Here is a 57671-nt window from a genome sequence, read left to right on the forward strand (position 1 = left end):
TCTTCTGGATTGCTGCCGGGTGGATTGGTTTCTGCCTGCTGCCATGGTTCATGGTAGAGGATGGCATTTGGTCATTCGTATGGCTGGTCGATGGATATCCGTTCGATGAAGATTATGCGCCCGCCGCTTTTCTGGTCGGACAAGGCGAAAAGCTGTGGCTTGCGCCGCTTTTGGTCCCGCTTGCGTTGCCTTTGTTGGTACTCGGCAAACCGAAGTCCAATCCGCAATACGCGCGCATCCTGATTTTGGCTGGTGCCTTGGGTTTTGGCTGGCTGATTGCGCAAGGGTTCTCAATTGGTATTCGCGGGTTCAATTTCGACTGGATGAAGGCGCTGTTCGGAGAACCGAAGATCCGCCAGTTCGGCATGGGATACGGCGCGATGATCTGCGCCACAGCGTTCCTGTTCCTTTTAACTCAGGGTATTGCGGCGCGCGGCGCCATCAATGGCGACGTTTTTGTCGTCAGCGCTATTGGTGGCGTAATCACCATTGTTACAGTTTTCGTCTTCTTTCCAATTGCGAAGATGTTGTTTGCCGCCTTCGTTACTGAAGACGGTGCCTATTCAGTTTCGGTTTTTGCCTCGAAGTTCTTTGATGACCGACTTTGGGGCTTGGGTTGTTTTGCCGGTGCCAAATGCGGTGCCGCGTGGAACTCTCTGTTTCTTGCAATTCTTGTGGGTTTCATCACGACCGTGCTTGGCCTTTGTTTTGCGCTTGTCGTCACACGGTCGGGATTCCGCTTTAAACGCGGGATGCGCGCGTTGACAGTCTTGCCGATTATTACGCCGCCTTTCGTGATTGGTCTGGCACTGATCCTGTTGTTTGGGCTTTCCGGGTCGGTCACCAGATTTGTTGCCGAGATCTTTGGCGTGCAGCCGACGCGCTGGCTATATGGCATGCCCGGGGTGCTGATCGCTCAGACGCTGGCATTTACGCCAATCGCCTTTCTGGTCTTGATCGGGGTGGTAGAAGGGGTGTCACCATCGATGGAGGAGGCCGCCCAAACCCTTCGAGCCAATCGTTGGCAAACCTTCAAAACCGTGTCCCTGCCTCTGATGCGACCGGGCCTGGCTAATGCTTTTTTACTGGGGTTCATCGAATCTATGGCCGATTTTGGCAACCCACTTGTCTTGGGCGGAAACTTCGATGTGCTTTCGACTGAGATATTTTTTGCCATCGTCGGTGCGCAGTACGATCAGGGCCGGGCTGCTGTTCTAGCCATGGTGCTCTTGTTCTTCACACTTTCTGCCTTCTATGCGCAGCGCGCGTGGTTGGGGAAAAAGAGCTATACCACCGTTTCCGGCAAAGGCGACGCGGGTGTACATCCCTTGATGCCAAGGGGCCTTGCCATACCGGTTCTGGGCATTGCAGTTGCCTGGGCGGTTTTCACTGCTGTGGTTTACGGGATGATCATCTACGGAAGTATTGTCGAACTGTGGGGCGTCGATAACTCGCTGACGTTCAAGCACTACGTCACTGCCTTTTCGGTCCGCTTCGAGGAAGAGGGTATTCGCTGGACCGGAGCCGCCTGGGACAGTTTCTGGACCACAATCACCATCGCCGGCATTGCCGCGCCTCTGACGGCCGCCGTGGGGTTGGTCACCGCCTATCTGCTAACGCGGCAAAGTTTTGCGGGAAAGAATGCGTTTGAGTTTGGCACGATGCTCTCTTTCGCTATTCCCGGCACCGTTATTGGCGTCAGCTATATTCTGGCATTTAATGTGCCCCCAATCGAGATAACCGGCACAGGCGTTATCTTGGTCGTCAGCTTTATCTTCCGCAATATGCCGGTTGGGGTTCGCGCGGGTATCGCGTCGATGTCGCAGTTGGACAAATCCCTCGACGAGTCCTCGCTAACGCTTGGTGCGAACTCGTGGCAGACATTCAGGCGAGTGATCCTCCCGCTTTTGCGGCCGGCAATCCTGGCTGCGCTGGTCTACAGCTTTGTCCGGGCAATGACGGCGATTTCGGCGGTGATATTCCTTGTTTCCGCCGAGTATGACATGGCCACCAGCTATATTATCGGTCGGGTCGAGAACAACGATTACGGTCTTGCAATCGCATACTCCACAACGCTGATCTTCGTGATGTTGGCGGCAGTCGGGATGTTACAAATCCTCGTAGGCCGTGTTCAGATTGGGCGACGTACACAACTCGGAGCAGAGAAAACGACATGACCGAAACGACTATAGCAAGTAAGGCCGCGCCTGTTCGTTTCGACGGTGTCTCGAAAGTGTTCGGCAAGGATGTGGTGGCCGTCGACAGCATCGATCTGCACGTCCAAGCGGGCAAACTGGTGACGCTTTTAGGCCCCTCAGGCTGCGGTAAAACGACGACGTTGCGCATGATCGCAGGTCTGGAAATGGCGACCTCGGGCCGAATTCTGATCGGCGACCGAGACGTGACCAAATTACCCGCTACCGACCGTGACGTGTCGATGGTATTCCAATCCTACGCGCTTTTTCCTCATATGAGCGTGCTAGAAAACGTCATGTATGGGTTGACCTTTTCCGGCTTCGACAAGCGCGAGTCCCGATCGCGCGCGCTGCATGGGTTAGACTTGGTTGGCCTGAAGGGCTTCGATAATCGTTTGCCAAGCGAACTTTCCGGTGGGCAGCAACAGCGCGTTGCCGTCGCTCGTGCATTGGTTTTGGAGCCACAGGTTTTGCTCTTTGACGAACCTCTCTCAAACCTCGATGCGAAACTGCGTCGCCAAGTGCGCGAAGATATCCGTGCCATTCAGCAAGATCTCGGTTTGACCGTCGTCTATGTGACACACGATCAGGAAGAAGCCCTTGCCGTTTCAGACGAGATTGTCGTCATGCGCAACGCTGCTATCGCTCAGATCGGAACACCGCGTAAACTCTATGATGCGCCGGTTGACCGGTTCGTGGCCGATTTCATTGGTGAGGCTAACCTGATCAATTGCACTATCCTTTCTGTTGAAGGCGGTTTAGCCACGATCGAAATCGAGGGCTATCAACATACGCTCCCCTCTCGTGGTCTAACGCCTGGACCAGCAACGCTGGCCGTGCGCCCGTCACGGATTTTGATTGGATCTGATACCGGCATCCCGGCCAAAGTTGCCAAGGCGACCTATGTTGGCGTGCGGATGGAGTACACTCTGGCCGGTGCCTTCGGGCAGGTATTTGCTGTGCAGGACGACGTGGACGAACCGCTGGAAATCGGTTCGGATGTCAAAATGTCTTTTGCCGGACGCGGCCCCGTTCTGTTGCCGGAAGGGTGATGTGGGTAAGCTTTTAGTCGTCTCTCACCCGGAGGTCGTAGTCGAACCGGAGACACCGGTCACCGAATGGGGTTTGAGTGAAATTGGCCGCGCCCGAGCCGGCACATTTGCACAAAGTCAGACCATGTCGTGCGTGACAGATATATGGTCCAGCACCGAGCGAAAAGCGTCCGAGACAGCGGCTATCCTTGCAAAGCCTTTGGGGCTGGTCGCGAAATCCGATCCTGGACTGGGAGAGAACGACCGAAGCACTACCGGATTCCTTCCTCCCTCGATATTCGAGTCCGCCGCTGACACCTTCTTCGGGGCACCCAATTCCAGCTTTCGTGGCTGGGAAACAGCCCATGCTGCGCAATTGCGCATCGTTCAAACAGTCCTGTCAATCGTCAAAAACCACGACGGAAGAGATCTGGCCATTGTAACCCACGGCGCGGTCGGGACACTGCTTTGGTGCCATCTGGCAGGGAAAGAAATCGACCGGCGGTTTGATCAATCTGGGCAGGGCCACTTCTGGCGCGCGGATATTAAAACTCTTCAACCCGAATTCGGGTGGCGCCCGATTGCCTGAAAGGCGTCATTCGTTCCAAGCGTCTTCGCAGATCATTTTCAAGGTCTCGAACACGGCTGGTGTACCAGCGATCACGCGACCACCATCCCTGATCATCCCGTCGGCGTCCTGATCCTCGATCTCGCCACCTGCTTCGGCAATCATCAACTGACCGGCGAGGCAATCCCAGGCGTTCATGTGCTCTTCAATGTACCCCAAAAGACGTCCCGCCGCGACATAGGCCAGCGAAAGCGCACCGCTTGCATTGCGATGATAGAGAGCGCCACGTTCGATAAGGGCCGCAATCACCGGAATGACCTTTGATGCTTCGACCCGGTTCGAATAACCAATTGAGACGGTTCCACTTGCAAGTTCCACGCTTGAGGCAACTTGCATGGCGTGTCCATTCAAAGTGGCACCTTCGCCTCGGATCGCCACGTAAGTTTCACCAACGTTTGGCTCGAAAATCACACCGACCTGCGTCTGACTGTCTGAAACGCCCGCTAAGACAATCGTCCAGGCCGGTATGCCATTGACGAAGTTTGTTGTTCCATCAATCGGATCAATCACCCAGTCAAAACCGCTGGAGCCAGCTTTTTCGGCGTGTTCTTCGCCATAAATCCCATCATCGGGAAAAGAGTTCATAATCTTTTGACGAATGAAGGTTTCGACGTTGCGGTCCGCCTCGCTGACCCAGTCCTGGGCGCCCTTTTGATCAATGACCAAGGTGTCTCTGGCAGCAAAATACTCTAGCGCAAGCGCACCCGCCTCTTCGGCTACCGCGACGGCGAAGTTTCTTCTTGCAATGATGTTATGCATTGATCCGCTCACTTCCTGCTGAATGCATCACCACATCTAAGGGAAGGCGTGTCGGAAAACAAAACAGTGTTTGTCAGGCTAAAATCCACTTTCCTCGCGTCAAATGAGTTTCTGTCGAAAGAATACCCCTATTAAAGCGCTCATTCACTTCCACACTGTGGAGCCGCACGTTGCTCGTGACCAACGTCGGCTTTCTTTGGAGAACGCTGCATCGCAGCGATTGAAGTTGTAACGACGGTCCGCTTTGGGCCGTTCACACCTTAGCGAAGTGGGGCAGTCGAATAGATGCTAAGATTGCTCCAGCGTCTGCATTGAGCCTCATTTTGATCGATCCCGCACCACGCACCTATGTCTGAACTAAGGTTCCAAAAAGTATGAAGAGGCACATACCCCTCCACTTGAACCTTGGCGCTATTCCTCCGGGTCAAAATGTACGTTCATTGGACCTTCCCATTGAATCAACAGAATTGTTGGTTCATCGGTAGGAAACGCGTCATTATGATACTCTCTCCCAGGTTGATACCAATAGTGGCCGAGGGTTTGCAGCGGCACTTCAGCTTCACTTTCGCCTTTAATGTAGTGCTTAGCTGCACCGGATACGACAAGGCCGTGATATCCATGGGTATGCGAGTGCATGGCCCCCGGGAAACTTGGGGGGAATTTCATAAAGACCGCCGACGGACCTTTCTGGGGATTGCCCCACAAGATGGCAAGCTCAAATGGAGCACCGACGGGCTGGAAGAATTCTGCCTCTTCCAAGGCAATTCTGTATCAGTTTTTTGCCGTTTCGGCGTTGACAGACAAAGTTACTGTGCTGACAAAAAGGCCAGCCACGCCAGCAATCTTAGCGATTGAATTGAACATGTTTCTTGCTTTCATCAAGATGTGTCTGCGACTGTTACGAGGCGACTTCACCACGCCATCCGTGCGAGAACCCGATAGTGAAATTGGCTGGCAGTATCGCTGTCCGAAGATCAATGATAGATTGATACTCATCACTCTTCCAGAAATCTTCCAGAATTTCGCGGGATGGAAACCGTATCATGGTAAGACCTGCGCCCTCTGGCCAGTCTCCTTCAAACTTAGATATGGAGGAATCTCGCGCACCTATAACGAGGAGTTCGCCTTCAAACTTTTCCAGAACGTAATTGGCAGCTTTTGCATATTCGCCAAAATTTTTCATATCTCCTTGTTCTGTGAAACTGAACATCAGATAGGCTTCTTTTCCTGATGGCATGTCTGGATTCCTCTTAAGTTTCTTAGATTAACTTCTGTTACCGCCCTTCACAGGGCAAAGCCGTTTAGCCGCCATGAAAAACGGACAGGGCCATCCGGCGAACGTAGCCGGGGAAGGCCGTGTCATAGTTCTTCCAATCGGAATACTCGGGCATTTCGATTTCGTCGGGGATGGTAAAGAGCAGCTCAACAGGCGCTGACGGATTGCCGCTTGCAAAAGCTTCCTGAAAGCGGGCCTCTACCTTTGCTTGCAACTCGGTCAGAAACTCGGCGTTTTCCTTAAGCGCTTCGACGCTGTTGCCGTTTGAATGCCCGTTGATCGCATAGGCCGGTTTCCAACCCACCAGAGTATTCAAAACAACGCCTGAGCCCACGAAATTGGTGTCTTCCTTGAACTCATGCGGGGAAAGTTCCTGCGGCATGTACATGTCCACGGAAAACACGACATTGCTATCAGTGACACGTGCAACCGTGGTCGCAACACCATCTGCAACGGCGAGGTGATGGAGTTCTATGGTTTGATCGCCAAGATCCACCATAAGGGTATCGTCAAACGATGTTGTAACCATTGGCATAGGTATTAGCGGCGACAGCTTCAGAATATCGAGGCCGTTCTCCTGCATGATGATCGCGGCTCCGTTGAACACTTCTGTTCCCCCAATGTGGTCAAAGTGCTCGTGGCTAAGGGCGACATGTGTAACAGGCTTATCCGTGATCTTTGCAATCTCAGCGTTCAGTTCTTCAGCGCGTGGCGTGAAAGATGGGTCAGTTATGAGGACGCCGTTGTCCCCAATAACTACCAGGCTGGAGTAACCCATGGAAAAGAAGTGATAAACACCGTCCGCGACTTCTGTCATCGGGCTGGTCTGAGCATTGGCTGTTGTTCCCAGTGTGATCACTGCCGCGGTGGCACACAAAGTTGACAGTTTCATATTGGCACCTCAAAGCTAACATTGTTCGCTTTAGCTAACAACGTTAGCAAAGAAGTCAATAGGAGTCCTCAACACGCAGGAGAAGACGCCAAGCTATGGTGGGACGGCCAAAAGACATCGCACAGGAATACGAGGGGTTCACTACTCGCGACGCCATTCTCGCCGCAGCCGAGGCACTGGCGGGGGAAAAGGGGGCATCCGGTTTAAAAATAAGGGAAATTGCCCGACTTGTCGGTATTGAGCCTGCGTCTATCTACAAGCACTTCAGGGGTCTGGGAGCCTTATTGACGGCCCTCATCGGTGAGTCTCTGGCAGAAGAACAATTGTTGTTGGATCTGCCCGTAGAATTGGATGGAGAAGCCGCCATTCGGGAACTCAATAGGCGAACAACGCACTTTTTGGCGGCCAGAAAAGGAATCGTGAGTCTTTCACTGGACGACTTCGCGAAGGCTCACGATCCAACTCGCGATGCCTTTGATGAAAATGAAGCCATTATTGTTCACGGGCTGGATATCGAGGCCGAACTGATCAGCCGTCATCTCGGATTGGTTGCGCTGGGGCGCAAAAAGCTGGGGCAAATCGCAATTGCCCGCCGCTCGATGATCTTGGTTTTTCTGAGCGTTACATGGCTGAACGGAAAAGAAGTAGACGAAGACCGCGAGATCGAGATATCAGACATGGTTTCCGCGTTCATGCTCGGGTTGCAGTCACAATACTGAAGAGAAGCCCCGATTGGGTCTTGTCAAAAGAACTTGGGTTGAGGCGGGCAGGGTGCTCTCGTAGCCATCACGCATGATTAAGAAATCGCCATTCAAATACTTCAAAACCAGTTCAGAGGTCATTCGTCTTCCAGTGATGCTTTACATTCGGTTTCCGCTTTCGCTTCGAAACGTGGAAGACCTATTGCACGAATGAGGAATTGAGGTGAGCCACGAAACCGTCCAATATTGGTGGAACAGGTTTGGCCCGATGTTTGCTGCTGAGATTAGACAGAAGCGAGTCCGGTAACTGCGTGCATTCTCGAAATGGAAGTGGCATGTGGATGAGGTTTTTATGAAAGTGAATCGCAAAAGACGTTACCTCTGGCGGGCCTTAGATCATGAGGGCGAAGTGCTGGAAGCAGTCGCTACTAAACGCCGAAACAAGCAGGCGGCATTGAAATTCCTCAAGAATTTTATGCAGCGCCACTGTAAAGCGGAAGAGATCTTCACGGATCGTTTCCTACAAGGCTGCGCTCAGAGAAATGAACGCGCTTGAAAAACAACAGACGGGAAGGTGGCTCAACAACCGCGTCGAACCTCCCGTTTCGACGACGCGAACGCGCCGTGCAACGTTTCAGGCGCGCGCGAAGTTTGCAGAAATTCGCCTCCGTCGTTTCCTTTGTCTACAACTATTTCAACCAGGAGAGATCTCTAACCAGCTGAGACTGGTTCAAATTTGACTAGCAGCACCATGCCGGGGCAAGGCTGGCTGTCACTTTCTTTACAAAAATTCTAAAATTTCGTGAACAAATTTACAAAATTTTGTTTCAATACTAGTAATTTATTGAGAAATTTTCAGTCCGATTTCCATTATTGGAATGCACAAAAGTGCGCTTTCGTCTGCTGGAAGAGGAGCCAAAGGACGAAAAATGGAAATGGGAGGAATACATGACTAAGAATAATGTCACGCGCCGCGGCGTGCTAAAGTCTGGTGCCGTTGCAGGTACCGGTCTAGCCCTGCCTACGATCTTTACGGCTTCGTCGGCCGCTGCCTTTACGAATGAGCCGACAGGGTCATCCGTCACTCTGGGCTTCAATGTTCCGCAAACCGGACCTTATGCCGACGAAGGCAATGACGAATTGCTGGCGCAACAGCTGGCGGTCGAACATCTGAACGGCGAAGGCGACGGTGGTTGCTTGAACACATTCTCGTCGAAGGCGCTTCAGGGGAACGGTATCCTCGGCAAGAAGGTCGGGTTCGTCACCGGCGACACCCAGACCAAATCGGATGCAGCCCGCGCATCGGCCAAATCGATGATCGAAAAAGACGGCGCAATCATGATCAATGGTGGTTCGTCCTCGGGCGTGGCCGTTGCGGTTCAGGGCCTGTGCCAAGAGGCGGGCGTCATTTTCATGGCTGGCCTGACACATGCAAACGACACCACGGGCAAGGACAAGAAGGCCAACGGTTTCCGTCACTTCTTCAATGCCTACATGTCGGGTGCCGCTTTGGCGCCGGTGCTGGCGGCTGAGATGGGTAAAGAACGTCGCGCCTATCACCTGACGGCCGACTACAACTGGGGCTGGACCCAGGAAGAGTCGATCGTTGCCTCGACCGAAGCCCTGGGCTGGGAGACGGTCAACACAGTTAAGACGCCACTGGCGTCGACCGACTTCTCGTCCTACATCGCACCGGTTCTGAACTCTGGCGCGGACGTGCTGGTTCTGAACCACTATGGCGGGAACATGGTGAACTCGCTGACCAACGCGATCCAGTTCGGTCTGCTCGACAAGGTTGCAAACGGCAAGGACTTCAAGATCGTCGTGCCGCTGTATTCCGAGCTGATGGCCGCTGGTGCGGGCGAGAACATCAAAGGTGTGCTCGGGTCGATGAACTGGAACTGGCAGCTGCAGGATGAGGGCACAAAGGCCTTCGTGAAGTCCTTTGGTGAGAAATACGGCAAGCCGCCGTCCAACTCCGCACAGACCTGTTATGCACAAGTGCTGCTTTATGCGGATGCGTGCGAGCGTGCGGGCACCTTCAATCCCTGTGGTGTTGCCGAAGCTCTGGAAGACTTTGAGTTCGACGGGCTGGGCAATGGTCCCACCTGGTATCGCGGTGCCGATCACCAGTGCTTCAAGGACGTGCTGGTTGTGCGGGGCAACGAGAACCCGACCAACGCCTATGACACGCTTGAAATCGTCGAGATCACGCCGCGTTCACAGGTCGAGTACGATCCCGAGCACCCAATGTTCGCCGGTGGCGAACTGGGCAAGTGCAATCCGGGCGCGTAAGCCTTTTGGCGAATGTCTGACCGTCGTTCTCGGCGGTCAGACGACTTACGGCCAGGCCTGTGGGCCTGGTCCCAACCACTCAATCCACACTGACCAACCCTGAGGTGGGCCCAATGGACGCCATCCTACTGCAAATACTTAACGGTCTGGACAAGGGCTCGGCTTATGCGCTGATCGCGCTGGGTCTTACCCTGATCTTCGGGACGCTCGGCGTCGTGAACTTTGCCCACGGGGCTTTGTTCATGATTGGCGCGTTCTGCGCCGTTACTTTGCAAAAGCTGCTGAACCTGAGTTTCGTGACCCTGGATGAAACGCAAAAAGACTTTCTGGGTAATCCGCTGAAGGTCGAAACCCCTTTTATCGAGGCCTGGTTCGGCCCCGAAGTCGGCGCAACGATTATCGACTGGTCCGTTCCGCTGTCCATCCTGTTTGCGATCCCGATCATGCTGCTGGTTGGCTATGTGATGGAACGCGGGCTGATCAAACATTTCTACAAGCGCCCGCATGCAGACCAGATCCTGGTGACCTTTGGTCTTGCGATCGTTCTGCAGGAAATCGTCAAGTATTTCTTCGGCGCCAACCCGATCCAGACCCCTCCGCCCGATGTGCTGAGCGGATCTGTCGATCTGGGTACCATGGTTGGTTTTGATCCCAATGCAATCATCTACCCGATCTGGCGATTGGTCTATTTTGGCTTTGCCGTAGGCATTATAGGGGCAGTGTTTTCGTTCCTGCAGTTCACCACCTTCGGGATGGTTGTCCGTGCTGGGATGGCTGACCGGGAAACGGTGGGCCTGCTGGGTATCAATATTGACCGCCGGTTTACCATCATGTTTGGCATTGCTGCCGGTGTCGCTGGACTGGCCGGTGTGATGTACGGGCCGCTCAACCCGCCGAACTACCACATGGGAATGGACTTTCTGGTCCTTAGCTTCGTCGTGGTTGTTGTTGGCGGAATGGGGTCATTGCCAGGCGCCGTTCTGGCAGGCTTTTTGCTGGGCATTCTGGAAAGCTTTGCCTCGACCACCTGGGCCACCACAACGATCCCAGGCATCAATCAGATCATCATCTACCTTGTCGCCATCATCGTGCTGCTGACGCGTCCGCGCGGGCTGATGGGGCGCAAGGGCGTGATGGAGGAATAATCAATGTTGGGACTGAATAAAAAAGACACCAGCCTGCTGATCGTCGTCGCACTCCTGACCTTGCTGGCGCCTTTCATCCTGAACCCGTTTCCAGAGGGCAGCGCCATGGCGCAGTTCAACGCGGGTTACCCGGATTTGATGCAGAGGTTCGTGATTTTCGGGATCTTTGCCATCGGGTTCAACATTCTGTTTGGCCTGACCGGGTACTTGTCCTTCGGTCACGCGGCCTTTCTGGGCGTAGGATCATACTCGGCAGTTTGGATGTTCAAACTGCTCAGCTACAACGTCATTCCAGCCATCGCGCTGAGTGTCGTCGTCGCGGGCCTGTTCTCGCTACTTATCGGGTTTATCAGCCTGCGGCGATCGGGGATTTATTTCTCGATCCTGACGCTGGCCTTCGCGCAAATGAGCTTTGCGCTGGCCTACTCGGTTCTGTCAAACCCCAAGTTTAACCTGACAAACGGGGAAACCGGCCTGCAGGTTTATGCGGACGATCCACAGATTCTGCAGGGCGCCAACGCGCCGGATTTACCGCATCTATTCGGATTGCCCATGCGCGCGACGTACACGATGGACGTCGGCGCGTGGAGCTTTGACTTCAACGCGGGTTACTACTTGTGCGCAATCATAATGATGGCCGTGTTCTACCTGTCTATCCGTATCTTCCGGTCGCCTTTTGGCATGATGCTGCGGGCGGTAAAATCGAACCAGCAGCGGATGAACTATACGGGTCTGAACTCCAAGCCATATACGCTCGCGGCCTTTGTGATTTCTGGCATGTATGCCGGTCTGGCGGGTGGTCTGATGGCCGCGATGGACCCGCTGGCAGGTGCCGAGCGCATGCAATGGACGGCCTCGGGCGAGGTGGTTCTGATGACGATCCTCGGTGGTACGGGCACGTTGATCGGGCCGGTTCTGGGCGCAGGTTTCATCAAGTATTTCGAGAACATCTTCTCGAAGATCAACGACAACGTCCTGCATAGCTGGTTCGCATTCCTGCCTGACGGGTTGGAGGACGCCGTGGTGTTCGTGATCCATCCGTTCATCGGCAAAGGCTGGCACCTGACGCTGGGCATCCTGTTCATGCTGGTTGTCATCTATCTGCCGGGTGGTCTTGTCGAAGGTGGGCAACGTTTGCTCAAGCGCTTCAAGCGTAAGAAAAAAGACACCGACGATGCGCCGTCGGGAAAAACAGAACCGGCGGAATAAGGGGCGAGAAATGGCAATTCTAAGAGTCAAAGACGTCAGCAAACGCTTCGGTGGCCTTAAGGCGCTGACAGATGTGAACCTCAATATCGAAGAAAACTCGGTTCACGCGATCATCGGCCCCAATGGCGCGGGAAAATCGACGCTGCTGAACTGTCTGGTGGGCAAGCTGATGCCGGACACCGGATCGGTGTTGTTCAACAACAACTCGGTTCTGGGACTCGAGCCGTTCCAGATCAACCAGATGGGCATCAGTCGTGTGTTTCAAACGCCAGAGATCTTTGGCGAGTTGACGGTGATGGAGAATATGCTGATCCCGATCTTCGCGATGCGGGATGGGGCATTCCGGATGCATGCCTATGAGACCATCGCTAACGAACGTGAGGTCGTCGAACAAGCCGAAGTCATGCTGGAAGAGATGAACATGGCGGACAAACGCGAAATGCACGCGGCGTCGCTGTCACGCGGCGACAAGCGGCGCCTTGAGATTGGCATGTGCCTCAGTCAAAATCCGCGGCTGTTGTTGCTGGACGAACCCACGGCGGGCATGGCGCGGGCGGACACCAACAACACCATCGATTTGCTAAAACAGATCAAGGATGAGCGCGATATAACCATCGCCATTATCGAGCATGACATGCATGTGGTCTTCAGCCTTGCGGAACGCATCACAGTTCTGGCGCAAGGGACGCCGCTGGTCGAAGATACTCCAGAAAAAATCCGTGGACATCCCAAGGTTCGTGAAGCCTATCTGGGCGAGGCGGCGTAAGGAAAAGCTATGAACGAGAAACCCGACTTTTCGAAAAACGCCAATAGGGCAAGCACCGCGCCTGCGTTCCTGTCTGTATGGGACATGCATTCGTACTACGGAGAAAGCTATATCGTGCAGGGCGTCAGCTTTAATGTGCACGAAGGCGAGATTCTGGCCCTGCTTGGACGGAACGGCGCTGGCAAAACCTCGACACTCCGGTCGATTGCGCGGGTAGGTGATCCCGAAGTAAGGCACGGTGAAATCTGGCTGGATCATCAGCCGCTACACAATATGACAAGCTACGAAGCGGCGTCTGTTGGTCTTGGCCTTGTACCGGAAGACAGACGAATTATCCCAGGGCTGACCGTTGAGGAAAACCTGCAGCTTGCCCAGATTGCACCGCCAGTCGGATGGTCCCTGGAGCGGTTGTATGAACTGTTCCCGCGTTTGGGCGAACGCAGGAAACAAGAGGGGATTACGTTGTCGGGTGGCGAACAACAAATGCTGTCAATCGCCAGAGCCCTTGCCCGGGATATCAAGGTCCTGCTTCTGGATGAGCCATACGAAGGTCTGGCCCCGGTCATTGTCGACGAGATTGAAAAAACACTGGCCCACGTTAAGCAACAGGGTATGACCACGATCATCGTCGAACAGAACGCCGTCCGAGCATTGGAGTTAGCCGATCGCGCGATCATTCTGGACACCGGCACTATCGTATTTGATGGGACGGCGAACGAGGTGCTTCAAGACACCGGCCTTCGCGAGGAGTATTTGGCGATCTAGGGCAGGCTCGAAGTCTTAGGAATATTCTGGTTGCAAACGCCTTAGTTATGGTGACGCTCGAATTCTTCGGACGCTTGCGCTCCTACACTCATGATCAAGGCAACTAACTATGATCCGCCATATAGTCCTGACAAAATTCCGGTCCGACGTGACCGAAGAAACCATCGGGAAGATTTACAAGGGCCTGTCGGACCTGACCGACGCCCTTCCGGGTGCAGGTGGGTTCACTGGTGGCCGCAGCGAAAGCCCTGAACAGATTGAACGCGGTTACAAGCATGGGTTTGTGATTGATTTCGATGATTGGGCCGCATTGGCCAGCTACCAAAGCAACGAGAGGCACAAAGCGCTGGGCGCGCAGTTGGTCGAAAACACCGTGGGCGGTATCGACGGAATTCTGGTCCTGGATTTAGAGGTCTGAGATAGTGAAACTGTTTCAGCCAAATTCCGAAGGGCTGATTGAAACTGTGTGCTGAACGGTGCAGCTTGGCGCCGCGCGCCCGTGTCCCTGTAAGCGTTCGGCGGCAAGTTTTCGATCTGCGGAAACGACCCTGATCAACTTGATCATCAACGATTTGAAAAACCCCATTTTACTGAAATCGCTGAGCCGACGCAGATGGTGCCAGGGCACAGGCTGGGCCCACAATGGCGCATCCTTCCCTTGCGAAAAAGGCAATAGTTGTACGCCGAACACCGGATTACTTGTCTTCCACCGGTCAATTTTTTATAATGCTTAGTACATTTTTTTGAATTTTTTGATGTTCACGAGTGTAATTGGTTTGCCCGAGTTGCGACAGCGAAGAGCGTGTTCCGGCGGCCAGTTCGGGGGTATTGATGACAAAGGCCAGCGATCCAAAAGCTCGCCCTGAAGTTGCCCAAAAAGACGCTAACAAAGTGTCGGGTGTTTATGACTTTGTGCAATCTCCTGAATGGCAGGAGGTGCTTGATAACGCTCGCAAACAGCAAGAAAACGATGCCCCGGCAGGCAAAAGAAACGGTGGCGCTGCGCAACCGGCAGGGCCGGGTGGACAAAAACCGACGCAATCAACCGCTGGTTCGCAGCCGGCAAACGCGCAAAATACATCGGCGGGCCAGCCTAAAACCGCCGGTACGCCGACCCAGGCAACCAATTCACGCCAGGCCGGTGAGTCGGTTCAAAATGGCACTGCAGGGGGTTCCGGCAGCCAATCCGTCAACAATAACAGCCACGCGGCCGAAAACGTCCCACGCGATGAACGAGGCGAAGCAAGCGCCGCACTGCCCAATGGCGGGCCCGTGCCGGGCATGCATCCCGACAATATCCCAGAGGATCTAATCAACCCCGAGCCGAGCCTAAAACTGTCCGAGGATGAAGTTGCGGATCGTTTGCGCAAGAACCTTCTTGAAAGGATCGAAGACCAGAAACGTTCTCGTCGCAAGATGCGGTTGGGTATGATGGCGGCGGGGTGCGGCATCGGTGTGGTTGCGTCGTCTTCGGTTTTTCTGATCCTGTCTGGATTGAGCGCGTCCGGCCCAAACGAAAATGTGGGCCTGACGAGCCAGGAGGCCATGGCGACAAGCGCGATCACGCAACAAGACGCCGAACTGGCCCAGCTTCCGGCGACCTCTGATGTAACGCGCGGCACGGAGGATCTGGCTGTAACCTCCACGACCGTATTCGATAAGTCATCTGAGTCGATTTCGTCTGACGATGACACAGGCGCACCAGAAGACTTGGCGTCGCTGTCATTGCCCCTATTAGAGGCGTCCGGGCCGTTGGACGGCATCGAACCAGAGGTGTCACGCCTAGCCCCTAATGTCCGGTCTTTCGTGTCGACCCTTGTCCAGCCGCCGCTGCCGATAACCCCGCTAAGCTATCGACCTCGGGAAGAAGTGAACCTGGGTTTCGTCCGCTTTCAATCCACGCCCGAGATTTTCAGCACTTCTGTCGCTTTGCTTGAAACGACTGTGTCGGCGGCAGAACCCGAAGAGTTCCTTGAAGCCGCAACCGTCACGGCGACAGCAAGAATAACTGCAATGCGCTCACCCGTGATTCCGATCCAGCCTGGTGCATTGGAGCATGCGGCATCGCGGGTGCCATTGGATGTCCACCAGATTGCGCCTGATCTGGCGCGTGCGTATCAGCCGGACGTGGGCACCCAGACAGGCGAAGCAACTGTTTCGGACCTTTCCCTGCCGGAAGCCCTGGCTTTGCTTGAAATCGAAGAACCGCCGGAAGCGCGCGTTCTGGTTGAGCCCGGCGCAACGTCGTCGAACACGGTTGCATCGGACCTTGCCGTGCGGCAGGACGGCATTGGGATTTCTGCCGGGATCGCGCAACCGCTGCCATCCGAGCCTCAGCCGGAACCTGTAGAATTGGCGGCTCTGCCTATTGCGCCGGAACTGTCCGGCGCGCCGTCTCCGCTGGTGACACCAGCCCCCTTGCAGACATCTTCCGCTTTGCAGGTGCCCACCCTTGCGCAGAGACCAGACCCGCTGAAAACACCAAACTCGCCCCAGGCACCACTTCCGTTGGATGCCGTGGTGTCATTGGCGCCCTTGCTGCAAGAAGCTTCAGCGCCATCAAAGCCTATCGAACGCACAGCTTTGCCGGATGAGGCAATCAGCCCATCCGAACCAGAGCCGGCACCAGCAAATTCTGTGGTGGCCTTCCGGATCTATGCGCCAACCAACGTGCCGCAGGGTGTTGTTGATTCTATCGTGACCAACTTGACGTCGACGGGGCACGAGCTGAATGGACAGGCCCGTGTGGGGTTTGGGATCACCCAGTCAAACGTTCGCTTCTATCACAAGCAGGACGAGGAAAGAGCGGCCGCACTCGCCAGGGATTCGGGCGCATTGCTGCGGGACTTCACAGGGGCCAACGTCAAAACCCCTAATGGGATCATTGAGTTATGGTTGGCAGGGGAAGGTTCGGGCGTCGCCGCGGTCAAGCGGACCACTACGCGATCCACGAGCAGTGCTCAATCCCCCAACCGCGTCAATCGCCTGAAAAGTCAGGTCTTGAGCAAACTAAAAAAAGCGACAACCCAATAACTGTGTTTTGAGCTATACTGAAAAGGACTGATTCAATTTTGTGTACTGTTAATTATTTCCGACGAGGTATCCACAATGACGGATAGACGACTTATCGGCATCGTAACTGCTCTGCTATTTTTGTCGACGACCCAAAACGCGCGTGCCGAGATTACGCTTGAGCACCTGCTGGTCATCGACCAAATGCTGTCCACCAATGACATTCAGGCACTGTATTCCTACCTCGACAAAAACCCCCAACTATTGAGCGGCGATGATGAACTGTCGCTGGAGCTGCGGAGCTTTCACGAGGTCGCCTCGGTTGGAGATCTGGATTTCAGCTATGCCTCCAGCGCACCGGCCAGCGACGAGAACCGTTCGACTGAGAATGCATTCGCCGCGTCGCTGCAACACTGAGCCGGATGTCGGAAATGCTTGCCCTTGAGCGATCGAACATTCCTACGATCGCTTATGTCATCGAGCCGCGGTTTTCTGGCGGGACTTCTGCGGCTGTGGCCGCCGAATTGCCTGTGGCCGCCGAATTCGGGCAGGTGGTCGTCCACGCGATCACATCCAAAACATTTGGCACCAAGCAGCAAGTCTCGCCGGTTTTACGGCGGGTGCTGGACGAATTGAATATTCCGATCATTTGGGACGCGCCGCGGATCAGCGCGGATTTCGTATTTTTGCACAACCCGTCTTTTCTGAAATTTCAGGACACGCTTGGCACAAGGATCATTGCGCGCGAGCTGTACGTGATCACGCATGAGAATTTTCTGCGTCCAGGCGGGGCAGAGGGGTTTGATGTTTCAAACTGTCTAAGCCAGATCGAAGCCTCAACAATTTCTCTCAGGAAAACACTCGCACCGATATCACCGTATAACCGAAACGGTGTCGTTGACTGGTTGGCAACGTCTCGCGTGGCGCGGCAATGGGACGTTTTGGGCTCTGACTGGTTCAACATTTGCGAGACCGAGATGAGCGCCCCGTGTGAAACGCCACAGGACCGCCGTGGGCGTCATTCACGACCCGGATTCGAGAAGTTCCCGGTTATTGCTGATTTGGACAGCTGTTTTCCAAGCCACTCTCAGTGCAATGTAATTCTTGGAGCCGATGCCTTGTTGAATGCCCGTGTTCTTCGCGCGCATTGGACCTTGCTTCCCTTTGACGCCATAACTGTGCAAGAGTTCTTTGGAATGATTGACTTTTTTGTATATTTCACGGCACCGACCTGGCAAGAAAGTTTTGGTCGCGTTGTGGCCGAGGCGGTTGCCGCAGGTAAGGTTGTTCTGACCAACCCCGATACTGGTGCCACGTTCGGAAATGACGTCTTGACTTGCCAGCCATCTCAGGTGGACACAATCATTGCCGACCTGATCGCCCAACCGCAAAAATACCATGATCAGGTGGCCAGATCGCAATCGGCGCTGCAGAACTACTCTGCAGGTAAATTCAAGGCGATGCTGTCGGGGGTTTTGTCCGCCGACAGCGAGGTGAATAAATGATCTATGTCGAAGTCGGCACACGCTCATTGCGGTCGTTTGACACGCAGTTGATCTTTGCCGAGCAGCTTGCCGCACGTGGCTTCAATGTGTGCATTGATGCCGATTATCTGCCCGAGGATGCAGGGCGTGGCAGGATTTACGAGGCAGCCAAGTTCCTTGTCGACCCGGGCGAGAACAAGGCGCAGACCGTATTCGTGCTGGGTGCCGAAGAGATCGACGATTTTCTTCTTGCTTCGCTGCGGAACAAACAGCTCGACCCGAGTATTCCGGTTGTTGCGACGGGCCGCTTTATGACCCAGCAAAGCTATATCGCGGCCAAGGCCCGGCTGGCCTATGCGCTTGGGCGCGAAGCCCACGTGATTGACCTGACAGATTTTCAACCACGTCCAGTGCTGCCATCGACCTCAAGCCCTTTGGTGGCGGATATTCGGCCCGTATCGCGGCGGTCCAAAAGGGTGGTGCCGAACGTGACCCTTGTGTTGGGTTCGATGGAGTTGGACAACCCCGAGACGCTGTCCTGCTTTTCCCGCATGAGCAGCCAGGGTGGCTATAACCTGAAACTCATCGTCAGCGGCGCGCAGAATGAGGCGATCAAGGCGTCGCCGTTTCACGATTTGCCGACCTATCTGTATACCGGGCTGTCGCCGCTGACCTTGGCAAACTCGACGGATATTCTGGCGATGTTCGGTCACGGGATCGCCGGGGTCCGCATGGCCGCTTTTGCGGTCGAGCTGATTGCAGCCGGCGGCGTCGCAATCGACTGTACCGACGATGAAGTTCTGATGTCTTCGGGCGCACCTGCTTTGCTTGGGCCCAAGACGCCTTTCGCGTTGGATGGGTATCTGATCGGCAATGTGATCGGGAACGTGCCGCAAATTGTCGAACAGGCCTCGAAATCCCAGTGGTTGCATACAGTTGACATTTCGCGCCTGGAAACGGCTGCAGGTCTGAACGCGAAACAGCGTCAGGCAGAACAGGACAAGCCCAAAACCCTGTTTTTCCCGACAAATGGGGTGGGGCTGGGCCATGCGCAGCGGTGCAGCATCATTGCCCGTGAAATGCCGGACACCATGACAAAAATGTTCGCGGCCTTTCCCAGCTGTGTCCCGCTTGTTCGCCGTGAGGGTATCGACTGTATCCCTCTGGTTCAGCGCACCGATACAAAGACCAATTCAGATGGCAATGACGTACTGACGTATCGGCGTCTTGGTGCGGTGCTTCAGGAAAACGACACGCTGGTTTTTGACGGCGGCTACGTGTTTGACTCCGTCTATCGTGTTATCCGTGAACGCAAGTTGTCGGCGGCTTGGATCCGGCGCGGGTTGTGGCCCGAAGGCCGGTCCAGGCAGACCATGCTGCGCCGCGAAAGTGTGTTTGACCGTGTCATCGTGCCTTCCGAGGCATTTGACGAGTTGAACGACGCCTACAGCTATGGTGACCATGTCCATTATGTCGGGCCAATCGTGCGTCAGGTGGAACAATCCGCCGCGGAAAAAGAACAGCTCAGGGCCCGGCTGGCGGAACGTTTCGGGCGCGACTTCAAGCAACTGGTTGTCAGCATGCTGGGTGGCGGCGTCGCATCGGACAGGTCTGCGCAATTGCAGGCGATCTCGGGCATCCTTGAGGCGCGCGATGATTGCCTGCACCTGGTTGTAACGTGGCCCGGAAGCACGGTTCAGCCTGCCACATTCGGTTGGAAAAACACCCACGTGGTTCAGACACTGGAGGCGACCAAGCTTAGCCTCGCCGCAGACGTGGTCATATCTGCGGCCGGATACAACTCGGTCCTTGAGATGCTGTACCATCGCATCCCGGCGATATTTATTCCGCAGTCAGCACCCTATCTGGACGATCAGGAACGGCGCGCCGCAGCTATGGCCGACCGAGACTTGTGTGCCGCCATCACCGAACGCGAATTCATGACGCTCGAGCGCACAGTGGCAGATTGGCTGGATCACGACGGAGCCGAATTTTACCGATCTGCATTGAATGGTTTTGAGCTGCCCAAAACGGGGGCAGTCAAGGCCGCCGAATTGCTAACCGAATTGGGGGCGCGGATATGACCAGTGATCTATGGTTCGAAATCCTCAGCAGAGCGTCGCCAAATCGACCCGAGTCGCTGGACGATCTGATCAATGAGGATCGTGACACCAAGCCGCTTGGCAAGGTTATCTTTCCGAATATGCGGCTGGCCCCCTCGCTCATGCTGTGGGACCGGGAGCCCGGCGGCCCGGTGCATATCGGCGTGCGGGTGCATGAACCACCAGAAACGCCATATCGTATCGCAAGGCTGTTGGCCGCCGCCGCGATGGAGCGGGAGGTTTTTCCCGTCATTCTCAGCCGAGTGGACTATTGCGGGCTTGAACGGTTCGGGTTTCGGGTCGAACGCGTTCCCGAAGAGGCTGCTGCAGCCCAGGCCGCCGAGGAAGAAATCAGAAAATACTGGGATCTGGCGATTATCATTGACGGGCATGAAATCGGTCTGTTGGGCTAGCAAGGCGCTGATTTAGGGTAAGGAGCGTCTTGTGAAAATCATAACCGGCGGACAAACAGGCGTTGATATGGCGGCTTTCCAGTTCGCTTTGGAAAACGACATTCCCTATGGCGGCTGGGTTCCGAAAGGCCGCTTGAATGAGGCGGGCCGCATTCCGGATCGCTTCTTTGGTTTGAATGAAACACAGTTCGCGGATGTCGCCGAACGCACTAAGCTGAACGTTTTGGCCTGTGACGCTTTGCTGGTGTTTGTGGATGGATCGACCAGTCCGGGAACGCAGTTGACGATCGATTTTGCGCAAGAGATCGGAAAGCCTTATCTGGTCGTTGATCTAGGGCAGGGGCTTGAGGCGTGTGCGCGCCAAGTAAAGCAATGGGTCATGGCGAGGCCTAATACGATATTGAACATCGCTGGCCCCAGAGAAAGTGAAGCCCCCCAGATCGGAGCCAAAGTGACAGCGATCTTACGTCAATCGATTTTGCCCCAAAGCCCCGAGGCATAGCCAAACTTTGGTTCCGGCTATACGACGTTTCGCCAGTAGGCGCGGCACCCGACGGTTGCTAGGGTTGGGACAACCAGATTGCGAAGGCCAAGTTTCATGTTTGCAAAAACCGCCGGACAGATTGATTTTGACAAGGTCCTGATCGTCGATGACCATCCACTGTTTTGTGATGCTTTGTCGATGACACTGCAAAGTGTCACTCGTATCGGTGAAATCCACACCGCAGATCGATTGGAAAACGCGATTGCTCTGATTGCCGGTGGGTTGCGACCAGATGCGGTCATACTGGACCTCAACCTGCCGGATGTGGACGGGCTTGAAGGTTTGGTGCGTGTCAAAGCGGCCACCGATGCACCGGTCATCGTGGTGTCGTCGATTTCAGAGAACCGTGTGATCAGTCAGGTGATCCGTGCGGGTGCCTCAGGTTATGTCCCCAAGCACAGCCAGCGAGACGTGTTTCGTACAGCTTTCGAGACAGTTCATTCCGGAGACGTCTTCGTGCCAGACGGTTTTGCACTGATTGACGACGATGCGGATACCGAACACAGCGACGCCGCCAATCGGCTTGCCACTTTGACCAATCAGCAATCGCGCATTCTGCAGCTTATCTGTGAAGGCAAACTGAACAAGCAGATTGCGTTTGATCTGTCCATTGCCGAAACTACGGTCAAGGCGCATGTAACTGCAATCATGCGTAAACTCGGCGTGCAAAGTCGTACGCAGGCCGTTCTGCTTGCCAAGAAGGCTTCTCTTGCCAGCGTCTTGCAAGAATAAGCCCTCGCGCCATATCATATGAAAACGTTGCGCTTCAGGGAGGAGGGCAGGATGAACCAAGCAGTCGGGTGGGCGACAGCTGCTGCCCGTGCGCCAGGTATCGTCAAAACGGGCTTTGTACATCGCGACACGGATCAGGCGATTGAAAAACTCGCCGGATCGTTGGGCGATGATCTTTTGTCCTTGGTTATTCTGTTCGTGAGCTCCGGCGCGGATGCGGCGGCGGTTATTTCCGCGGCAGTCGATGCCTTTGCACCAACGCCTGTAATCGGATGCACCACAGCGGGCGAGCTTGCAGATTGCGGCTATGGCGAAGATCAGATTGTCGCCATCGGATTACCGTCTTCGCATTTCGAGGTTCGCACTCTGTTGGTGCCCGAACTTGGGAATTTCTCGGCGCAGGACATCATTGACCAGATGATCCGCAACCGTAACGAAATGGCGGCGTCCGCACCGGATTGGAAACACGAGTTTTCCTTTTTGATGATTGACGGTCTGTCGACGAAAGAGGATGCGCTGACGTCGGAACTCGCTGTTGGACTGGGGCCGGTGCCCTTGTTCGGCGGGTCCGCAGGGGACGGAACCCATTTTGGGGCGACCTATGTGTTGATGGACGGTGATGCCATGCAGAACGCGGCGATCCTGACGCAGGTTCGCACGCGCTGCCCGATAAAAGTGTTCAAGACGGATCACCTGGTACCAACGGCGCGGCGTATGGTTGTCACCAAGGCCGATCCGGCAAACCGTATCGTGCAGGAAATCAACGCCGAGCCAGCCGCGCGCGAATATGCCCGTCTACTTGGAAAAGACCCTGAACAGCTGACGACCTTTACCTTTGCGGCCCACCCGCTGGTTGTGCAGATCGGCGGCCAGCATCATGTGCGGGCCATTCAGCGCGTCGCGGGCAATGGTGATCTTGTGTTCTTTTCCGCGATTGATGAGGGGCTGGTGCTGACGCTGGCCGAACCTCGTGACATGGTTTCGCATCTCGAGGAAGAAATCGCTGCGCTGACACAGACCACCCGTCCGGACACGATCCTGGGCTGCGATTGCATCCTGCGCCGGCTGGAGGCACAGGAAAAGCAAAAGACGGGCGAAATTTCGCGACTGCTTGCTGAGAACCATGTCGTGGGGTTTTCGACCTATGGCGAGCAATTCAATTCGATCCATGTGAACCAGACGCTGACCGGCGTCGCAATTTACCCTCCGGAAGATGGGTAGGCGATGATTGAATCCCTGACCGACCCCAATGATCCGCTTGATCGGCAAAATGAAAAGCTGCTGAAAATCGTCGCGGCCCTGATGCGGCGGGTCGAGGAATCCACAAACGCTTCGGGCGCGGCTTACGCTCAGTTTCAGCGGGCTGCCATGCTTGAACAGGAAGTGCGAGCGCGGACGGATGACCTTGAGCGGGCGTTGGACTTGCTCAACGACTCGAACGCGCGCCTCGCGCAGGCCAATCAGGAAACCGAAGCCGCCCGCGCAAACCTCGCCAATGCGATCGAGGCGGTGCAGGAAGGGTTTGCGCTGTTCAACCGGGATGAAGAAATGGTTCTGTGCAATAGCCGCTTTGGCCTGCATATGCCTGACATCCAAACCAAGCTGACACCGGGGCTGCGGTTCACCGATTATGTCGGGTTGGTCAGCCAGTCCAGGTTCCTGTCCCTACCTGGAGTAGTTTCCCCAAAAGACTGGGTGCAACGACGCATGGCGCGCCATGCTGAAGATCACGTCGTCTTCAACATCCGCCTTAGTGGCAACCGCTGGATGCAGGTGTCCGAACACCGGACGCCGGATGGCGGTACCGTTATTTTGCAGACGGATGTAACCGACATCATGCGGGTCGAACGGCAGGAAAGGGATCGTATTCTAGATGACAAGGCCCGGCTGATCCGCGCGACACTTGAACATATCGATCAGGGTGTTTGTATTTTTGACTGTAAGCTGCGCCTGGTCGGGTGGAACAACCGCGCGAGCGAACTTCTGGCCATTCCCAATGCGCAATTTCAGATGGGGGCACCGTTCCAGACGTTGTTTCACCGGTTAAGCGCGACCGTCAGTTTTGAGGGGGGTGTGAGCGACGCCGACCTGCTGGCCTGGGTCAATCGCTCGACCGAGCGCCCGCCGTTGCAATTCCAGATGCACAGCGGTCGTGCCAAGGTATTGTCAGTCTTCGCGCAGGAAATGCCGGACCGGGGTTTCGTGATTTCCTTCACCGATGTGACGGCTGAAAGAAAATCCGCACAAGCCCTGGTCGAGGCCAAGGAACTGTTGGAACAGCGCGTTGCATCGCGAACAATGGAGCTTGCGGACGCGCTGAACGAAGCAGAACGCGCCAACGCATCAAAATCGCGCTTTGTCGCGGCGGCCAGCCATGATCTGCTGCAACCTCTGTCGGCTGCAAAACTCTACGTCTCGACATTTGGCAGTGGATTGGACAAGGCCGATGCGCGCGCAGTCGCGGTGAAAGCAGAGAGCGCCCTAAACAGTGTCGAACACATTCTTGAGGCGCTGCTGGATATTTCGAAACTGGATTCCGGGCGGGCATCGGTTCACTTATCCTCGGTCCCGGTCGGTGAGCTTTTTTCCCAGATGGAGGACGCCTTTAGGCCTATGGCGCAAGCCAAGGGGCTTGGGTTGCGATTTGTCGGCACTGATACAGTTGTCAGAAGTGATGCCAGTTACCTGCGGCGCATTCTGCAAAACCTGCTGTCAAATGCGATCCGTTACACGGAAATGGGCAGGGTTCTGGTCGGTGTAAGACGACTGGGGAAGACCGTTTCGATCCAGGTTTGGGATACAGGGATTGGGATCGCGCCAGACCAGAGAGACGTTGTTTTTCAAGAGTTTAAACGTATACATTCAGACGCCAGTGCGGCCGAAGGGATGGGTTTGGGCCTTGCCATTGTGGAGCGCGCCTGTGGTTTGCTGAAACATCCGATAAATTTGCAGTCCGAACTGGGGCGCGGAACCGTTTTTTCAATCACGGTTCCATCAGCAGGCCAGGCACGCGATGCGCTGAATAGTGGTGAGCCGTCGATACAGTCGCGCTCGGACGTGCTGCACAGGACGGTTGCCTTGCTGATTGAAAACGATGACAACCTGCGCGGCGCGCTGTGCATGACGATGGAAAACTGGGGCGTTCAGGTATTGGAAGCGGCCAGCAAAGATGAGGCGGCAAACCTGCTGCACGAGATCGGGATTTTACCGGATGTCATTGTCGCCGATTTTCAACTGGACGGCGGCAAGACCGGTACCGAAGCCATTGCCGAATTGACACGCGAATTCGGGCAACTGCCCGGTTGCATTATTTCCGCTGACCGTTCGACCGAATTGGCAGCCTCTTGCAAGACGGCAGGCTACCTTTTGCTGCCCAAGCCGATTGATGCACAAAAGCTAAAATCCGTGTTAGAGGCTTCTGTCAGTTGACAGGTCAGGGCGTTCGTCGCTTACCTACCGTCCGCATCATCTGACGGAAATAGAGCTTTGGTGCCAGACGGTTTACCAGATTGGCGATCTGTGCGATCCGCCCGACTGGGATGTAGTCTTTACGTCGCCGGTAACCTTGCAAGATTACCTGCGCCGCCGCTTCCGGCTCCATGTAGTCGATACCATCCGAGGCAGAGCCGGGACGAACGAACCCAGCGTCTGCGGCCTCCGGTCGCCCGATATTGGTCGCGACAAAGGATGGCGCGGCGATGGAAACGCGAACCCCATGGGCGGATTCCTCGGCGCGAAGGGACTTAAAGAACCCCTCCATCGCGTGTTTGCTGGCTGCATAGGCGGTTCGATGGATGAGCGGTGCAAAACCCGCGACGGAAGAGATCGCAAGGTGCGTACCCTTGGCCTTCCTGACCGCGTCCAGAAAATCCTGAGCGCAAGAAACTGCAGCGAAATAGTTGATTTCGAACAAGTTTCGGTGCGAGCGCATATCGCTGTCCGAAAACGCGGAAATCTGCGAGACACCTGCATTGTAGATCACCAGATCTATGGAGTCCCTTGCCGCAATGATCCGGGTGCAGTTGTCTTTGCATTGATCAGCGTCGGTCAGATCACAGGCATAGGTGCTGACGTCATCCAGATTGGCAAGCGCGTCAAGTTCTTGCCCCGGTAAATCAATCAATGCGGTATGCCAACCGTCGGCCCTTAGCGCAGCGGACAATGCACGGCCCAGCCCTCCGGCTCCTCCTGTAATGACAGCGGTTGGTTTCATTGGGTAGCCTCCCACCAGCGATCGAACGCCTCGGCACTCGTGAATTTGGGGTGATAGCCGAATTCGCCTTTCAGCGCGGCGTTGTTCAACACAGGGCGATACAGAAGAAAACGCACTTGCTCTGGGCCATAACGCGACAGACGCAGCGGGCGGGCAATGGTCAGAGCGGCCCTGACCACCGCCGGAGATAGCCGACGCAACGGTTTGCTCATCTGTGATGCGATCTGTGAGATGGTCAGCGCGCCGTCGCCTGCAACATTGAAAACGCCGGCAGGCCCCTCCGTGGCCGCACGAACCAGGATATCGGCCAGATCTTCATCCCAGATGAACACAAACGGGCTGTCTGACCCTTTCAGCCCCAGCAGACGGGGTTTGTGAAACAGGGCCGTTATCTGATTTTCAACCTTTGGCCCCAGCACAGTGCCCACGCGCAGAACAACCTGTTCGAGGCCGGGCGTGGTTTGTCTGGCTTCGGCCAGCATTTCTTCGACCAGCCGCTTGTGCCAGGAATAGGCAAACTCCTGATTGCCTCGTATCGCATCCGTTTCGCGCAAGGGAACCGGGTTATCGGCATGATACCCATAAGCGGCCCCCGAAGAGGTAACCACCAGACGCTTGACCCCGGCGGCAATCGCCGCATTCAGCACATTTCGGGTACCTTCGACATCAACCTGATATTCATGGTCTCTGGTCGAGCTCGGACCGGGGGTCACGATGGACGCCAGATGAACAATGGTGTCCGGTTCTTCGGCCATAATGACGTTGAGAGGCGCGTTGCCGGTGACATCTATCCGTACGAACCGTGCATTTTTCGGCAAGTTGGCGGGTTCTTGAATATCGGTTGCGGTGATCGTGATGTCGGCACGACCGCCCAACCGATGCAACAGGGCAGTGCCCACCGCACCGGCGGCACCGGTGATCAGGATGTGGCGCATTCGGGCACCTCTCGTCTTGCGAAGAAGGCGGCCAGAGCCAACCCCGAGATTGCGTGCCAGATGCCCCAAAGTGCGGCGGCCACCGCCATTCCGCCAAGCCCTCCGAAAAAGGCGAAAATCAGGATGAGGCCAAGGCCCGAGTTCTGTATCCCAGTTTCGATTGTGACAGACCGGCGGTCGCGTTCCGACAGATTAGCGGCCGTCGCGGTCAGATACCCGCCCATAAAAGCCAGCGCGTTATGCAGGATGACGATTCCGATGATCGCGGTCGCAAAATGTTGGAAGATTCCCCAGTTCGCGGCGAGCGCCACCAGGATGAAAGTGATGAAGATCGCCATCGAGAGCCACTGCATCGGGCGGCGGATTTTATCGGCGACGGCTGTGAAACGCGCATTGACCAGCATGCCAAGGATCAGCGGTAGGATCAGCATGAAGCCGACCGTAATGGCCACTGCGATCGGGTCGATTTCTGTCCTTTGCAGGATTTCTCGTGTTGGGGCGTAAAGATTCCCCCACAGTGCAACATTAGCGGGCGTGATGATGATCGCGCCGACGGTTGCGAAAGCTGTCATCGACACCGAAAGCGCCACGTTTCCGCCAGCACGGTGCGTCATGAAATTCGAGATATTCCCTCCCGGGCAGGCCGCTACAAGGATCAGCCCCATCGCGACCGACGGTAGTGGATTGACCACCAGCAGCATCAGAAACGTGAGTGCGGGTAGAACCAAAAACTGGGACGCCAGCCCAATAAGCAACGGTTTCGGTCCGCGCAGGATCCGGCGAAAGTCATCCATCCTAAGATCCAGCGCGATTGAGAACATCACGACGGCAAGGATGACGTTCAGCAGCTTTAGGTTGCCTGCATCGAAGTTCAGCGCGACATCGTCGATCCCGTTCATGACTGGGCCGCTTTCAACGCCGCGATCTGTCGGGTCACTTCACCGCGGTAGGTCGCTTTGTCGACATAATAGGCCATCCGGGGCAGGTCGATATAGTTCATGCCGCCGGTCGCACGTTCGAATTTTTGGGATTTGGTCGAGTGAATGGCCTTTGCGGCAGAGTTGCCGGATCTTAGTCCCGCGATATAGCGCGCCACCATCTCGGCCTGTTCGTGCCGGCCTTGCCACCCAAGGCCCGATGCCTCGATCATACCCAGGACGAACAGATCATCGCGGGTCGGGTGCATGCAGTTCAGGTACAAGTGCGGGGCGTCGCCCTGCCAGTTCAAGTGCGACTTGTCGATGAACGGGTAGTGCAATTTGTACCCGGTCGCGGCCAGAATCATGTCGTATTCAGCACTGGTGCCATCACGGAAATGGACCGTCTTGCCGTCAAATCTTTCAATGTCAGGGCGCACCTGCAAATCGCCATGCCCGGCGTGGAACAGGATCAGCGAGTTGACGACGGGGTGTGACTCGTAAAGGGCGTAATCTGGCTTGGGAAAGCCATATTTCTGCGGATCACCCACGAACCATTTCAGGATTGCACCGTCGACTTTTCGTTTCAGCCACATGGGCAGTTTGATCTTCCCGCCCATCGTGTCGGCCGGAACACCGAAGACGTATTTGGGTACAAAATAGTACCCCCGGCGCATCGAGATATCGCAGGACTGCCCGTGGTGAATGGCATCAACCGCGATGTCGCAGCCCGAGTTTCCGGCCCCAATGACCAGAACCCGCTTGCCTGTGAATTGCGTCGGATAACGGTAGTCCGAGGCGTGGATCAGCTCGCCGGTAAATTCTCCCTCAAACTTGGGTAGGTTGGGTTCAGACAATGTGCCGTTGGCGATCAGAACACCCGCAAAGATCTGGCAGTGCTCAGTACCTGCCTTGTCACGCCATTTCACCTCCCATCCGCCTGCGTCCAGCGGTGTGGTGCTCAGGACCTCGGTGCCAAAGTGATAGTGCTGGTACAGGTCAAATGCGTTCGCGAAGTCGTGGAAATACGTCTTGAGCTCGCGATGCGATGGATACTCCGCCGTTTCTTCCTGCATAGGGAAGTCGGTGAATTCGGTCATCTTCTTTGACGATATGAGGTGGGCGGTCTCGTACATCGTAGACCGAGGGGCATCGATGTTCCACAGACCACCCACATCATCAGCCAGTTCAAATCCCTGAAATGGCACTCCCTGCTCAACAAGTGTCTTGGCCATTGCCAGACCCATGGGCCCAGCTCCGATCAGAGCAAAACACTCTTCCGGGCGGGCCTTCACCGTGACCGGCTGGCCCGCTCCGACTTGCACCTGTTCCATTCGTTTCTCCTCCTGCGACACTATTTATCTTGAACGATCGTTCGAAATAAGGCAAATTAGTTTTTGAAATGGCACAACACGCTGTAAAAGAAAGAAAAAGGGCGCCCTCGCAGCGATCCATTGCGGCACGGGAGCGTATTCTTGACGCTGCGGAACTGGTCTTTGCCGAGCAGGGATTCGACGGTGCCTCGATTCGCGACATCGCCGAGCGGGCGCAGGTTCAGAAGGCCAACGTGAACTTTCACGGCGGTCCAAAGGATGAGCTTTTTGAACGCATCGTTGCGCGTCGCGCCAGTGAACTATCGCAAGAGCGCCGTGAAACCATCAGCCGATTGGAGGAGTGCGGCGATTGGGACGCCGCGGACCTGATGTCAGCCTTCATGAGGCCGTTTTTGGCCCGCGCATTCAGTAATGATCCCCAATGGCTGGCCTATGCGCGCATTGTGGCGATAGTTTCCGCTGATGCGCGTTGGCATACGCTGGCGAAAACCCATTTTGATCCCGTCGCCTCGCTGGTCGTTCAAAAGCTGTGCACAAAATACCCCGAGGCCGACCCAGCGAACGTTGCCGGGGCGCTGGTTTTTTCGGTGTCGTCCATGCTGGCGTTGTGCACGTCGGAATGGCGGATCAGGGCACTTTCCGGCCCTGACCATAAACGCGACGCCGAGGGTGCAATCCGGAACCTGTTGCAGTTCTGTCATGCTGGGCTCACCGGTGTTTTGGATCCTTCCGGGTAATCCAGCGACGATCAAACAACTTCGCCCCAACCCGCTCAACTTGAAGTTACGCACGGGACCATATCAAATGGTCCCGTGCGATATTATCTAGTGATTAACCAAGATTAACGATTGGGAGCGTGGGGTGACATGACAGAGACAAGGGACCGCCTGACTGCAGAGGAGGCGAGGGGGCTTCGGACGGCCAAGGAGCTTGAGGCGCATCTAGTCTGGTTGGACACGTTCACGCCCGCCGCTTTGGGTGTTTTGGCGATCGCTTCGGGAATTTACACTTACCTTGGTGTTTCGTCACTGTTGGAAGACAACGGCGCGGTGACCTTCTTCGCAGCGGTCGCCTATTCGATCGCGGTTTCCGTCGGCATCTTTGTGTTCTGGAGCTATATGCTGCGCTTACTGCCGTCGATGCGCACAGCTAGCGGGTTCATTGGCCTGACGATTTCGACGATCGTTGGATCCGTTGCAATCATCGCCATGTCCAGCTGGCTTAACGCTGCTGCCCTGGCCGGCGCGGCTGCGGTCGAACAGCACCTTGAAAACACCGTGCGCGACTACCAGGCGGCGCTTGAGCAGGCGCATGACATTGCACTCAGCGGTCAGGCGCTGGGGCGCGAGGTCGAACGTGCGCGTCAAAGCTTCGAGGAACTGGCCGAGCTGGAGCAATCCGGTGATCTTTCGGGCACGGCGGGCCGTGGGGCAGTGTTTCGCGTGCTGACCCAAAAGGCCGAAGAGCTGCGCAATCTGGAAGAGCAGATCGCCAATCAACAGCCGCTGATCGAAGATGCGTTCCAGCAGGGCAACGAAATCCTCGCCCGAATGCGTGAGCTTACCGTTGCCCCGGGGCCGGTTGATCGCCGGTCAGTGCAGTTCTCTGAAGAAAGCGTGAAGCTGGCCGGGGTGATTTCGCGTCTGAACCAATACAACGTGGCGCCGCTTGTTGCGCGCGCTGCCGGGGATTTGCCGTCGTCGGTCGTGCTGCCCGAACTTGATGGGCGCAGTTCCGAGGTGCGCGATGCCCAGTCATCGACCATCAACTCGGTCCTGAACGCACTTGATCAGCGTGGCAAAACCCTTCGGACCGCTGCTGAAGAGGTTCTGGAGATCGAGCCGCCAATTGAGACGGCCTATAATCCCATTTCCAGTGCAGATGCGGTGATCAAGTATGCGCACAACTTTGTGCCGTCCTGGGCCGGAGCCATCGCAATCGACCTGCTGCCCGCCGTTCTTGTGTTCGTGCTGGCGATCACCCAAGCCGCTATCCGAAGCGGGAAGGACGGTATGAGCATTGAGGATACGCTAACGCTGTCTGACCTGCGCGCGGCCATGAATGCGATGAAAGATGTCGAGGCAACGATGGGCGTCGCAGATGCCGCAATTCTTGATCGCGCCACGCCGAAAAAAGACGAAACATGATGGGCTTCCTGTCCCGAATTGATGTGCGCAGGGGGCTGCGATACGTGCTGGTGGTCCAGCTGGTGATCGCAGGTATTCTGATCCTGTCGGATGTGGCCGACGTTGTCTCCAACCCGTTCACGCCAAGGGTTGAATTGCCGACAGGCCCCATCTCACCTGGGGATCAGCGGCGCGAGTACCGCACCGACCGCACCGATCCGTCGCTGTTGCCGCAGGACCAACCGCTGGATGTGCCGGTGCCTCAGAGCTTTCCCACGCGGTTGGAATTTACTGAAAAGCAAGCCGGTGATCTGGGGCGGGTCCTTCTGGTGAGCGGTCAGATCGAAACAGGTGATGCTGATCGGTTCGATACTTATTTGTCCGAGACGCAAGAACAACCCGACCTGATCGCGCTGCACAGCCCGGGCGGCCAAGTGTCCGAAGCTTTGTTGATCGGCGCGCAGATACGCGAGGCCGGGTTGTCATCGGCCGTACTGCCCGGCGCGGTCTGCATGTCCGCCTGTCCATATATTCTGGCAGGTGGGGTCGCGCGTATCGTGTCACTGCAAGGCATTGTCGGACTTCATCAGCATTATTATGACCAACCGCGCCTGATCCCCGTGGTCTTTGCCGTTGAAAGCATCCAGAAAGGGCAGGGCGAGACGATGCAGCATCTGATCGACATGGGTGTCGATCCTGCATTGATGTTGTATTCTCTGAACACGCCGCCGGATCAGATCTATGCCCTTGTAGAAGATGAGCTGACAAGCACCGGTATTGCAACGCAAATTCTGGAATAGCAAAAAGGACCCGACGCGCGGGTCCTTCTTATCAATCCTGCAAGACGGAGATGAGCGCCTCGGCCAGCGGCAACGAGGAATATCCGTGCCGGGAGGGTGTCAGACCCAGCCGCACAACGACCATGTCCTGGGATGGAAACACGCCGATAAACTGCCCGTCATGCCCCTGAAGCCAGACGGCATCTTCATAGGGTGGTAACCCACCCGGAGAATCCAGCCACAAATGACCTTTGGCGTACATTCCGTCAGATGCGGCAACCGGCTCAAACATCCAGTCCGTAAAACCCTCGGGCAGGATTTGTTGGTCGTTCCATTCGCCTTTCTGCAAAAGAAGTTGCCCAAAACGCGCCCAGTCGCGCGCAGTGGCATACATATAGCTGGACCCGACAAATGTGTCCGCCGCATCGGTCTCGAGCACGACGGATGCCATGCCCAATGGTTCGAACAGAGCCTCTTGCGGATAGGTCAGACTGCCATCGGTCAGTTTGTCCTGCCAGACGCGCGACAGGGCTGTGGTTGTCCCCGAAGAGTAGTTGAAATCCGCCCCAATCTCACTTTCCGCCGGGCGGCCCGAGACAAAACCTGCCATGTCATCATTAAGATACAGCATCTTGGTCACGTCCGAGACGTCGCCATATTCCTCATTCCATTGCAGGCCACTGGACATGGCCAGCATGTCCTTAAGGGTGATGTTTTTGCGTCCGTCCTGTGCCCAGTCCGAATAACTGTCGGTCAGCGTATCCTCCAGAGACATCTGGCCAGATTCGATCAGGGTACCGATCAAGCCCGCAGTAACTGTCTTGGTCATCGACCACCCAAGCAAAGGCGTGTTTTCGTCAAACCCCTCCGCATAGGTCTCGCCAACGATACGCCCATCCCGCACGACAACCACGGCGCGGTATCCTTCGCCCAGAAGTGTGCTATCCGCCAGGATACGCGCGATTTCGGGGTCTTGTGACAGTTGAACTTCGGTACCGACGGGCCAGATTCCAGTGGGCAAGGGCTCGATCGTGGTCAGGGTCGCGTCGCTGAGCGTCGCGTCATGGACATTGGTGCAACCAAGCCCCTCGCGATATTGCGAGGTCGCGGGGGCAAAGAACCGGAAAATCCGTGCCGTCACGGTTTGGGCTTCAGCGTCCACGTCGATCGAGATTTGCTTAAGCAGTGGATGCCCCGGGGCCTGAACATCGACGGTCAGAACTTCTTCCGCGTCGCGCCCGGCAATGAAGACGTTGGAACAGACGATCTTGGCCGAATAGTTCGTCCCAACCTTTAAGAGGTCAGGCGGGGCGATCAGCAGATAGCCCACAATTGCGACGACACCCAGAATAAGCGTGCCTGCGATGATTTTCAGCGCTTTGATGATCAATCGACTTTCTGAACCGGTCGTGCCGGCCCCCTCCCGTTTCTCTCCGGATTTCGTCCGAGTTAAGAGCGTATCGGCTTTGGTTGCCACCTTTCCGTCGCGTAGGTTCCGACCAATTTCAACTGTGGACCCGCCTTTTTCGTTTCACTTGACCAAAGCCTTGGGGTCGTCCTTGATGGTGACAAGCCCTGTCGGTCACGCCGGTAACTTAACCGGCAATTCTGATATCCTGGGCGCGATCAGGGAACGTTCGCTTGAATGAGCCCTGTTTGGATTGACGCAAATGAAACGATTGCATGTCTGAAATCGAGATCTGGCTGGAAAAAAACGGCCTGTCAAAATACGCCGAGGCCTTCGCCCGTCATGAAATAGTGGTGGGTGATCTGCCTGAGCTGACAGAAGACGACCTTGTCGCAATTGGACTGCCGCTTGGGCCAAGGCGACGGTTTGCAAAAGCCTTGCGCGAACAATCCGGGGCTGGCGTTCCGTCACTACATTCGACCCTCAGCCCGACAATCGTTGCCGAACGGCGGCAGTTGACTGTCATGTTCATCGACCTGGTCGGGTCCACCGAGATCGCGCAGCGCTTGGACCCCGAGGATCTGGCCGAGGTTCTGCGCCTGTTCAAGGAAACCTGCGCGGCGGCTGTGGCTGCGTATGACGGCCATATCGCAAGTTATTATGGCGATGGCATTATGGTCTTTTTCGGCTTTCCGCATGCGCATGAGGATGACCCCGAACGCGCGATACGTGCGGGGCTGAGGATCATTCAGGAAATGCCGGAAGTTCGGACCCACGCAAAGCTCGAAGTGCGGATAGGGATCGCGACGGGGTTGGTCGTTGTCGGTGACCTGCGCGGTGAGAACATGTTTGAGGACGGCACCGCCATGGGCGAAACGCCAAACCTGGCAGCGCGCCTTCAGGCTATGGCCGATCCGGGCACTCTGATCGTCGCTCCGACCACGCACCAACTGGCAGGCGACGCGTTCGAGTATGTTATGCGCGGTGCGTTCAAACTCAAAGGCTTCGCGAAAGAGGTCGAGGCCTGGCAGGTCACCGGAACACGAGAGACGATCAGCCGGTTCATGACGACGGACAGTACCGCGTTGCGCCCGTTGATTGGACGCGACCCGGAGTTTGACATTCTGCGCAGCAAATTGGCGCTGGCCCGGGCAGGCCAGGGGCAGGTCGCATTGGTATCCGGCGAAGCAGGTATCGGTAAATCCCGCTTGATCGAAGAGCTGCGGTTGGGTGTTGCCAAGGCAGAAGCGTTGCAAGTGCGGTTTCAGTGCTCACCGTATCATGAGACAAGTGCGCTCTACCCTGTGATCCGTCAGATTGAAAACGCTGCGGACCTGCGTGTTGAAGATACAGGAAGTGTCCGGCTCAGGAAAATTGCCAAACATCTGGAAGATCCGCCTGACCACAGCGTGAAGCTGGCAGCGGCGCTTCTATCTGTTCCATTCGAAGACCAACTTGGTTCGCTGGATCTGACGCCACAGCAAGTCATGGATCAGACCCTGGACATGTTAGCCGGTCAGCTTATTGCACGGGCCGCGCGAAAGCCCATACTGTGCCTCATTGAAGACGCGCATTGGATTGATCCGACGACGAAAACCTTGCTTGACCGGATCGTGGACAGAATTCAGGAAGTACCGGTTCTGATCGTCATGACGTACCGGACGGCTTTTGATCCGGATTGGGCCGCCAAGCCCAACGTCACTCATGTCCCTCTCCGGCAGTTGGATTTCGCGCAGGTCCGCGAGATTGTTCATCAGGTGGCTGGGGATAAGCCGATCTCGCCCGAAATGTTCGGCGTGATCGCGGGGCGGACGAACGGTATTCCCCTCTATGTTGAAGAGGTAACAAAGGATTTGCTGGAATCCGGTCAATTGGCCGATCGGGCAGATGCACTTGGATTAGATGGCGCGCCCGGTCCTGCACCTTTGGTCCCCAGCACGTTACAGGATGCGTTGATGGCGCGATTGGACCGTTTGAGTTCGGCGAAGGAAGTCGCACAAATCGGTTCTGTGATCGGCCCGCATTTCACCTATCAATTGATTTCCGGCGTGTCCGGGTTTGGAGATAAAGCGTTGCGCGCGGGTCTGGATCTGCTGGTCGACGCGGGCATTGTCACCGTGACGCAGAAAAAGGCAGAAGAGACATTTGCCTACCGTCACGCTCTTATTCGTGACACGGCTTATAACAGCCTCCTGAAAAGCGAACGCCGCGGGTTACATGCGCGCGTAGCAGAGGCCTTGCATCACAGAACGCATAGTCACGCAGATGCAGGCCCCGAAGTTCTGGCGCACCACTACACCATGGCGAAAATGCCCCGCGAGGCCATCGAACAGTGGCACCTTGCAGGCCAACGTGCAGCCGAGCGCTCTGCGAATGTCGAAGCGGTGACCCAGCTGGGACATGCGATACAGCAGTTGCACGAATTGGAAAGCACCGTTGAACGCGACCGCAAAGAGGTCGAGATACAAGTGCTTCGCGCGGGCGTGACCCGTTCGACGGCTGGCATAGCCGCCGATAAAACGGGCGCTGTCTATGCCCGAATTCGAAAGCTGTGCAACCGCTTGGACGAGACCGAGAACCTGTTTCCTGTTCTCAATGGCCTTTATTCGTTCCATTTGGTGCGGGCCGAATACGATTTGGCGAAGGACGCGGCGCGGCAAATCCTCGATCTGGCAGGTCAGTCTGACGAGGCGCATCATGTCATGATTGCCCATCGCGCGATGGGGGCGGTTTTGCTGCATATCGGTGATCTGGACGCGGCGCATGAACATCTACAGTTGGCGCTGGACCTCTATCAACCCGATCTGCATGGACGGCTTGCTTATGTCTACGGATCCGACCACGCAGCGATAACGTCGTGTTTTTTAAGCATGGCGCTGTGGTTGAAAGGCGATCCTGACCGAGCCGTTGATATCCAGCGAAGGGCCGTCGATGCCGCCAAGGACCTAAAGCATGCCCACAGTATCGCCCAGGCGCTGACCTATCTTTGCATGTTGCATACTTTGCGTCGTGAACCGGATCATGTTTTGAAAGCCGCTCAACAGCTTGAAGAGGTGTCCGAGAGGCACTCGTTTACCTTCATGACTGTTACTGCCAATCTGTGGCGCAGTTGGGCGACTGCTTATGATGTGCCGACCTTTAACAACATCAGCGCGGTACGTCAGGCGGCCGAGGCCTGGTGGGACAGCGGTGCGGGGAACTACAAACCGTTCCTTTTGACTTTAATCGCCGAGCTGATTTTGAAAGCCGGTGATCCCGAGGGTGCCCAGCAGGTATTGTTCGAGGCACGCAAGCACCAGAAACTAACCAACGAAGGCTGGGCTCAGGTGGAAACGGACCGGGTTCAGGCGCGTTTACTGCAGCAGCAAGAGGCCGCGAAGTAGCGGTCGCTCCAATCTAAAACCCGCTGACGCGTTCAACCAACCAGTACATCGACACGCAGCCGATGGCATATCCTGTGACGGGTACGGCGACTACGCCAGCCCTTTGGAAAATTGTGGGCAGCGTAAGGCGCCACACCAAGATCAGGGCCGACAGTCCGGCAATAAACAAAAGTTGCCCGGCCTCGACCCCGATGTTGAAGGCCAGCAGTGCGGCGAAGATATCCTCAGTTGGAACTCCAATATCGGCCAGCGCGCCGGCAAATCCCAGCCCGTGCAACAGCCCGAAGCAAAAGCAGACGATCCAGGGATATTGTTCGGACAGGCGCAGCTCACCATCTTTTCGGTTGAGGATTTCCAGAGCGAGGAACACGATTGACAAGGCGATCACGGCTTCGACCGGAGGGCCGGGCACGTTCAGCACGCCCAGAGTGGCAAGCGCCAGCGTAATGGAATGCGCGACGGTAAAGGCGGTCACCGCCCCGACCAACCGCCATGGATCGCGCACCAGCACAAACAAGGCAAAAACAAACAGAAGGTGATCCCAACCTTCCAGAATATGTTCGAACCCAAGGCGGAAGTAACTGCTCAGAACCGACCAGGTCGTTGGCTGTTCTGGTATGATCAAAGCAGGCGTCTCGGGCGTGAACCGCAAAGTGGATGGTTCCGACGAGATGGGTTGGATGCGCAGCAGAACGTCGTTTCGTTGTTGCTCCAGCCCTTCAATGGTGATGGTGTGACCGGCGATATCGTCCTCGCATTCAAGAACCCAGGTCGCGATCCAAGCCGTTCCGTCGGACCGTGGCTCGGGTCCTCGGTTTTGGGCACAGTGAGCGGGCAATATGGCATCGATACCCATGGGGCGGCCATTCACATCAGGCTTGCGCCATAGCACTTGCCAGGTGTTGCTCGCCAATTGCCGCAGGTCCAAATAACCGGGGTCAAGTGCATGTGCATGTCCCGCTTGTGCAGCGAACATCAGCCAGCCCGAGAATAACAGGCAAAAGAGCCGCTTCATTCGACCGCCTTGTCCATGTCGGGTGTTTCGACCTGGTAATTCGATGCCAGGCTTTCATATTGCGCCTGCGCCAGGTCCGACCCGGCTTCGCGGCGCCATTCCAGTAAAACGGTATCGCGGATATCTTCCAGCTTTGGCAATATGGGGTCTTGTTTGTCTGTAACGCGAACGACGTGGATGCCATATGCGGATCGGACTGGGCCGGACCAGTTGCCTGGCTCCAACGAATTCAGAGCTGCCGAAAAGCCAGTGCCAAAGTTTGCGTCCACCGCGCGCACTACCGTCAGGGGCATCGACTTTGGAAGCAAAGTTGTCGATCCGATGCTGCTCCAGTCCTGCTGAGTGTTTGCGGCCTCGATCGTGCTTTCGATGGCATCCAGCTCAGCGTTCTCGTTCAGGTAGATCTGATCAAAAGCAATCTGTGCCGGTTTGGTAAACCGTTCCGGGTTTTCGTTCAGAAAGGTCTGCAACACTTCGGGCTCGGGTTCGATCGAAGCTGCGATTGCGTCAGTCAGAAAATCCATCTTCTGCGCCAGGCGTGCACGGATGACCTGATCACCTTGATCCAGGCCCAGCTTGCGTGCTTCGCGCACAAGAACTTCTTCGCGGATCGCCCCGTCTATCAGGGCCTGTAACTCATCTTCCGTCGGTGGGCGGTTCCAGCTGTTTTGGAAACGTGTTTTCAGGAGGGCGACATCATTACCGTCGATTGTGATCGTGTCGGCTTCTTCAGCGACGTCCTGTTGCGGGGAAACCCATGCAAACCAAGCGAAAATGGCAACCCCGATCAAAATGAAGTGGAATAACGGCTGTTTTAGAATTTGCATTCGGGTTCTCAATGTCGTGTCGCAATATTGCCGGGCGGGGTTGACCGCCCGGCAATGTCATTAGTGTCTTGTTCGGTTATTCGCTAGGTGTGTACCAGATTGGCGACGAATACGCGCGCTCTTGATGGATCAGCTGCGCCTCTTCCGGCAATTCAATACCGAACCGGACCTTGTCGTACAGGACCCAACGGGGTGTGGGGATTTCAAGCGCCCGGACATAGTAGAAGGCCCGCGCATTTGGATCAAAGTCTGGATCGGCCCAAACCGACACAAGCTCGGCGGTTCCAATCGTGTTACTCCAGCTGGCGGTTTCGATATCGACGGTGTTGCCGACAGCCGGGACTTTGCCGTTTTCATCAGCAGCCCGGTCATCCGACCATGCAACGTCGTAGACTTTCTCGTGCAACTCTCCTTCGCCATCGAGCCACCCTTTTACGACCTGTACCCGGTCCAGATTGGCCCCAACCGGATCGCGTAGCGCTGCAATCAGGAATGAAGGCGCTCCATCACCTTCGTTAGGGCGTAAGTCCGAGCCCATCGGAACGCCTTTGGTGTAGCCAACGTCCGCAAGGAACCGGGTCTCAAGATCTGCTTCGTCAAATTCCCATCCACCAAAGAACCGCAGACCGATCCGAGGACCAGTCGTGGCATAGGTTTCACGCCGTTTGAAAGCATCAAAGATCGCGGAACGCGTGTTCTCGGTGGCCCAGACGGCAGTGTAACCAGATGCGACAAGAAGGTCGCCGGGGATTTCGCCAAGATCATTGGCGATGAAGGGGTGCTGGATTCTTGTGGCCGACGGTTCAACGCTGACGGACTTTCCGAAAAAGTTGTCCTCTTCAGCTGTTGCCAGCGATGTGTGGCTGTCTGTTGCCCCACCCATTCCGAACTTATAAGGGTTCACCCCGAATTTTTCTTCCAGCATCAGGCCACGTTTCAAGGCTTCTCTGGCATATTCACCGGCCAGCATGTCCTCTGTTTTCAGCTCGGTAATGTCGAGGTTGCCGACGTCCCAGTTTTCATAGTCCGCAAATTCGTCTTCCGGGCTTAGGAAGGGGTGTGCTTCTCCGTCGCCTTTGATTTGGGTGACCTCATAATGCGGCTCCCACTTGGCGCGGTTCTGCACGTATTCTTCGTCTACCTTGCCGCCGTGATAAGTATCCTCAGTGGGGAACATCCAGCCATTTGACAGGTTGCCGTTATGTGCAAAAGCAACCGCGCGACCGCCGGTTTTACCCTGATATTCTTCAAGCCACGCATAAAGCGCCTTGGGGTCGGTGTCGCCGTAAGGAGGCTGAGTCACGGGTGGCACCATTTGCAGTGCCCGAATTGGTCCGTCACGTAGCATGACATTGCGGTGCAGGTTGAACCCCTTGGGAACGGACGTCCATTCAAACCCAATAAAGGCGGTGAAATTGCCGGGGTCGTTGTGCCGTTCCGCTGCCATAACGATGTTTTCCCATGTAAATGCGAATGCGTCCGCGCCTGGGCTGTATGACTCAAGTAGGATTTCCGGCAGGGTCATTTGAGAGAAATTTGTAATAATGTCGAAGGCCGCTTTCCCGGCTTCTTCACCGCCTGCTTTGTATCCCTCGTACCACTCCAAGCCTTTTGGGTCACCAATAACGCCAGGTTTACCGGCCTGCAGGTCCGGGGCGAAACCCATCAAATCAGTATGATCCGTCAGCACCATCCAATCCAGGGGCCGCGCCAGCCTGACGGCCTGACCGGTTGACGAAATAACTTGTTCCCCCTTTGCGAACCGCCATGCCTCATCAGGAAGCAAGGTGTTTCCGAATGCGCCCGCATCCAGCGACAAACCGGTGTGCAGGTGTGTGTCACCCCAGAGTGGCCGTTCAGGAAATGATCGGTTGGCGTAAGGCGAATATGGGCGGTCGGCAAAGGTGCCCTCGGCAGCCTCTTTGCTGGGGACCGCGTCTGCCCATACAAGTGATGGTAATGTCAGCAAAGAGATCAAACAGGTTGTAAGTCGAAGCATTGAAACCTCCCCAGGTCGTCGCGCAAATCGAATATCGTAAATTCAGTATATTCATTTCTTATAATGTATTGGACGAACTTTTGTACTGATTTTTCTACCATGGGACCTGCATCCAGCGCAGGCCGGTGCCTCTTTCGGGTGGGGGTGCTTGGATAACCAACTCAAATACAGCTCGAATACGGGTAAGGTCGCCCCGAAAGTTGTAGCGAAACAGAAGTATCCACGCCGGTTTTGTGGTTTATGCTTGCAGGCCCGAACCGTCGCATACCGCACCGGAAACTGTGGTTCGATCACGCCAGGGTGTACCCCTGCGCGCCCAGCTGGTTCTGGCAAGAGTTGAGAAAAGGATCGAACAAGGCAACGAATTCAAGTGGCTTGCCGAGTTCGGTTGCAAGGATCACATTCGTTGAGGTCGCAAACTTGTCCACGACGCTGTCTTTTATCCGTCCGAGCTTTTCGTCTACAAAAGGAACGTCCTGAAGACCGGTCCAGTAAACCATATCCAACACCTGACCCTGCGTACCTTTCTCAAGGACGAAATCCTCGTACGCCTGTGCAAATTCATGTGCTACCGGATCATCGGCGATCTCGGGGCCGTAGACGTCGCGGATCACCTCCAGCGCATGCGCTGCGATGCCATGCCCTTTGATCCCCCGATATGCCAGGCCAAGGCCGACGACCCCTGCACCTAACGCGATTACCTTGCGACGGGAAAACTTCATGTAACCGCCTCCGATGCGCGAAGCGCCAGCGCCGAGATTGTCAGCGACGGGTTGGCGGGCGAACAGGTGGGGAATGCACCCGAGCCAAGTACAAAGACGTTGGCTGCGGAATGTAGGCGCAGCCTGTCGTCAACGACTGAGTCTTCGGCGGAAACGCCCATCCGGTGCGTGCCCTGGATATGAGCGTCAGATGGCAGAATGTCTGAAAACCACAGATGTTCGATTGTGTCCGGAATTATGTCGGGCAGACCAGTCTTTACTCGCTCTATACCGCGTTTGGCATAGTCGGAATATCCAGTCCATTCGATGACTGGTTCATCATCTTCCAAAATGACGCGGTTTTCGGCGATGGGAAGATCTTCAACTGCTAGGCGCAGGTTAATACGGTTTGCCCATTTGCCGGGTTCTTTTCGGATCGATACAGGTGCGTTTATGGTTTCGATGAGGACCGCTGCGGACGTTCTACGATCTACGTCATGGTAAAAATGATAGCCAAGTCCGGTTTCCGATGTGCCACCAAAAAAAGCCTTTATGTTGGCTGTGTCCACTAGGACTTTCACTGCCGCTTGTTCGTGAAGGTACCGTCCTAGCGCGTCATTGCGAACGTCCGAGCGTTTCAAAATGGCTGCGTTGAAAATCGCATTGGTACCCAGCGCAACTGTGTCGGCGCGAAGGCGCACTTCATTGCCATCGTTACTTTTGACGCGAATACCGCGTGCGCGTCCGCCTTCGATATCCACCGCCCTCACTTCGGTGCCAAGTAGGTAGTGCGAACCAGGATGGGTGAGTTTGTCGAAACTGTTCAATACGGTAAATTTGGAGTCGATAGGACACGTCCGACATACCCCGTTTGCACAGCACGTTGGTCGTGAACCGCCGTTTGACGTAGCGTTGGATGCAGGTACCCATAGAGGCGAAGATTCCTGTAAAGCAGCATCAGCACGCGAAGGAGTATGTGCGGGGTAGGGAAATGGCTTTCGGCGTGGAAGAATATCCTGTGACTGACCGCCGGCAACTTCGATGATATCTTCGACACGTTCCCAATAAGGTTCGAGATCATCGTAACTAATAGGCCAGTCAATACCGACACCAAACATGCTGTTCAGGGCAAAGTCGTTTGGATGGAATCTGGGTACATTGCCCCACCAGTAATTCGAGTTTCCACCAAGTAGAGTGTAGGCGAGCCAATTTTTTTTCAGCCCGGACGAGTTTCGTTGTGTAAAAGCTTCTTGAACCGCGGGGCCGTTTTCGATCTGGTCCGAATGTGTGTATTCATCGCCCTTTTCGACGAACAAAACATTCAGGTCCTGCGGAAGCCCATGACCGAAGAACATCGCTGAGAAACTGGATCCTGCGATTATCACGTCCCATTCACGAGAGCTGGCTTCGTCTAAAGATACGCGCTGCATGACAACAGGTTGACCTTTTTACTCATCAAACAAACAAGGGGCTGAAAATCAGCGTAGAATAACAATTCTGCATAGTATGGCATGAAAATGGCCGCGCGCAAGTCAACTGGCCGATAGGGCTATGATCATTGATGGGCAAAGGCGGCCTAATTCGCAAATTGAATAAACATTGGGCGACTCCGGCGCGCGCAGATGCAGTTTGAGGTTGCTGATTGGTGCCCATCACGGGCAGATTGCTGGTGAGGGCAAATGGACGGACCAGCCAATGACACAACAATCCAAGGGCATGGCTGTCTTTTTGACCGGCAGTTTGATGCGGCATGTGACCCGAATGTCGCTGACCACCAGCATTGGTCTTATGGCAATCTTTGCCGTGGATTTCGTGGACATGGTGTTCATCTCGATGCTGGGCAACGACGCGTTGGCCGCAGCGGTCGGCTATGCGGGCACGCTTTTGTTTTTCACCAACTCGATCAATGTGGGGCTGTCCATTGCAGCCGGGGCTCTTGTCGCCCGCGAGTTGGGGGCCGGGCGGCCCGAAAAAGCCCGGCAATTCGGAACCAGCGTTGCCCTTCTTGGTATTTTGATGGGATTGATTGTGTCTGCCATGGTCATGATTAATATCAAGTTTCTGCTGTCTTTGCTGGGCGCGCAGGGTGAGGTTCTGCAATTGGCCGCACGGTATGTCAGCATCATTCTGCCGACCATGTGGGTGATGGCTGCGGCAATGACGGGGATGGCTGTGTTGCGTGCGCACGGTGATGCGCGCCGGTCCATGCAGGCTACGATTTACGGCGGGCTGGCAAACGCAATTTTGGATCCGATCCTGATCTTTGCTGTTGGTCTTGGCCTGGATGGGGCGGCGATTGCCTCGGTCATTGCGCGTATCTGTATGCTGATAGCAGCGGTCCGGCCCGCCGCGCGCGTGCACCGTGGATTTGCGCGACCGTCGCTGAGGCACTTGAGGGAAGACCTCCAGCCGGTGCGGGCGATTGCGATACCGGCGGTTCTGACCAATGTCGCCACGCCGGTCGGCAACGCCATCGTGATCCGTGAGGTAGCGCAGTTTGGCACAGATGCCGTGGCAGGCATGGCAGTAATAGGGCGGTTGATGCCTGTCGCCTTTTCCGTCGTGTTTGCACTGTCCGGGGCCATAGGCCCGATCGTGGGGCAGAACTTTGGGGCAGGGCAGTATGATCGGGTGAAGGGCGCATTCCTGGCCGGCGTAAAATTCACTGCCGTCTATGTGGTTCTGATGGCGGCGGTGCTGTTCGTCCTGCGTGCCTCAATCGCCGACTTGTTTCAGGCCCAAGGCGAGACGCGGGCGCTGATCTATCTGTTCTGCGGACCGCTGGCCTTGGCGTCCTTCTTCAACGGGGTGATCTTTGTTGCGAATGCAAGCTTCAACAACCTTGGCTATCCCATTTATTCCACGTGGATTAACTGGGGGCGTCATACGCTGGGCACGTGGCCCTTTGCGGTCGCCGGGGCCTATTTGGCTGGCGCTCCGGGGGTGTTGTTGGGGCAGGCGCTGGGAGGTGTGATATTTGCTGCAATCTGCTGGGTAATGGTGCGCCGCGTTGTCTCGGGCCTGACGGCGCCAACAGAGGTCGATCCTTTTGCCGGGCAAAGCCGACTGCAATCCCTGTTCGGGCGCAGGGGGTGGTGAGCCTTCCCTGTGCGTTTGAATACCAACGATTTTTGGTCACCAGAGGCGGTTTTCGTCTCCTTTGTCGCAACCAAGACATCCTCATTTGCCAATTCATGAATTCGTTGTAAGCTGAACTTATGATTGCAAAAAACGCCAAGTTATTTCGGGGCGTTGATTTCAAAAACACCTTTAACGACCGAGGATGAGCAATGTCCGGAAGTCTTTTGAAATACACGCGTGTTCTTGAGATCGTCGGAGACACAATAAAGGTCAGGGTGCCTCTGGACGGATCGACTGATGCGGCCGTGCGTTTCAACGATCTGGCCGTGATTGAAACCGTGGACGGCCACAAGACGCTGGCTCAGGCGATCTTTATCGACCGGGACGTTGTAACCTTGCAGGTGTTTTCCGGCACCAAGGGGATTTCGACCGAGGCCACGGCGACGTTTCTTGGCCACCCGATGCAGACGCCGTATTCACAGAACATTCTGGGCCGCGTTTTTGATGGTGCGGGCGTTTCAATCGACGGCGGACCCGACCTGTCGTCTGAGCCGCGCGTGGATATTGGCGGGCCAACCGTGAACCCGGCAGAACGCGCCGTGCCCAACAAGATGATCCGAACAGACGTGCCGATGATCGACGTGTTCAACACGCTGGTCGAAAGCCAGAAAATCCCTATCTTTTCGGTTTCGGGTGAGCCGTTCAACGCGTTCCTCAGTCGTATCGGCATTCAGGCGGACGCGGATATCGTGGTGTTTGGCGGGCTGGGTCTGATCTTTGATGACTACTTTACCTTCCGCACATCGTTTGAGGATGCGGGTGTGTTTTCCCGGACAGTGATGTTCGTCAATCAGGCGATGGACCCACTGGTCGAACGCTTGCTGGTGCCTGACATGGCGCTGGCCGTTGCCGAGAAATTCGCGGTGGAAGAGGGTAAGCGCGTTCTGGTTCTACTGACCGATATGACCGCTTATGCCGACGCGATGAAAGAAGTGGGTATCAGCCAAGAGCGCGTGCCGTCGCAGCGTGGCTACATGGGGGACCTCTATTCCCAGCTGGCCCGCCGGTACGAAAAAGCCTGCGACTATGCTAAAGGCGGATCGGTGACCGTGCTGACCGTTACTACAATGCCCGGCAATGATGTGACCCATCCGGTGCCCGACAACACGGGCTATATCACCGAGGGGCAGATCTATTTGCATTCGGGCGTGATTGACCCGTTCGGCAGTCTCTCGCGCCTCAAGCAGAACGTGATTGGCAAGACAACGCGCGAGGATCACGGGCAGATCATGAACACCATGATCCGGTTCTATTCCGAAAGCCGAGACGCCGCGCAGAAACAGGCGATGGCCTTTGACCTGTCGGATTATGACCATCAGCTGCTGAAGTTTGGCGACCTGTTCAAGACCCGTTTCATGGACATCAACGTTTCAATCCCGCTGGAAGATGCGCTGGATTTGGGGTGGAAAACTCTGGCCGAGTGTTTCGCACCTGGGCAGCTACTGATGAAGCAGGCCCTGATCGACAAGTATTTTCCAAAGGATGCCGATGGCGCGGTTGCAGCTGAATAAATCGTCGCTCGCGCGCGAGCAGACGCAGCTGAAAAGCTATGAGCGGTTCCTGCCATCGCTGGACCTTAAGCGTCAGCAATTGATGGCAGAGCGCGCGAAGGCGCGCGAAGATGTGCAGCGCCTTCAGGATGAGGTGCAGGAACTGGCGCAAAAGGTTGGAGAAAAACTGCCGATGCTGGCGCAGCAAGGCGTTGATCTGGACGGGTTGGTCGAGCTGAAAGACTACAAAGTCAAAGAGGTCAACGTCGTGGGGGTCCAGATGCCTGCGCTGGACCGGATTGAGGTTGCGGTGCGTCCGTATTCCTATCTGGCCAAACCTCATTGGGTCGATGCGGCGGCCCGGTTGCTGCACGATATGATCGAGGCGCGTCTACGGGTCAAAGTGGCCGAAGAGCGGGTGAAGATATTCGATAGGGCTGTGGCCACCATCACCCAGCGTGTCAACCTGTTCGAAAAAGTTCTGATCCCGCGCGCCAAAGCCAACATCAAGAAAATCCGTATCTATCTGAGCGATGAGCAGATGCAGGCCGTCGTGCGCTCGAAAATCTCAAAACGAAAACATGCGCAGGAAGCTGTAGCATGAGTGTTGCGAGGCTCAAAAAACTGTCACTGGTCGGGCGGGCAGGGCAGAAGGCTGCGACCCTAAAGGCGCTGCAGGAACTGGGCTGTATGCACGTCCTGCCATTGGCCCCGCCACCCTCTGAGCCAGAAAAGATCAGTGAGCGCGGCGCGCGGGATGCCTATAAGGCACTGCGGTTCCTGAATGACGTGTCCGAACCGCGCCGACAAATCCAGCGCGATCCCGGTTTTGACATGGACCAGTTCGTCGGGGATGTGCTGGACTTGATGCAGCGCACTCGTGACATGACGGATCACAGGGATTTTCTTGCCAACCGCATTGCACAGGTGCGCCCTTGGGGCGATCTGGATTTTCCACCAGACGATGTTTTGGCGGGGAACCGGCTGTGGTTCTATCAACTGCCGCTCAAACATCGCGATGCGCTGGAGGCCTTGGATATACCCTGGGCCATACTCGAGCAGGACCATAGGTTCATCTACGCCGTACTGATTGACCCAGATGAGCCGGATGACGATATCCTTCCGGTTCCGCGCACGCACACAGGATCGCTGCCCATTCACGAGCTTGAGGCGCAACTGGAAGAGGCTGAGATCGCGATCGAAGCGCTTGAGGCCGAACGCGTTGCGCAGACCCGATACCTGACGCTGATGCGCCGGAACCTTTCGTTTGCGGAAAGCGCGGCCGAGCTGGCCCATGCCACGCAAAAAGTACGCGACGAAGAGGCGATGTTTGCCCTGCAAGGCTGGGTGCCCGAAGATCGAATAAACGCGGTTCTGGACATGGCAATCGCCAAGGACGCTGCCGTACTGATCGAAGACCCCAGCCCCGATGACAACCCGCCAACTTTGTTGGAACAACCGGAAAAGCGCAGTGCTGCAGTGGACTTGGCGCTATTTTATCAAGTGCCGGGTTACAAGGACTGGGACCCCAGTGTCATCGTCGCCGTTTCATTTGCGGTCTTCTTCGCAATGATCGTAGCCGACGCGGGATACGGCGCGATCATCCTGTTGGGCCTTTTACTATTCTGGAAACGGCTTGATGCAACACCGGGTGAACGATCCTGGCGACGCTTCGGGGTGGTCATTTCCAGCGCAACAATCCTGTACGGCGTCCTCGTCGGCAGTTATTTCGGCGTGTCGCCAGCTGAGGGGTCGTTCTGGTCCAAGCTCAAATTGCTCGACCTGAATAATTTCGGTGCGATGATGATGGTCTCGATTATCGTTGGCGTTTTGCATTTGGTACTGGCTAACGCGCTTGCCGCCTGGGCGGCATGGGGGCGTCGCAAGGCCATTGCCAATCTGGGGTGGATCGCGGCGCTGATTGGCGGGTTTGTTCTGTGGCTCAGCTACATGAAGGGCAATTCTCCGGTGCCGGGCGCTGCCGTGATGGGGATCGGCGTCCTGGCCATCGTCTGGTTCTCAAGCGAGCGGGTCATTAATAAGCCCACCGACTGGATTTGGCGTCTGATCGAAGGGCTGCAAAGCCTGGCCGGGGCCATGGGCGCATTTGGAGACGTGCTAAGTTACATGCGTCTGTTTGCGTTGGGTCTGGCCTCGGCCTCACTGGCGATCACGTTCAACGATCTGGCGGTTTCAGTCATGCATTCGCTCAAGGGGTTGGGCGTTCTGTTCGCCCTGCTGATCCTGATCATTGGCCACATTCTCAACTTCGCCCTCGCCATGATGAGCGGCGTCGTCCACGGTTTACGTCTCAATTACATCGAATTCTTTAAATGGGGTCTGCCGGACGAAGGCATTGTCTTTCGCCCGTTCGCCCGCAAGGAGGTTCAGGAATGAATGAGCTTGTTCTTACATTGGGTTGGCTGGGTATCTACGCGCCCATGGCGCTGGGTGCAGCGGCCAGCGCCGTCGGCTGTGCCATCGCCGGGCAGGCCAGTATAGGTGCGATGACGGAAACAGACGGCGGCTATGGCCGCTTTGTCGGTGTTTCGGCATTTCCATCGACTATGGTGATTTACGGCATTGTCATCATGTTCACCTTGAACCGCGACGTGACGCCCGAAAATGCGGGCGGCTTGTTCGGGATCGGTATCCTGTCCGGTATCGCGCTGATGTATTGCGGGATCTGGCAGGGCCGGGCCTGTGCGGCGGCGATCAATGCAACCAAGGAAAAGCCCGAGATCTTTGGCCTGGCGCTTGCCCCAGCAGCGATCATCGAAGGGTTTGGCGTGTTCGCCTTTGTCTTTGCCCTGGTGATAAGCGCGGGGATCAGTTGATGGCACAGGATGGCATGATTTCTCATGGCGTGGATGCGCTAATCGACAAGCTGCGCAACGATGGCGTGGCTGCTGGTCAGGCCGACGCCGAAAAACTGCGCACTGAGGCCAAGGCCGAAGCCGCCAAAATTCTGGCGGATGCCAAACGCGAGGCGGACGATTATCAGAAAAAGGCGCGCACCGATTCCGACAAATATCGCGCTGCTGGGGAAGAGGCGCTTAACACCGCTATGCGTGATGCGGTTTTGACCATGAAGGCCGGATTGACCGACCGGTTTCGCGAAGATGTCGAACGTCTGGTGACCAAGGAAATGGCCGACCCGAAATTGCTGAAACAGATGATTTTGGAGGTCGTCGGCCGCGAATCCGAAGGCGTCAATCTGGATGGCAAGGTGCAGGTCATTCTGCCCGCCAAAGTAGCAACGCAAGAAGACATCAAGCAGAACGCCGATGACATTCAATCCGGCAAGCTGACCAAGTACGTCCTCGGCCTGACAGCCGATATGTTGCGAGAACAGGTAGAGTTGCATGCATCCGATGACGCGCAGGGCGGTATCCGTGTGCGGGCCGAAGATCAGGGCGTAGTACTTGATCTGACAGACAAGGCGGTCGCCTCGTTGCTGATGGAGCATCTGCAGCCACGGTTTCGCGCCGTGCTGGAAGGTGTGATCCGCTGAGATGTCTGACCAAGACGCCTATATCGCCCTGATCAGCAGTCTGCCGGGCTCTGAGCGGTTGTTCGTGGCCAAACAACCTCCGCTGTCGCGGCTGCGGCTGGATCGTCGCCTCAAGGCGCTGACGCCCGAGGACGCTAAGGTTTTGAGGGTTATGGAACATGCTCTGAATTGGAGCGCATATGACATGGATGTCACTGACGCGCAGGCTGTTTTGAGGTGTAAACAGGCGTTGGCCGAAATCCCGCAACCATCCTTGCGCCGCCTGTTCCTTGAACGGATGGACCTGCGTACTGTTGTTGCAGCACTGCGCCTGCGCGGGCAGGGTGGCAATCCGCTGTCCGGTGCGTATGGGTTTGGACGTTGGAGCCGTCACATCCCCGCCAATTGGGGTGACCCGGATTTCCGTCTGTCCACGGCGATGCCGTGGATCAAGGAAGCACGCCAGTTGCTTGAGGCCGAGGACCCCTTGGGTCTGGAACGACTGCTGCTGTCAGTCAGCCATAAGCAACTGAAACGACACGCCGCCCGTCACCTGTTCGATTTTGAGGCCGTGGCCATCTATGTCTTGATCTGGAACATTTTCGATCGCTGGGCGCAAAGCAACGCGCAGAATGCGGCCGCAAGATTTGAGAAGCTGGCCCAGCAAGCCATGAGCAATGTCGCAGATTTCGATTTTGAGAGAGTAAGCGCATGACTGCCCAAACATCTTCGGTTCAAACCGCAACCGCCCGCGTTGTCTCTGTCCAGGAAGGGCTTGTGAAAATTCAGGCCAACCAAGACGCCGCCGGCGTTCCGGGACAACTGGTCAAGAACGAGGTCGTGTTCATCCTTCCTACCCGTCCGGGCCCGGGCGGGCGTCAGGAACGCCTAAAGGCTGAGGTGCTGCGCGTGCGCGGCGATACTGCCGACGTTCAGGTCTACGAAAGCACGGACGGCGTAGCGGTTGGTGATCCGGTTGAACAGTCAGGACAGCTGCTTTCGGTCGAACTTGGGCCGGGGCTTTTGGGGCAGGTCTTTGACGGCCTGCAATCGCCTTTGACCAAGGTTGCGGCCGAGTTCGGGACTTTCCTGCCGCGCGGGGCGGATGTGGCGCCGCTGGATGATCAGGCAAAATGGTCTTTCACTCCCACAGTCAAAGTTGGCGATATGGTCAAGGGCGGCGACAGCATCGGTACTGTTCCCGAAGGCCGGTTTACCCACAAAATCATGCTGCCTTTCAACTGGGTCGGCGACTACAATGTTGTGTGGGTACAGAAAGGTGCAGCCTCGATCCACGAGATTGTCGCGCGTCTTGAAGACGAGCAGGGTGGGGAGCACACGCTGACCCTGTGCCAAAAGTGGCCGGTACGACGACCGTTACCTGAAACCATCCTGAAACGCGCCCTGTCGGAACGGTTGTACCCAACGGAACCCGTGCTGACCTCGCAACGCCTGATCGACACGTTCTTCCCCATAGCGCGCGGTGGCACGGCCTGTATTCCCGGCCCGTTCGGTGCGGGCAAAACCGTGCTGCAAAACCTGATCGCGCGGAACTCCAAAGTGGATATCGTGATCGTGGTGGCCTGCGGTGAGCGTGCGGGCGAGGTGGTGGAAACGATCCACGAATTCCCCAAGATGACCGACCCGATGTCGGGCGGCAGTCTGATGGACCGGACAATCATCATCTGTAACACCTCTTCCATGCCTGTAGCGGCACGTGAGGCTTCGATCTTCACCGGCATCACCCTGGGCGAGTATTACCGCCAGATGGGCTATGACGTGCTGTTGATCGCTGACAGCACCAGCCGCTGGGCTCAAGCCATGCGCGAGACCTCAGGCAAGCTGGAGGAAATCCCCGGTGAAGAGGGCTTCCCTGCCTATCTGGAAAGCTCGATCAAGGGCCTGTACGAGCGCGCAGGGGCGATGAGGACCAATGATGGCGATCTGGGTAGTCTGACGCTGATTGGAACGGTTTCACCAGCGGGTGGCAATTTTGACGAGCCTGTGACGCAGTCCACGCTGTCTACCGTGAAGTGCTTTCTGGGGCTGTCCTCGGAACGGGCTTATAAACGGTTCTATCCTGCGGTTGACCCAATGCTTAGCTGGTCGCGATACACCGATCAGCTCTCGGATTGGTACGACAAGAACGCTGAGCCCGGTTGGACAGGCAAGGTGCGCGATCTGCTGGCCCTGATCGAAAAAGGCGAACAAGTCGACCAGATGATGCAGGTGACCGGCGAAGAAGGTGTCACCATCGAGGACTTCGTCACGCAGCAAAAGGCGCTGTTCGTGGACATGGTGTACCTACAGCAGGATGCCTTTGACAAAGTCGACGCAACCGTCCCGCTGGAGCGTCAGAAGATGACGTTCAAGCTGATCTATGATGTTACGCAATCAACTGCGGAATTCGAAGATAAGGGTGAAGTGCGTCAGGTGTTCACCCAGCTCACAGGTCTTATGAAGAACTTCCACTACGCCGCGGAAAATACGCCGGAATTCAAGTCTCTGTGGGGACAGATACAGGACCTGAGTCGCGAAAAATTTGGAGTGTAGGTCAGGGAAATGGTAGCCCGTAGGGGAATCGAACCCCTCTTTCCAGGTTGAAAACCTGGCGTCCTAACCGATAGACGAACGGGCCATCTGATAGTGGCATTAGCACAAGTGGTAGCCCGTAGGGGAATCGAACCCCTCTTTCCAGGTTGAAAACCTGGCGTCCTAACCGATAGACGAACGGGCCACGCTGGCTTGTGGAGGGCCTTTTACGGTTTACCTCTGACCCCCGCAAGCCGAAAAATGCAGGGATGCGAAACTTTTTTGGCAAGGCTGGAAATGGGCTCAGTTTGCCTCTGCCGCGTCCTCCAGTCTCAACTGAACGCTTTGCCGTCCACCCCATGTGTTCACCTCAAGCCGTCCGGCGAAATGAAAGCGCGCGCCGCCATGGTTGGACAGCTTTTCCCCCATCGGTCCGTCAAAAGCTCCAAAGGCAATGGCATCAAGGCCACCACCAACCCCGTCGGACAGTGACAGTTTCAGATGGGAGTCGCCGACGCGCTTGGCAAAGCGCACCTGCAGGTCCGGCAACGCATAGCGTGGGGCAGGGGCGCTGGCCCCGAAAGGACCGGCTTTTTCTATCTGTTCGATCAGATCGACCGAAGCTGCGCCCGGCATAAGTGCTCCGTCTAGCTTCATGTCTGCAGGACCGCCTTTGCCCGCGCCTTGCTTGGCCAACAACTCGCTGAGGCGTTCCATGGCCGGTTCCAACTGATCCCGCATAACGGTGAGCCCTGCGGCCATCTTGTGCCCGCCGCCTTTGACCAAAAGTCCCTCAGCCGCCAATCGTTGGATTGATGCCCCCAGATCAACGCCAGAAACCGACCGTCCTGAACCCTTGCCTTCATCACCATCAAAGCCGATGACAATGGCGGGTCTGTTGGCGTTTTCCTTGAGGCGGGATGCCACGATGCCGACAACGCCGGGATGCCACCCTTCGCCCGCCGCCCAAACCAGAGGAGCTTCCAATCCGCGTTTCTCGGCCTGTTCCAGTGCTGCCGCACGTACTGCGTTTTCGATATCACGACGCTCGGTGTTCAACTCATCCAACCTTTGAGACAGCGCTTCAGCTTCGGTCATCGAGTCCGTGCTCAGCAGTCGTGCGCCCAGATCGGCCTGACCGATCCGCCCGCCCGCATTGACGCGCGGACCCAGAAGAAAACCCAGGTGATAGCTGGTAGGGGCTGAATCCATGCGCGCCACATCCGACAGCGCCACTAATCCGGGCCGCTGCCGCTGTGCCATGACCTTAAGGCCTTGCCGCACCAGCGCCCGGTTCGCGTCGATCAGCGGGGCCACGTCTGCAACGGTTGCCAATGCCACAAGATCCAGCAGCCCGATCAGGTCGGGACCCTTAACCTCAGCCTCACGCAGTTGCCGCCCGGCCTCAACCAGCATCAGGAACACCACGCCGGCAGCGCAGAAATACCCCAAATCACCGCTCTCATCCTGCCGGTTTGGGTTCACGACGGCCACGCAATCGGGCAGCGTTTCACCACCAAGGTGGTGGTCCAGCACAATGACATCCGCGCCTTTTGCCGCCGCGATAGGTTCATGGCTAAGGGTTCCGCAATCCACGCAGATGATTAGGTCATGTGCAGCCGCCAGTTCCTGCATTGCAGGCACGTTCGGCCCATAACCCTCATCAATTCGGTCTGGCACATACAGCGTGGCTTGCAGCCCCATCTGACGCATCCAGACAAGCAACAAAGCCGCCGAACTGCCCCCATCGACGTCGTAATCGGCAAAAACCGCGATCCGCTGCTTGTTTCGGACAGCTTCCAAAAACCGCGTTGCGGCGGTCTCCATATCTTTCATGGACCGGGGATCGGGCAGCAATTCCTTCAGCTTTGGTTCAAGAAAGCTTTCGGCTTCCATGGGTGGCACTCCGCGCCGTGCCAGAACCTGACATAGCGCACGTGGCAGCCCGGACTGTTGCACCAGCATTTCCGTGGCCCGTTCGACCTCGGCCTCCGGTCCGATCCAACGCCGCCCGGTCAGTGACTGCTCAACCCCTAAAAAGCTCATGCCTGCCTCTCATATGCTAAGGCCGGACCCTCTCGGATCCGGCCTCATTGTATCTATCGAAACCTCTGCCAAAGGCAAAGGTGCAAGCCATCACGCGTTGTCGTGCGGCCAGGTTGGCGTGCGGTAGGACATGCGGCGCACCGAACCGGTTTTGGAACGCATCAGCAGGGTGGTGGTTTCAACCCAGCCCGGCTGGCGTTTGATCCGCGGCAGCAAAGAGCCACCGGTCACGCCAGTTGCGGCAAAGATCACGTCTGCGGTTACCATCTCATCGCGAGAATAAACGCGGTCCAGATCGGTGATGCCCGCCTTGGCGGCGCGGCCACGCTCGTCGTCGTTGCGGAACAGCAGGCGGCCAAAGATCTGCCCACCCATGCATTTCAGCGCGGCAGCGGCCAGAACGCCCTCGGGTGCTCCGCCTTGCCCCATGTACATATCGATGCCGGTCTCTTCGCTTTCGGCACAGTGCATGACGCCGGCCACGTCACCATCGGTGATCAGGCGGATCGAGGCGCCGGTTTCGCGCACTTCAGCGATCATCGCTTCGTGGCGGGGACGCTCCAGAATGCAGACGGTGATGTCGGCAGGCTTGCAGCCTTTGGCATTGGCCAACGCTTCAACGCGCTCGCGCGGGCTCATGTCGAGGTTCACGACGCCTTCCGGAAAGCCCGGACCAATGGCCAGCTTGTCCATATAAACATCGGGTGCGTGCAGCATCGAGCCGCGCGGGCCCATCGCGATCACGGTCAGCGCGTTCGGCATGTCCTTGGCGGTCAGAGTCGTGCCCTCAAGCGGGTCCAATGCGATATCCACACCGGGGCCGTTTCCGGTGCCGACCTCTTCGCCAATATACAGCATCGGTGCTTCGTCACGCTCGCCTTCGCCGATGACAACCACGCCGGCAATGTCCAGCAGGTTCAGCTGTTCGCGCATCGCGTTTACAGCCGCCTGATCCGCAGCCTTTTCGTCACCACGTCCGACCAGCGAGGCCGAGGCCAGTGCGGCCTGCTCTGCGACCCGTGCAAGGCCCAGAGACAACAGGCGGTCGTTGAAATCGATTTTGGCAGCGCTCATTTTTCGTATCCTCAGGTCTATAAAGGCGTTTCATCGGGCATAGCCTGCGTTTTGTGCAGGCCGCAAGGGTCAAACCTCTTCAATCCGCAATGCGACGGGTTCCCCCGACACGACATCGGTCGCGCGAAGCCCTTCCAAAGCGACATCCAGCGTGGCCCGTGTGGTCTTGTGCGTAACAATCAGAACCGGCGCGGTGGCTTCGGTGTGCCCGTACTGGCGCATCCGGTCGATCGAAACGCCCGCGCCACCCAGAATGGCGGCAACTTTGGCCAGCGCACCGGGCTTGTCGAACAGTGCGAGGCGCAGGTAGTAGGGGGCAGGCAGGCCGGTTATGGCAGGTTTTGCCTCTTCCAGTGTCGTGGCGGGACGGCCAAAAGTTGGGATCTGCAATCCCCGCGCCAGATCGCAGACGTCGCCCATCACGGCGCTTGCCGTTGGACCTTCGCCTGCGCCAGGGCCGCGCAGGACAACCTGATCGACCGCGTCGCCTTCGATGACGACCATATTGGTGCCGCCTTCCAGCTGACCCAGGGGCGAGCCGCTGGGTACAAGGCACGGCTGCATTCGCTGTTCCAGACCGCGTGCCGAGCGCTGAGCGACACCCAGCAGCTTGATGCGATAGCCCATGTCGGCTGCCTGATGAATGTCATCCAGACTGATATGCTGGATGCCTTCGATCTGGATGCCGTCGAAATTCGGTTTGGTGCCAAACGCGATCGAGGACAAAAGCGCCAGCTTGTGCGCCGCGTCGATGCCGCCCACGTCCAGGTTCGGGTCAGCCTCGAGGTAGCCCAGTTCGGCGCATTCTTCGAACAGCGCGTTATACCCCAGCTCCTGCGATTGCATCCGCGTCAGGATATAGTTGCAGGTGCCGTTCATCACGCCCATGACGCGGGTGATTTCGTTCCCGGCCAGCCCCTCGGTCAGGGATTTGATCACAGGGATACCACCTGCAACGGCCGCTTCGAAACGGATTACACGGCCTGCGGCCTCGGCTTTTTCAGCCAGCTCCTGACCGTGAATGGCCAACAAAGCCTTGTTCGCGGTCACCACATCCTTGCCAGCGGCCAACGCGGCCTCGACAGATGCTTTGGCGGGGCCGTTTTCGCCGCCCATAAGTTCGACAAAAATATCGACATCGTCGCGCTGCGCCAATGAGACGGGATCAGTCTCCCATGCATACTCCGACAGGTTCACGCCACGGTCTTTGTTTGCGTCGCGCGCAGAAACAGCGGTGATTTCGATCGCGCGACCTGTACGCGCCTGCAGCAGGTCGGCATGGCGGCGCACGATCCGCACGACACCCACGCCAACTGTTCCCAAGCCGGCAATTCCCAGCCGCAGCGCCTGTGTCATCCCGTGGGTTCCTTTCCGCTCGAATGTCCTTGGTTTCGGGCTGTTTGCCCGTTCAAAGGTGCCTTAACGGGTTCGGCGTCGAGGCGCAATCCGGGACAGCGGTAACAGTCGGTTGAAACGCGAAAGGTCAGTTGGTTTGCGCGTTCTGCAGCGCTTCGGCCCTTTTGGCCAGCGCTTCGCGGCGCGCGGTCAGGTCTTCTTCAACCTCGGCCGCTTCGTTCACGGGATCTATGGGCGGGCCAAGAATGTCCTGAAGTGGGACCAGCTTCGGATACGCGGCCGAGCGCACATTCGGCTGTTCGCGTCCTTCCAATTCCGGGAAGTCCGTGCAGGCTGCGCAAGTCAGAAGCAGAACCAAAAGTGGCAGGGGCTTCATACCGAACCCTTTCAATGGTGACTGACCCCGTGATGCACCTTTTGCGGCGGTCGTTCAAGCGGGGTTCTATATGAACGCTTGTTCATATACGGTGGCGGTATGGCACGTACCCAAGGTTCACACTCCGATATCACCGGCCCGCGCATTCGAAAAGCAGCGCTGGGGCTGTTTGCCCGACATGGCTATGCCGCTGTATCCATGCGCCAGATCGCAAAAGATGTGGGTGTGCAGGCGGGGGCGTTGTACAACTACACGCCCGACAAGCAAAGCCTGCTGTTTCGCCTGATGCAGGATCACATGCAGGATCTGTTGGCCGCTTATGGTGAACTTGAAAAACCCGCTGATGCCGAGACCGCGCTGCGCCGCTTTGTCGGCTTTCACATTCGGTTTCATATGGAGCGACCGGATGAAGTCTTTATTGCCTATATGGAGCTGCGCAACCTCACGCCCGAAAACTTCTCGGAAATAGAAGGCCTGCGCCGGGCTTATGAGGATTCGCTTGAGGCCATTTTGCAGGATGGGCAGAAGTCTGGGCTCTTTGCCGTTGCCGATACCAAAATCGCGACTCTGGCAGTGA

50 protein-coding genes, 2 tRNA genes and 1 pseudogene (2 of these 53 cut by a window edge) are annotated in these 57671 nt (G+C 56.4%); 33 read left to right on the top strand and 20 right to left on the bottom strand.

Translation table 11 applies throughout. The annotated features are described in order from the left end of the window. The 3 genes in view from AC2FD9_RS00535 to AC2FD9_RS00545 are tightly spaced (each overlapping or abutting the next) and all read left to right on the top strand, a layout consistent with a single transcriptional unit that may run on beyond the window. A protein-coding gene (locus AC2FD9_RS00535; protein WP_496834852.1) for an ABC transporter permease crosses the window boundary here: on the top strand, window positions 1-2177 show its 3' portion. Its footprint begins 40 nt before the window's first position; 2177 of the gene's 2217 nt are visible here — the last part of the coding sequence; the start codon falls outside the window, past its left edge; it ends in the stop codon at window positions 2175-2177. Further along, window positions 2174-3247: an ABC transporter ATP-binding protein gene (locus AC2FD9_RS00540; protein WP_496694885.1), complete on the top strand. Its 1074-nt coding sequence runs from the start codon at window positions 2174-2176 to the stop codon at window positions 3245-3247. The genes AC2FD9_RS00535 and AC2FD9_RS00540 overlap by 4 nt, the downstream gene beginning before the upstream one ends. Next, window positions 3195-3815: a histidine phosphatase family protein gene (locus tag AC2FD9_RS00545; protein ID WP_496834854.1), complete on the top strand. Its 621-nt coding sequence runs from the start codon at window positions 3195-3197 to the stop codon at window positions 3813-3815. The genes AC2FD9_RS00540 and AC2FD9_RS00545 overlap by 53 nt, the downstream gene beginning before the upstream one ends. 6 nt (window positions 3816-3821) lie before the next feature. Here the strand turns inward: AC2FD9_RS00545 and AC2FD9_RS00550 are convergent, their stop codons facing one another. The 4 genes from AC2FD9_RS00550 to AC2FD9_RS00565 form a co-directional block, all read right to left on the bottom strand. After that, entirely contained in the window at window positions 3822-4613 is a 792-nt protein-coding gene (locus AC2FD9_RS00550; protein ID WP_496694888.1) for an inositol monophosphatase family protein, read from the bottom strand. 411 nt (window positions 4614-5024) lie between these two features. Next, window positions 5025-5372 (bottom strand): cupin domain-containing protein, encoded by a 348-nt coding sequence (locus AC2FD9_RS00555; protein ID WP_496834855.1) that lies wholly within the window; start codon window positions 5370-5372, stop codon window positions 5025-5027. A 139-nt stretch (window positions 5373-5511) separates the two neighbouring features. Then, window positions 5512-5850 (bottom strand): DUF1330 domain-containing protein, encoded by a 339-nt coding sequence (locus AC2FD9_RS00560; protein ID WP_496834857.1) that lies wholly within the window; start codon window positions 5848-5850, stop codon window positions 5512-5514. A 64-nt stretch (window positions 5851-5914) separates the two neighbouring features. Next, window positions 5915-6781: an MBL fold metallo-hydrolase gene (locus AC2FD9_RS00565; RefSeq protein WP_496834859.1), complete on the bottom strand. Its 867-nt coding sequence runs from the start codon at window positions 6779-6781 to the stop codon at window positions 5915-5917. Between the two features lie 95 nt (window positions 6782-6876). Here AC2FD9_RS00565 and AC2FD9_RS00570 point away from each other — a divergent pair, with 95 nt between their 5' ends. The 17 genes and pseudogenes from AC2FD9_RS00570 (at window position 6877) to AC2FD9_RS00650 (ending at window position 25378) form a co-directional block, all read left to right on the top strand. Then, the gene (locus AC2FD9_RS00570) at window positions 6877-7500 is read left to right on the top strand and encodes a TetR/AcrR family transcriptional regulator (protein ID WP_496694896.1); all 624 of its coding nucleotides are present in this window, start codon (window positions 6877-6879) and stop codon (window positions 7498-7500) included. A gap of 73 nt (window positions 7501-7573) precedes the next feature. Further along, a pseudogene (locus AC2FD9_RS00575) lies at window positions 7574-8202 on the top strand (IS6 family transposase); the annotation flags it as partial. Window positions 8203-8430: 228 nt separating this feature from the next. Continuing rightward, entirely contained in the window at window positions 8431-9777 is a 1347-nt protein-coding gene (locus tag AC2FD9_RS00580; RefSeq protein WP_282168637.1) for a substrate-binding protein, read from the top strand. A gap of 113 nt (window positions 9778-9890) precedes the next feature. After that, window positions 9891-10922, top strand: a complete 1032-nt coding sequence (locus tag AC2FD9_RS00585; protein ID WP_058274872.1) for a branched-chain amino acid ABC transporter permease — start codon at window positions 9891-9893, stop codon at window positions 10920-10922. Window positions 10923-10925: 3 nt separating this feature from the next. Then, window positions 10926-12131 carry a branched-chain amino acid ABC transporter permease gene (locus AC2FD9_RS00590; protein ID WP_058274759.1) on the top strand — a complete coding sequence of 402 codons (1206 nt, stop codon included), beginning with the start codon at window positions 10926-10928 and terminating at the stop codon, window positions 12129-12131. Window positions 12132-12141: 10 nt separating this feature from the next. Further along, window positions 12142-12897 carry an ABC transporter ATP-binding protein gene (locus tag AC2FD9_RS00595; protein ID WP_108859021.1) on the top strand — a complete coding sequence of 252 codons (756 nt, stop codon included), beginning with the start codon at window positions 12142-12144 and terminating at the stop codon, window positions 12895-12897. A gap of 9 nt (window positions 12898-12906) precedes the next feature. Then, complete coding sequence (locus AC2FD9_RS00600; RefSeq protein WP_058274761.1) at window positions 12907-13662, top strand: ABC transporter ATP-binding protein; 756 nt, start codon at window positions 12907-12909, stop codon at window positions 13660-13662. A 109-nt stretch (window positions 13663-13771) separates the two neighbouring features. Further along, window positions 13772-14080 carry a Dabb family protein gene (locus tag AC2FD9_RS00605; protein WP_472723428.1) on the top strand — a complete coding sequence of 103 codons (309 nt, stop codon included), beginning with the start codon at window positions 13772-13774 and terminating at the stop codon, window positions 14078-14080. 413 nt (window positions 14081-14493) lie between these two features. After that, entirely contained in the window at window positions 14494-16695 is a 2202-nt protein-coding gene (locus AC2FD9_RS00610; protein WP_496834863.1) for a hypothetical protein, read from the top strand. Window positions 16696-16770: 75 nt separating this feature from the next. After that, window positions 16771-17091, top strand: a complete 321-nt coding sequence (locus AC2FD9_RS00615) for a hypothetical protein (protein WP_282118828.1) — start codon at window positions 16771-16773, stop codon at window positions 17089-17091. 14 nt (window positions 17092-17105) lie between these two features. After that, the gene (locus AC2FD9_RS00620) at window positions 17106-18179 is read left to right on the top strand and encodes a glycosyltransferase (protein ID WP_282118827.1); all 1074 of its coding nucleotides are present in this window, start codon (window positions 17106-17108) and stop codon (window positions 18177-18179) included. Beyond that, window positions 18176-20242, top strand: coding sequence for a glycosyltransferase (locus AC2FD9_RS00625; RefSeq protein WP_496834866.1), 2067 nt, complete (start codon window positions 18176-18178; stop codon window positions 20240-20242). The genes AC2FD9_RS00620 and AC2FD9_RS00625 overlap by 4 nt, the downstream gene beginning before the upstream one ends. Then, on the top strand, window positions 20239-20673 hold the full coding sequence (locus tag AC2FD9_RS00630) for a hypothetical protein (protein WP_496834868.1): 435 nt from the start codon (window positions 20239-20241) through the stop codon (window positions 20671-20673). Before AC2FD9_RS00625 ends, AC2FD9_RS00630 begins: the two co-directional genes overlap by 4 nt. Window positions 20674-20704: 31 nt before the next feature. Further along, window positions 20705-21175, top strand: a complete 471-nt coding sequence (locus AC2FD9_RS00635; protein WP_496834870.1) for a putative molybdenum carrier protein — start codon at window positions 20705-20707, stop codon at window positions 21173-21175. Between the two features lie 96 nt (window positions 21176-21271). Next, the gene (locus AC2FD9_RS00640; RefSeq protein WP_282150869.1) at window positions 21272-21949 is read left to right on the top strand and encodes a response regulator; all 678 of its coding nucleotides are present in this window, start codon (window positions 21272-21274) and stop codon (window positions 21947-21949) included. 51 nt (window positions 21950-22000) lie between these two features. Next, window positions 22001-23170, top strand: coding sequence for an FIST N-terminal domain-containing protein (locus AC2FD9_RS00645; RefSeq protein WP_496834872.1), 1170 nt, complete (start codon window positions 22001-22003; stop codon window positions 23168-23170). Window positions 23171-23173: 3 nt separating this feature from the next. Then, window positions 23174-25378, top strand: coding sequence for a PAS-domain containing protein (locus AC2FD9_RS00650; protein ID WP_496834873.1), 2205 nt, complete (start codon window positions 23174-23176; stop codon window positions 25376-25378). 4 nt (window positions 25379-25382) lie between these two features. Here AC2FD9_RS00650 and AC2FD9_RS00655 read toward each other — a convergent pair whose 3' ends face one another. Genes AC2FD9_RS00655 through AC2FD9_RS00670 form a run of 4 tightly spaced genes read right to left on the bottom strand, consistent with a single transcriptional unit; the run spans window position 25383 to window position 29348 of the window. Continuing rightward, window positions 25383-26162, bottom strand: a complete 780-nt coding sequence (locus AC2FD9_RS00655) for an SDR family NAD(P)-dependent oxidoreductase (protein WP_496834875.1) — start codon at window positions 26160-26162, stop codon at window positions 25383-25385. Continuing rightward, complete coding sequence (locus AC2FD9_RS00660; RefSeq protein WP_282118820.1) at window positions 26159-27097, bottom strand: SDR family oxidoreductase; 939 nt, start codon at window positions 27095-27097, stop codon at window positions 26159-26161. The genes AC2FD9_RS00655 and AC2FD9_RS00660 overlap by 4 nt, the downstream gene beginning before the upstream one ends. Beyond that, the gene (locus AC2FD9_RS00665; protein WP_496834877.1) at window positions 27082-27996 is read right to left on the bottom strand and encodes a bile acid:sodium symporter family protein; all 915 of its coding nucleotides are present in this window, start codon (window positions 27994-27996) and stop codon (window positions 27082-27084) included. The genes AC2FD9_RS00660 and AC2FD9_RS00665 overlap by 16 nt, the downstream gene beginning before the upstream one ends. After that, on the bottom strand, window positions 27993-29348 hold the full coding sequence (locus tag AC2FD9_RS00670) for a flavin-containing monooxygenase (RefSeq protein WP_496834879.1): 1356 nt from the start codon (window positions 29346-29348) through the stop codon (window positions 27993-27995). The genes AC2FD9_RS00665 and AC2FD9_RS00670 overlap by 4 nt, the downstream gene beginning before the upstream one ends. Window positions 29349-29416: 68 nt before the next feature. Here AC2FD9_RS00670 and AC2FD9_RS00675 point away from each other — a divergent pair, with 68 nt between their 5' ends. The 3 genes from AC2FD9_RS00675 to AC2FD9_RS00685 all read left to right on the top strand — a co-directional run bounded on the left by AC2FD9_RS00675 (window position 29417) and on the right by AC2FD9_RS00685 (window position 32274). Next, on the top strand, window positions 29417-30085 hold the full coding sequence (locus tag AC2FD9_RS00675; protein WP_496704447.1) for a TetR/AcrR family transcriptional regulator: 669 nt from the start codon (window positions 29417-29419) through the stop codon (window positions 30083-30085). A gap of 129 nt (window positions 30086-30214) precedes the next feature. Continuing rightward, on the top strand, window positions 30215-31495 hold the full coding sequence (locus AC2FD9_RS00680) for a hypothetical protein (protein ID WP_282168624.1): 1281 nt from the start codon (window positions 30215-30217) through the stop codon (window positions 31493-31495). Further along, window positions 31492-32274, top strand: coding sequence for a COG3904 family protein (locus tag AC2FD9_RS00685; protein WP_496834882.1), 783 nt, complete (start codon window positions 31492-31494; stop codon window positions 32272-32274). The genes AC2FD9_RS00680 and AC2FD9_RS00685 overlap by 4 nt, the downstream gene beginning before the upstream one ends. A gap of 31 nt (window positions 32275-32305) precedes the next feature. Here AC2FD9_RS00685 and AC2FD9_RS00690 read toward each other — a convergent pair whose 3' ends face one another. Next, window positions 32306-33730, bottom strand: coding sequence for a serine hydrolase domain-containing protein (locus tag AC2FD9_RS00690; protein WP_496834884.1), 1425 nt, complete (start codon window positions 33728-33730; stop codon window positions 32306-32308). Window positions 33731-33936: 206 nt separating this feature from the next. On the opposite strand from AC2FD9_RS00690, the gene AC2FD9_RS00695 reads away from it, so the two are divergent. Then, window positions 33937-37044 (top strand): ATP-binding protein, encoded by a 3108-nt coding sequence (locus AC2FD9_RS00695; protein WP_496834886.1) that lies wholly within the window; start codon window positions 33937-33939, stop codon window positions 37042-37044. A 13-nt stretch (window positions 37045-37057) separates the two neighbouring features. Here AC2FD9_RS00695 and AC2FD9_RS00700 read toward each other — a convergent pair whose 3' ends face one another. From AC2FD9_RS00700 to AC2FD9_RS00720, 5 genes are all read right to left on the bottom strand, one after another. After that, on the bottom strand, window positions 37058-38059 hold the full coding sequence (locus tag AC2FD9_RS00700) for a HupE/UreJ family protein (RefSeq protein WP_496834888.1): 1002 nt from the start codon (window positions 38057-38059) through the stop codon (window positions 37058-37060). Next, entirely contained in the window at window positions 38056-38886 is an 831-nt protein-coding gene (locus AC2FD9_RS00705) for a peptidyl-prolyl cis-trans isomerase (RefSeq protein WP_496834890.1), read from the bottom strand. The genes AC2FD9_RS00700 and AC2FD9_RS00705 overlap by 4 nt, the downstream gene beginning before the upstream one ends. Window positions 38887-38962: 76 nt before the next feature. Then, window positions 38963-40885 carry a DUF3604 domain-containing protein gene (locus tag AC2FD9_RS00710; RefSeq protein ID WP_109311954.1) on the bottom strand — a complete coding sequence of 641 codons (1923 nt, stop codon included), beginning with the start codon at window positions 40883-40885 and terminating at the stop codon, window positions 38963-38965. A 290-nt stretch (window positions 40886-41175) separates the two neighbouring features. Beyond that, the gene (locus AC2FD9_RS00715) at window positions 41176-41607 is read right to left on the bottom strand and encodes a hypothetical protein (protein ID WP_496834892.1); all 432 of its coding nucleotides are present in this window, start codon (window positions 41605-41607) and stop codon (window positions 41176-41178) included. Continuing rightward, window positions 41604-42902: a GMC oxidoreductase gene (locus AC2FD9_RS00720; protein WP_496834894.1), complete on the bottom strand. Its 1299-nt coding sequence runs from the start codon at window positions 42900-42902 to the stop codon at window positions 41604-41606. Before AC2FD9_RS00720 ends, AC2FD9_RS00715 begins: the two co-directional genes overlap by 4 nt. A 379-nt stretch (window positions 42903-43281) precedes the next feature. On the opposite strand from AC2FD9_RS00720, the gene AC2FD9_RS00725 reads away from it, so the two are divergent. The 8 genes from AC2FD9_RS00725 to AC2FD9_RS00760 all read left to right on the top strand — a co-directional run bounded on the left by AC2FD9_RS00725 (window position 43282) and on the right by AC2FD9_RS00760 (window position 52263). Beyond that, window positions 43282-44685, top strand: coding sequence for an MATE family efflux transporter (locus tag AC2FD9_RS00725; RefSeq protein WP_496834896.1), 1404 nt, complete (start codon window positions 43282-43284; stop codon window positions 44683-44685). 191 nt (window positions 44686-44876) lie between these two features. Further along, complete coding sequence (locus AC2FD9_RS00730; protein WP_496834897.1) at window positions 44877-46238, top strand: V-type ATP synthase subunit B; 1362 nt, start codon at window positions 44877-44879, stop codon at window positions 46236-46238. Beyond that, a complete protein-coding gene (locus AC2FD9_RS00735) occupies window positions 46216-46821 on the top strand; it encodes a V-type ATP synthase subunit D (RefSeq protein ID WP_496834898.1) in 606 nt (201 codons plus the stop codon). The genes AC2FD9_RS00730 and AC2FD9_RS00735 overlap by 23 nt, the downstream gene beginning before the upstream one ends. Beyond that, window positions 46818-48614: a V-type ATP synthase subunit I gene (locus tag AC2FD9_RS00740; protein WP_496834900.1), complete on the top strand. Its 1797-nt coding sequence runs from the start codon at window positions 46818-46820 to the stop codon at window positions 48612-48614. Before AC2FD9_RS00735 ends, AC2FD9_RS00740 begins: the two co-directional genes overlap by 4 nt. Continuing rightward, window positions 48611-49054, top strand: coding sequence for an ATP synthase subunit C (locus AC2FD9_RS00745; RefSeq protein WP_058274784.1), 444 nt, complete (start codon window positions 48611-48613; stop codon window positions 49052-49054). Before AC2FD9_RS00740 ends, AC2FD9_RS00745 begins: the two co-directional genes overlap by 4 nt. Continuing rightward, window positions 49054-49731, top strand: coding sequence for a hypothetical protein (locus AC2FD9_RS00750; protein WP_496834902.1), 678 nt, complete (start codon window positions 49054-49056; stop codon window positions 49729-49731). Before AC2FD9_RS00745 ends, AC2FD9_RS00750 begins: the two co-directional genes overlap by 1 nt. A 1-nt stretch (window position 49732) precedes the next feature. Next, window positions 49733-50425 (top strand): hypothetical protein, encoded by a 693-nt coding sequence (locus tag AC2FD9_RS00755; protein ID WP_496834904.1) that lies wholly within the window; start codon window positions 49733-49735, stop codon window positions 50423-50425. Further along, on the top strand, window positions 50422-52263 hold the full coding sequence (locus AC2FD9_RS00760; RefSeq protein WP_496834906.1) for a V-type ATP synthase subunit A: 1842 nt from the start codon (window positions 50422-50424) through the stop codon (window positions 52261-52263). The genes AC2FD9_RS00755 and AC2FD9_RS00760 overlap by 4 nt, the downstream gene beginning before the upstream one ends. A gap of 10 nt (window positions 52264-52273) precedes the next feature. Here the strand turns inward: AC2FD9_RS00760 and AC2FD9_RS00765 are convergent. The 6 genes from AC2FD9_RS00765 to AC2FD9_RS00790 all read right to left on the bottom strand — a co-directional run bounded on the left by AC2FD9_RS00765 (window position 52274) and on the right by AC2FD9_RS00790 (window position 57094). Next, window positions 52274-52348, bottom strand: a tRNA-Glu gene (locus tag AC2FD9_RS00765). A 24-nt stretch (window positions 52349-52372) separates the two neighbouring features. Next, window positions 52373-52447: transfer RNA gene (locus AC2FD9_RS00770), tRNA-Glu, on the bottom strand. 98 nt (window positions 52448-52545) lie between these two features. Then, window positions 52546-54288 carry a single-stranded-DNA-specific exonuclease RecJ gene (gene recJ, locus AC2FD9_RS00775; protein WP_496834908.1) on the bottom strand — a complete coding sequence of 581 codons (1743 nt, stop codon included), beginning with the start codon at window positions 54286-54288 and terminating at the stop codon, window positions 52546-52548. Between the two features lie 90 nt (window positions 54289-54378). Beyond that, entirely contained in the window at window positions 54379-55362 is a 984-nt protein-coding gene (gene glpX, locus AC2FD9_RS00780; RefSeq protein ID WP_058274789.1) for a class II fructose-bisphosphatase, read from the bottom strand. Between the two features lie 69 nt (window positions 55363-55431). Beyond that, window positions 55432-56718, bottom strand: coding sequence for a homoserine dehydrogenase (locus tag AC2FD9_RS00785; RefSeq protein WP_496834910.1), 1287 nt, complete (start codon window positions 56716-56718; stop codon window positions 55432-55434). A 127-nt stretch (window positions 56719-56845) separates the two neighbouring features. Next, the gene (locus AC2FD9_RS00790; protein ID WP_058274791.1) at window positions 56846-57094 is read right to left on the bottom strand and encodes a hypothetical protein; all 249 of its coding nucleotides are present in this window, start codon (window positions 57092-57094) and stop codon (window positions 56846-56848) included. Window positions 57095-57193: 99 nt separating this feature from the next. Between AC2FD9_RS00790 and AC2FD9_RS00795 the strand changes: the two genes are divergently transcribed. Beyond that, window positions 57194-57671: the 5' portion of a TetR/AcrR family transcriptional regulator gene (locus AC2FD9_RS00795; RefSeq protein WP_496834912.1), read on the top strand. 110 nt of this gene lie beyond the right edge of the window; the window shows 478 of its 588 coding nt (coding positions 1-478); its start codon is at window positions 57194-57196; its stop codon lies off the right edge, out of view.

The organism is Ruegeria sp. YTSC230 (assembly GCF_059609665.1).

Coding starts and splice junctions, on each gene's coding strand:
- AC2FD9_RS00650 (WP_496834873.1), top strand. CDS start 23,174: ATGATTGAATCCCTGACCGACCCCAATGATCCGCTTGATCGGCAAAAT.
- AC2FD9_RS00560 (WP_496834857.1), bottom strand. CDS start 5,850: ATGCCATCAGGAAAAGAAGCCTATCTGATGTTCAGTTTCACAGAACAA.
- AC2FD9_RS00585 (WP_058274872.1), top strand. CDS start 9,891: ATGGACGCCATCCTACTGCAAATACTTAACGGTCTGGACAAGGGCTCG.
- AC2FD9_RS00725 (WP_496834896.1), top strand. CDS start 43,282: ATGACACAACAATCCAAGGGCATGGCTGTCTTTTTGACCGGCAGTTTG.
- AC2FD9_RS00545 (WP_496834854.1), top strand. CDS start 3,195: ATGTCAAAATGTCTTTTGCCGGACGCGGCCCCGTTCTGTTGCCGGAAG.
- AC2FD9_RS00670 (WP_496834879.1), bottom strand. CDS start 29,348: ATGGAACAGGTGCAAGTCGGAGCGGGCCAGCCGGTCACGGTGAAGGCC.
- AC2FD9_RS00760 (WP_496834906.1), top strand. CDS start 50,422: ATGACTGCCCAAACATCTTCGGTTCAAACCGCAACCGCCCGCGTTGTC.
- AC2FD9_RS00620 (WP_282118827.1), top strand. CDS start 17,106: ATGCTTGCCCTTGAGCGATCGAACATTCCTACGATCGCTTATGTCATC.
- AC2FD9_RS00740 (WP_496834900.1), top strand. CDS start 46,818: ATGAGTGTTGCGAGGCTCAAAAAACTGTCACTGGTCGGGCGGGCAGGG.
- recJ (WP_496834908.1), bottom strand. CDS start 54,288: ATGAGCTTTTTAGGGGTTGAGCAGTCACTGACCGGGCGGCGTTGGATC.
- AC2FD9_RS00700 (WP_496834888.1), bottom strand. CDS start 38,059: ATGAAGCGGCTCTTTTGCCTGTTATTCTCGGGCTGGCTGATGTTCGCT.
- AC2FD9_RS00745 (WP_058274784.1), top strand. CDS start 48,611: ATGAATGAGCTTGTTCTTACATTGGGTTGGCTGGGTATCTACGCGCCC.
- AC2FD9_RS00565 (WP_496834859.1), bottom strand. CDS start 6,781: ATGAAACTGTCAACTTTGTGTGCCACCGCGGCAGTGATCACACTGGGA.
- AC2FD9_RS00595 (WP_108859021.1), top strand. CDS start 12,142: ATGGCAATTCTAAGAGTCAAAGACGTCAGCAAACGCTTCGGTGGCCTT.
- AC2FD9_RS00790 (WP_058274791.1), bottom strand. CDS start 57,094: ATGAAGCCCCTGCCACTTTTGGTTCTGCTTCTGACTTGCGCAGCCTGC.
- AC2FD9_RS00605 (WP_472723428.1), top strand. CDS start 13,772: ATGATCCGCCATATAGTCCTGACAAAATTCCGGTCCGACGTGACCGAA.
- glpX (WP_058274789.1), bottom strand. CDS start 55,362: ATGAGCGCTGCCAAAATCGATTTCAACGACCGCCTGTTGTCTCTGGGC.
- AC2FD9_RS00590 (WP_058274759.1), top strand. CDS start 10,926: ATGTTGGGACTGAATAAAAAAGACACCAGCCTGCTGATCGTCGTCGCA.
- AC2FD9_RS00715 (WP_496834892.1), bottom strand. CDS start 41,607: ATGAAGTTTTCCCGTCGCAAGGTAATCGCGTTAGGTGCAGGGGTCGTC.
- AC2FD9_RS00705 (WP_496834890.1), bottom strand. CDS start 38,886: ATGCAAATTCTAAAACAGCCGTTATTCCACTTCATTTTGATCGGGGTT.
- AC2FD9_RS00750 (WP_496834902.1), top strand. CDS start 49,054: ATGGCACAGGATGGCATGATTTCTCATGGCGTGGATGCGCTAATCGAC.
- AC2FD9_RS00665 (WP_496834877.1), bottom strand. CDS start 27,996: ATGAACGGGATCGACGATGTCGCGCTGAACTTCGATGCAGGCAACCTA.
- AC2FD9_RS00680 (WP_282168624.1), top strand. CDS start 30,215: ATGACAGAGACAAGGGACCGCCTGACTGCAGAGGAGGCGAGGGGGCTT.
- AC2FD9_RS00660 (WP_282118820.1), bottom strand. CDS start 27,097: ATGCGCCACATCCTGATCACCGGTGCCGCCGGTGCGGTGGGCACTGCC.
- AC2FD9_RS00755 (WP_496834904.1), top strand. CDS start 49,733: ATGTCTGACCAAGACGCCTATATCGCCCTGATCAGCAGTCTGCCGGGC.
- AC2FD9_RS00695 (WP_496834886.1), top strand. CDS start 33,937: ATGTCTGAAATCGAGATCTGGCTGGAAAAAAACGGCCTGTCAAAATAC.
- AC2FD9_RS00730 (WP_496834897.1), top strand. CDS start 44,877: ATGTCCGGAAGTCTTTTGAAATACACGCGTGTTCTTGAGATCGTCGGA.
- AC2FD9_RS00685 (WP_496834882.1), top strand. CDS start 31,492: ATGATGGGCTTCCTGTCCCGAATTGATGTGCGCAGGGGGCTGCGATAC.
- AC2FD9_RS00785 (WP_496834910.1), bottom strand. CDS start 56,718: ATGACACAGGCGCTGCGGCTGGGAATTGCCGGCTTGGGAACAGTTGGC.
- AC2FD9_RS00710 (WP_109311954.1), bottom strand. CDS start 40,885: ATGCTTCGACTTACAACCTGTTTGATCTCTTTGCTGACATTACCATCA.
- AC2FD9_RS00615 (WP_282118828.1), top strand. CDS start 16,771: ATGACGGATAGACGACTTATCGGCATCGTAACTGCTCTGCTATTTTTG.
- AC2FD9_RS00675 (WP_496704447.1), top strand. CDS start 29,417: ATGGCACAACACGCTGTAAAAGAAAGAAAAAGGGCGCCCTCGCAGCGA.
- AC2FD9_RS00645 (WP_496834872.1), top strand. CDS start 22,001: ATGAACCAAGCAGTCGGGTGGGCGACAGCTGCTGCCCGTGCGCCAGGT.
- AC2FD9_RS00600 (WP_058274761.1), top strand. CDS start 12,907: ATGAACGAGAAACCCGACTTTTCGAAAAACGCCAATAGGGCAAGCACC.
- AC2FD9_RS00625 (WP_496834866.1), top strand. CDS start 18,176: ATGATCTATGTCGAAGTCGGCACACGCTCATTGCGGTCGTTTGACACG.
- AC2FD9_RS00570 (WP_496694896.1), top strand. CDS start 6,877: ATGGTGGGACGGCCAAAAGACATCGCACAGGAATACGAGGGGTTCACT.
- AC2FD9_RS00655 (WP_496834875.1), bottom strand. CDS start 26,162: ATGAAACCAACCGCTGTCATTACAGGAGGAGCCGGAGGGCTGGGCCGT.
- AC2FD9_RS00640 (WP_282150869.1), top strand. CDS start 21,272: ATGTTTGCAAAAACCGCCGGACAGATTGATTTTGACAAGGTCCTGATC.
- AC2FD9_RS00735 (WP_496834898.1), top strand. CDS start 46,216: ATGGCGCGGTTGCAGCTGAATAAATCGTCGCTCGCGCGCGAGCAGACG.
- AC2FD9_RS00630 (WP_496834868.1), top strand. CDS start 20,239: ATGACCAGTGATCTATGGTTCGAAATCCTCAGCAGAGCGTCGCCAAAT.
- AC2FD9_RS00550 (WP_496694888.1), bottom strand. CDS start 4,613: ATGCATAACATCATTGCAAGAAGAAACTTCGCCGTCGCGGTAGCCGAA.
- AC2FD9_RS00580 (WP_282168637.1), top strand. CDS start 8,431: ATGACTAAGAATAATGTCACGCGCCGCGGCGTGCTAAAGTCTGGTGCC.
- AC2FD9_RS00610 (WP_496834863.1), top strand. CDS start 14,494: ATGACAAAGGCCAGCGATCCAAAAGCTCGCCCTGAAGTTGCCCAAAAA.
- AC2FD9_RS00540 (WP_496694885.1), top strand. CDS start 2,174: ATGACCGAAACGACTATAGCAAGTAAGGCCGCGCCTGTTCGTTTCGAC.